Source organism: Achromobacter sp. EB05, from assembly GCF_044232075.1.
GTDB classification, from domain to species: domain Bacteria; phylum Pseudomonadota; class Gammaproteobacteria; order Burkholderiales; family Burkholderiaceae_B; genus Achromobacter; species Achromobacter dolens.
This window is the reverse complement of record NZ_CP155917.1, coordinates 1,642,236-1,698,801: the sequence shown is the minus strand read 5'-3', so window position 1 is coordinate 1,698,801 and position 56,566 is coordinate 1,642,236. Positions and strand designations below refer to the sequence as shown.

51 protein-coding genes and 3 tRNA genes (2 of these 54 only partly in view) are annotated in these 56,566 nt (G+C 66.8%); 20 read left to right on the top strand and 34 right to left on the bottom strand.

From position 1 onward, the window contains the following. Positions 1–903: the 5' portion of a putative 2-aminoethylphosphonate ABC transporter ATP-binding protein gene (locus AAID08_RS07735; RefSeq protein WP_049072431.1), read on the bottom strand. 228 nt of this gene lie to the left of the window's left edge; the window shows 903 of its 1,131 coding nt (coding positions 1–903); the start codon lies at positions 901–903; its stop codon lies off the left edge, out of view. A 160-nt stretch (positions 904–1,063) separates the two neighbouring features. Between AAID08_RS07735 and AAID08_RS07730 the strand changes: the two genes are divergently transcribed. Both AAID08_RS07730 and AAID08_RS07725 read left to right on the top strand, forming a co-directional pair. Then, positions 1,064–1,927, top strand: a complete 864-nt coding sequence (locus AAID08_RS07730; protein WP_006388352.1) for a LysR family transcriptional regulator — start codon at positions 1,064–1,066, stop codon at positions 1,925–1,927. A 53-nt stretch (positions 1,928–1,980) separates the two neighbouring features. Further along, positions 1,981–2,550 (top strand): phosphonate degradation HD-domain oxygenase, encoded by a 570-nt coding sequence (locus tag AAID08_RS07725; RefSeq protein ID WP_049072430.1) that lies wholly within the window; start codon positions 1,981–1,983, stop codon positions 2,548–2,550. Between the two features lie 73 nt (positions 2,551–2,623). Here the strand turns inward: AAID08_RS07725 and AAID08_RS07720 are convergent, their stop codons facing one another. Together AAID08_RS07720 and AAID08_RS07715 are read right to left on the bottom strand one after the other, a co-directional pair. Continuing rightward, on the bottom strand, positions 2,624–3,475 hold the full coding sequence (locus AAID08_RS07720) for a sulfurtransferase (protein ID WP_054501401.1): 852 nt from the start codon (positions 3,473–3,475) through the stop codon (positions 2,624–2,626). Between the two features lie 36 nt (positions 3,476–3,511). Then, positions 3,512–4,366 carry a DMT family transporter gene (locus tag AAID08_RS07715; protein ID WP_054501402.1) on the bottom strand — a complete coding sequence of 285 codons (855 nt, stop codon included), beginning with the start codon at positions 4,364–4,366 and terminating at the stop codon, positions 3,512–3,514. A gap of 154 nt (positions 4,367–4,520) precedes the next feature. On the opposite strand from AAID08_RS07715, the gene htpX reads away from it, so the two are divergent. After that, a complete protein-coding gene (gene htpX / locus AAID08_RS07710; RefSeq protein ID WP_054419788.1) occupies positions 4,521–5,402 on the top strand; it encodes a protease HtpX in 882 nt (293 codons plus the stop codon). A 140-nt stretch (positions 5,403–5,542) separates the two neighbouring features. Here htpX and AAID08_RS07705 read toward each other — a convergent pair whose 3' ends face one another. Beyond that, a complete protein-coding gene (locus tag AAID08_RS07705; RefSeq protein ID WP_054501403.1) occupies positions 5,543–6,934 on the bottom strand; it encodes an L-serine ammonia-lyase in 1,392 nt (463 codons plus the stop codon). A gap of 175 nt (positions 6,935–7,109) precedes the next feature. Between AAID08_RS07705 and AAID08_RS07700 the strand changes: the two genes are divergently transcribed. Beyond that, positions 7,110–8,771, top strand: a complete 1,662-nt coding sequence (locus tag AAID08_RS07700) for a Na/Pi cotransporter family protein (RefSeq protein WP_395757501.1) — start codon at positions 7,110–7,112, stop codon at positions 8,769–8,771. A 773-nt stretch (positions 8,772–9,544) separates the two neighbouring features. Here AAID08_RS07700 and AAID08_RS07695 read toward each other — a convergent pair. From AAID08_RS07695 to polA, 3 genes are all read right to left on the bottom strand, one after another. Further along, on the bottom strand, positions 9,545–10,333 hold the full coding sequence (locus AAID08_RS07695; RefSeq protein ID WP_054501405.1) for a dienelactone hydrolase family protein: 789 nt from the start codon (positions 10,331–10,333) through the stop codon (positions 9,545–9,547). A gap of 117 nt (positions 10,334–10,450) precedes the next feature. Continuing rightward, entirely contained in the window at positions 10,451–11,284 is an 834-nt protein-coding gene (locus AAID08_RS07690; RefSeq protein WP_054501406.1) for a ZIP family metal transporter, read from the bottom strand. 155 nt (positions 11,285–11,439) lie between these two features. Further along, positions 11,440–14,157 (bottom strand): DNA polymerase I, encoded by a 2,718-nt coding sequence (gene polA / locus AAID08_RS07685; RefSeq protein WP_395757500.1) that lies wholly within the window; start codon positions 14,155–14,157, stop codon positions 11,440–11,442. 76 nt (positions 14,158–14,233) lie between these two features. Between polA and AAID08_RS07680 the strand changes: the two genes are divergently transcribed. Continuing rightward, positions 14,234–14,860 carry a TIGR00730 family Rossman fold protein gene (locus AAID08_RS07680; RefSeq protein ID WP_395757806.1) on the top strand — a complete coding sequence of 209 codons (627 nt, stop codon included), beginning with the start codon at positions 14,234–14,236 and terminating at the stop codon, positions 14,858–14,860. 69 nt (positions 14,861–14,929) lie between these two features. Here the strand turns inward: AAID08_RS07680 and AAID08_RS07675 are convergent, their stop codons facing one another. Then, a complete protein-coding gene (locus AAID08_RS07675) occupies positions 14,930–16,354 on the bottom strand; it encodes a M20 family metallopeptidase (RefSeq protein ID WP_054501409.1) in 1,425 nt (474 codons plus the stop codon). Between the two features lie 70 nt (positions 16,355–16,424). Continuing rightward, complete coding sequence (locus AAID08_RS07670; protein ID WP_054501410.1) at positions 16,425–17,408, bottom strand: tripartite tricarboxylate transporter substrate binding protein; 984 nt, start codon at positions 17,406–17,408, stop codon at positions 16,425–16,427. Positions 17,409–17,541: 133 nt separating this feature from the next. Between AAID08_RS07670 and AAID08_RS07665 the strand changes: the two genes are divergently transcribed. Further along, positions 17,542–18,486, top strand: coding sequence for a LysR family transcriptional regulator (locus tag AAID08_RS07665; RefSeq protein WP_395757499.1), 945 nt, complete (start codon positions 17,542–17,544; stop codon positions 18,484–18,486). Positions 18,487–18,505: 19 nt separating this feature from the next. Here AAID08_RS07665 and AAID08_RS07660 read toward each other — a convergent pair whose 3' ends face one another. Beyond that, a complete protein-coding gene (locus AAID08_RS07660) occupies positions 18,506–19,366 on the bottom strand; it encodes a LysR family transcriptional regulator (protein ID WP_395757498.1) in 861 nt (286 codons plus the stop codon). 106 nt (positions 19,367–19,472) lie between these two features. Here AAID08_RS07660 and AAID08_RS07655 point away from each other — a divergent pair, with 106 nt between their 5' ends. Further along, positions 19,473–19,865, top strand: a complete 393-nt coding sequence (locus tag AAID08_RS07655) for a 4-oxalocrotonate tautomerase (protein WP_054501413.1) — start codon at positions 19,473–19,475, stop codon at positions 19,863–19,865. Between the two features lie 181 nt (positions 19,866–20,046). Here the strand turns inward: AAID08_RS07655 and typA are convergent, their stop codons facing one another. The 8 genes from typA to scpB all read right to left on the bottom strand — a co-directional run bounded on the left by typA (position 20,047) and on the right by scpB (position 31,704). Then, positions 20,047–21,870, bottom strand: coding sequence for a translational GTPase TypA (gene typA / locus AAID08_RS07650; RefSeq protein ID WP_006388335.1), 1,824 nt, complete (start codon positions 21,868–21,870; stop codon positions 20,047–20,049). Continuing rightward, the gene (gene truB, locus AAID08_RS07645) at positions 21,867–22,616 is read right to left on the bottom strand and encodes a tRNA pseudouridine(55) synthase TruB (protein WP_006388334.1); all 750 of its coding nucleotides are present in this window, start codon (positions 22,614–22,616) and stop codon (positions 21,867–21,869) included. Before truB ends, typA begins: the two co-directional genes overlap by 4 nt. A 39-nt stretch (positions 22,617–22,655) precedes the next feature. Beyond that, positions 22,656–23,057, bottom strand: coding sequence for a 30S ribosome-binding factor RbfA (gene rbfA / locus AAID08_RS07640; protein ID WP_006388333.1), 402 nt, complete (start codon positions 23,055–23,057; stop codon positions 22,656–22,658). 23 nt (positions 23,058–23,080) lie between these two features. Beyond that, entirely contained in the window at positions 23,081–26,131 is a 3,051-nt protein-coding gene (gene infB / locus AAID08_RS07635) for a translation initiation factor IF-2 (RefSeq protein ID WP_054501414.1), read from the bottom strand. Between the two features lie 92 nt (positions 26,132–26,223). After that, on the bottom strand, positions 26,224–27,702 hold the full coding sequence (gene nusA, locus AAID08_RS07630) for a transcription termination factor NusA (protein ID WP_006396231.1): 1,479 nt from the start codon (positions 27,700–27,702) through the stop codon (positions 26,224–26,226). Then, on the bottom strand, positions 27,699–28,202 hold the full coding sequence (rimP, locus tag AAID08_RS07625; RefSeq protein ID WP_054501415.1) for a ribosome maturation factor RimP: 504 nt from the start codon (positions 28,200–28,202) through the stop codon (positions 27,699–27,701). Before rimP ends, nusA begins: the two co-directional genes overlap by 4 nt. A 476-nt stretch (positions 28,203–28,678) precedes the next feature. Then, positions 28,679–30,451, bottom strand: a complete 1,773-nt coding sequence (gene rluB / locus AAID08_RS07620) for a 23S rRNA pseudouridine(2605) synthase RluB (RefSeq protein WP_064526905.1) — start codon at positions 30,449–30,451, stop codon at positions 28,679–28,681. Positions 30,452–30,486: 35 nt separating this feature from the next. Continuing rightward, positions 30,487–31,704, bottom strand: coding sequence for an SMC-Scp complex subunit ScpB (gene scpB / locus AAID08_RS07615; protein ID WP_054501417.1), 1,218 nt, complete (start codon positions 31,702–31,704; stop codon positions 30,487–30,489). Between the two features lie 67 nt (positions 31,705–31,771). Here scpB and AAID08_RS07610 point away from each other — a divergent pair. Next, a tRNA-Met gene (locus AAID08_RS07610) sits at positions 31,772–31,848 on the top strand. 2 nt (positions 31,849–31,850) lie between these two features. After that, positions 31,851–32,516, top strand: a complete 666-nt coding sequence (locus AAID08_RS07605) for a hypothetical protein (protein WP_395757497.1) — start codon at positions 31,851–31,853, stop codon at positions 32,514–32,516. Positions 32,517–32,579: 63 nt separating this feature from the next. Here AAID08_RS07605 and AAID08_RS07600 read toward each other — a convergent pair whose 3' ends face one another. From AAID08_RS07600 to AAID08_RS07585, 4 genes are all read right to left on the bottom strand, one after another. After that, the gene (locus tag AAID08_RS07600) at positions 32,580–33,479 is read right to left on the bottom strand and encodes a LysR family transcriptional regulator (protein ID WP_116792300.1); all 900 of its coding nucleotides are present in this window, start codon (positions 33,477–33,479) and stop codon (positions 32,580–32,582) included. 135 nt (positions 33,480–33,614) lie between these two features. After that, positions 33,615–34,622 (bottom strand): CobW family GTP-binding protein, encoded by a 1,008-nt coding sequence (locus AAID08_RS07595; protein ID WP_395757805.1) that lies wholly within the window; start codon positions 34,620–34,622, stop codon positions 33,615–33,617. Positions 34,623–34,649: 27 nt separating this feature from the next. Then, complete coding sequence (zigA, locus tag AAID08_RS07590) at positions 34,650–35,906, bottom strand: zinc metallochaperone GTPase ZigA (protein WP_395757496.1); 1,257 nt, start codon at positions 35,904–35,906, stop codon at positions 34,650–34,652. A gap of 181 nt (positions 35,907–36,087) precedes the next feature. Continuing rightward, a tRNA-Asn gene (locus AAID08_RS07585) sits at positions 36,088–36,163 on the bottom strand. 211 nt (positions 36,164–36,374) lie between these two features. Here AAID08_RS07585 and AAID08_RS07580 point away from each other — a divergent pair. The 4 genes from AAID08_RS07580 (at position 36,375) to AAID08_RS07565 (ending at position 40,124) form a co-directional block, all read left to right on the top strand. Beyond that, a tRNA-Thr gene (locus tag AAID08_RS07580) sits at positions 36,375–36,450 on the top strand. A 147-nt stretch (positions 36,451–36,597) separates the two neighbouring features. After that, entirely contained in the window at positions 36,598–37,257 is a 660-nt protein-coding gene (locus AAID08_RS07575; protein WP_054501420.1) for a response regulator, read from the top strand. Continuing rightward, the gene (locus AAID08_RS07570) at positions 37,254–38,597 is read left to right on the top strand and encodes an ATP-binding protein (protein ID WP_175142231.1); all 1,344 of its coding nucleotides are present in this window, start codon (positions 37,254–37,256) and stop codon (positions 38,595–38,597) included. Before AAID08_RS07575 ends, AAID08_RS07570 begins: the two co-directional genes overlap by 4 nt. Positions 38,598–38,660: 63 nt before the next feature. Beyond that, complete coding sequence (locus AAID08_RS07565) at positions 38,661–40,124, top strand: DegQ family serine endoprotease (RefSeq protein WP_054501422.1); 1,464 nt, start codon at positions 38,661–38,663, stop codon at positions 40,122–40,124. A 58-nt stretch (positions 40,125–40,182) separates the two neighbouring features. Here AAID08_RS07565 and maiA read toward each other — a convergent pair whose 3' ends face one another. Genes maiA through AAID08_RS07550 form a run of 3 tightly spaced genes read right to left on the bottom strand, consistent with a single transcriptional unit; the run spans position 40,183 to position 42,329 of the window. Continuing rightward, a complete protein-coding gene (gene maiA / locus AAID08_RS07560; RefSeq protein WP_064526911.1) occupies positions 40,183–40,827 on the bottom strand; it encodes a maleylacetoacetate isomerase in 645 nt (214 codons plus the stop codon). 48 nt (positions 40,828–40,875) lie between these two features. Then, positions 40,876–41,853 (bottom strand): 4-hydroxy-3-methylbut-2-enyl diphosphate reductase, encoded by a 978-nt coding sequence (gene ispH / locus AAID08_RS07555; RefSeq protein ID WP_054501424.1) that lies wholly within the window; start codon positions 41,851–41,853, stop codon positions 40,876–40,878. Beyond that, complete coding sequence (locus AAID08_RS07550; protein ID WP_175142229.1) at positions 41,853–42,329, bottom strand: peptidylprolyl isomerase; 477 nt, start codon at positions 42,327–42,329, stop codon at positions 41,853–41,855. The genes ispH and AAID08_RS07550 overlap by 1 nt, the downstream gene beginning before the upstream one ends. A gap of 51 nt (positions 42,330–42,380) precedes the next feature. Between AAID08_RS07550 and radC the strand changes: the two genes are divergently transcribed. The 7 genes from radC to AAID08_RS07515 all read left to right on the top strand — a co-directional run bounded on the left by radC (position 42,381) and on the right by AAID08_RS07515 (position 48,553). Continuing rightward, on the top strand, positions 42,381–43,058 hold the full coding sequence (gene radC / locus AAID08_RS07545) for a DNA repair protein RadC (protein ID WP_054501425.1): 678 nt from the start codon (positions 42,381–42,383) through the stop codon (positions 43,056–43,058). A gap of 92 nt (positions 43,059–43,150) precedes the next feature. Then, positions 43,151–43,780, top strand: coding sequence for an arylformamidase (kynB, locus tag AAID08_RS07540; RefSeq protein WP_054501426.1), 630 nt, complete (start codon positions 43,151–43,153; stop codon positions 43,778–43,780). 84 nt (positions 43,781–43,864) lie between these two features. Next, positions 43,865–43,987, top strand: a complete 123-nt coding sequence (locus AAID08_RS07535; protein ID WP_258955704.1) for a hypothetical protein — start codon at positions 43,865–43,867, stop codon at positions 43,985–43,987. Next, positions 43,984–44,832: a tryptophan 2,3-dioxygenase gene (gene kynA / locus AAID08_RS07530; protein ID WP_054501427.1), complete on the top strand. Its 849-nt coding sequence runs from the start codon at positions 43,984–43,986 to the stop codon at positions 44,830–44,832. Before AAID08_RS07535 ends, kynA begins: the two co-directional genes overlap by 4 nt. Before the next feature lie 196 nt (positions 44,833–45,028). After that, positions 45,029–45,295, top strand: coding sequence for a type B 50S ribosomal protein L31 (locus tag AAID08_RS07525; protein ID WP_006388310.1), 267 nt, complete (start codon positions 45,029–45,031; stop codon positions 45,293–45,295). Between the two features lie 124 nt (positions 45,296–45,419). Then, positions 45,420–47,150: a glycosyltransferase family 39 protein gene (locus AAID08_RS07520; protein ID WP_064526913.1), complete on the top strand. Its 1,731-nt coding sequence runs from the start codon at positions 45,420–45,422 to the stop codon at positions 47,148–47,150. Further along, positions 47,147–48,553 carry an MATE family efflux transporter gene (locus AAID08_RS07515; RefSeq protein ID WP_144655016.1) on the top strand — a complete coding sequence of 469 codons (1,407 nt, stop codon included), beginning with the start codon at positions 47,147–47,149 and terminating at the stop codon, positions 48,551–48,553. The genes AAID08_RS07520 and AAID08_RS07515 overlap by 4 nt, the downstream gene beginning before the upstream one ends. A gap of 109 nt (positions 48,554–48,662) precedes the next feature. On the opposite strand, the gene paaK is transcribed toward AAID08_RS07515, so the two are convergent. The 9 genes from paaK to paaA all read right to left on the bottom strand — a co-directional run. Continuing rightward, positions 48,663–49,979: a phenylacetate--CoA ligase PaaK gene (paaK, locus tag AAID08_RS07510; protein ID WP_049072393.1), complete on the bottom strand. Its 1,317-nt coding sequence runs from the start codon at positions 49,977–49,979 to the stop codon at positions 48,663–48,665. Between the two features lie 93 nt (positions 49,980–50,072). Beyond that, positions 50,073–50,546 carry a hydroxyphenylacetyl-CoA thioesterase PaaI gene (gene paaI, locus AAID08_RS07505; protein WP_049072392.1) on the bottom strand — a complete coding sequence of 158 codons (474 nt, stop codon included), beginning with the start codon at positions 50,544–50,546 and terminating at the stop codon, positions 50,073–50,075. After that, positions 50,546–51,334 carry a 2-(1,2-epoxy-1,2-dihydrophenyl)acetyl-CoA isomerase PaaG gene (gene paaG, locus AAID08_RS07500; RefSeq protein WP_054484665.1) on the bottom strand — a complete coding sequence of 263 codons (789 nt, stop codon included), beginning with the start codon at positions 51,332–51,334 and terminating at the stop codon, positions 50,546–50,548. Before paaG ends, paaI begins: the two co-directional genes overlap by 1 nt. A 15-nt stretch (positions 51,335–51,349) precedes the next feature. Then, a complete protein-coding gene (gene paaN, locus AAID08_RS07495) occupies positions 51,350–53,014 on the bottom strand; it encodes a phenylacetic acid degradation protein PaaN (protein WP_175142225.1) in 1,665 nt (554 codons plus the stop codon). Positions 53,015–53,059: 45 nt separating this feature from the next. Then, on the bottom strand, positions 53,060–54,148 hold the full coding sequence (paaE, locus tag AAID08_RS07490; RefSeq protein ID WP_054501431.1) for a 1,2-phenylacetyl-CoA epoxidase subunit PaaE: 1,089 nt from the start codon (positions 54,146–54,148) through the stop codon (positions 53,060–53,062). A gap of 14 nt (positions 54,149–54,162) precedes the next feature. Continuing rightward, positions 54,163–54,669, bottom strand: a complete 507-nt coding sequence (paaD, locus tag AAID08_RS07485) for a 1,2-phenylacetyl-CoA epoxidase subunit PaaD (RefSeq protein WP_144655014.1) — start codon at positions 54,667–54,669, stop codon at positions 54,163–54,165. Beyond that, entirely contained in the window at positions 54,666–55,430 is a 765-nt protein-coding gene (gene paaC, locus AAID08_RS07480; RefSeq protein ID WP_144655013.1) for a 1,2-phenylacetyl-CoA epoxidase subunit PaaC, read from the bottom strand. Before paaC ends, paaD begins: the two co-directional genes overlap by 4 nt. Before the next feature lie 15 nt (positions 55,431–55,445). Then, complete coding sequence (gene paaB / locus AAID08_RS07475; protein ID WP_006388300.1) at positions 55,446–55,730, bottom strand: 1,2-phenylacetyl-CoA epoxidase subunit PaaB; 285 nt, start codon at positions 55,728–55,730, stop codon at positions 55,446–55,448. A gap of 89 nt (positions 55,731–55,819) precedes the next feature. After that, positions 55,820–56,566 carry the 3' portion of a 1,2-phenylacetyl-CoA epoxidase subunit PaaA gene (gene paaA, locus AAID08_RS07470; protein WP_049072388.1) on the bottom strand. The gene runs 243 nt beyond the window's last position, so only the last 747 of its 990 coding nucleotides appear in the window; its start codon lies off the right edge, out of view; it ends in the stop codon at positions 55,820–55,822.

The following is a 56,566-nucleotide window of genomic DNA, read 5'->3' as shown; positions in this document are numbered from 1 at the left end:
CACCGCCTCGGGCCGCACGAACAGCTTGCCGACGTTGCGCTCCAGCGCCTCGTCCACCGCCAGTTCCTGGCGGCCGACGCGGGCGTGGTGCGCATCGATGCGCTCGAACGGCAGCCAGTTGGCCTCGCCCACAAAATCGGCGATGAAGGCAGAACCCGGCTGGCGATACAGCTCGCGCGGGGTGCCGAATTGTTCGATGACGCCGCCGTTCATGACGGCGATGCGGTCGGCCATGACCATGGCCTCTTCCTGGTCGTGCGTCACCATCAGCGTGGTGATCGACAGGCGTTTCTGCAGCGCGCGCAATTCGATACGCAGATGTTCGCGCACCCGCGCATCCAGCGCCGACATCGGCTCGTCCAGCAGCAGCAGGGACGGCGACGGCGCCAGGGCGCGGGCCAGCGCCACGCGCTGCTGCTGGCCGCCGGAGATCTGGCCCGGATATTTATGGGAAGCGCCGGCCAGGCCCACCAGCGTCAGCATTTCCTCGACCCGGTCGGCCACATGCTTGCGATGGGCGCGCTTGCCGCTCAGGCCATACGCCACGTTCTGGGCCACGGTCAGGTTGGGAAACAGCGCATAGGACTGGAACAGGATGCCGTAGTCGCGCTCTTGGGGCTCGGCATGGGAGATGTCACGGCCCGACAGGAGGATGGTGCCGCTGTCCTGGCGCTCCAGGCCGGCGATGGCGCGCAGCAGCGTGGTCTTGCCGCAGCCCGAGGGGCCCAGCAGGCACACCAGTTCACCGGCGCGGATATCCAGCGACACATCCGACAGCGCCGTATGGCTGCCGAAGCGCTTGACGAGATTGCTGACCGAAAGAAAGCCCCCGCGCTGCGCTCCGGGCTGGGGCGTAGCGCCCGTCGGAACAGTGTTGGTATCGCGTTGGAGCTGTTGGGCCATGGGGCCTCCGGTCTGGGAACGAAGGCAGTATGGAAGGCGCGTATTGAGTGTTTATGACACTTCGCGTAAATGCAGTAATAAAAACATCAAATTATTTTGGTGTACTGGCGGTCTTGCGCAATCCGTCCACCGATTCATCCGTTTACAGGCCCTGCCCAACGTGCTCGTCGCCGAACTGAAATCCTTCTATGCCGTGGCTCGCTGCGGCACCGTCACCAAGGCCGCGGCCCAGTTGGGCGTCAGCCAACCCACGGTGACGGGGCAACTGCGCCAGTTGGAATCGCGCTATGGCGTCGAGCTGTTCCATCGCCAGGGGCGCGGCATGCGACTGTCGGATGCCGGGCACAGCCTGATGCCGATGGTCGAAAAGCTGGTGCAGCAGGAAACCGAGATCGATTTCCGGCTGCGCGACGCCAGCGACCTGCGCGAGGGCAACCTGCGCATCGGCGCCACCGGGCCGTACTACATCATGGACACGGTGCGCCGCTACAACCAGCTCTACCCCGGCATCGACCTGACCGTGGCCATCGGCAACTCGCAGAGCATGCTGCAGGCGCTGCATGATTATCGTATCGAGATTGCCACGTCCTCGTTTCTGATGGATGACAAGCATTTGTACCGCCGCATGATCGCGGCGGATCCGATCCGCGTGGTGACGCATCGCGGCCACCCGCTGGCGCGGCGCGGCAAGGTGGCGCTGGCCGACCTGGCCGACCACGCGCTGCTGCTGCGCGAACCCGGATCGATGACGCGCCAGCTGACCGAAGAAGCCCTGCAGGCGGCCGGCGTGACGGTCAAGCGCACGCTGGAAATCGGCAGCCGCGAATCGATCCGCCAGGCGATCCTGTGCGAACTGGGCATCAGCCTGATCCCGTCACGCGAAATCCCGTCCCATCCCGAACTGGCGGCCCTGGACATCGAGGGCGCCGATGTCGTGATGCATGAATACCTGTACTGCCTGCGCGAGCGCCAACCGGTGCAGCTCATCGCGCGCTTTCTGGAGATGGCGCCGGCAGCCGGCTGATCCGTGGGATCACTGCCCCGCCTCTTCCCCTTGCGGCCACTCAGGAGACAACCATGGCCTTGACCCTGCAGGACATCGAACAGCTTTTCCTGGAACGCGGGCACCGTTCCTATCATGGCGAATCCGTCAGCCACCTGCGCCACGCGCTGCAGACCGCGACGCTGGCCGAACGCCATGGCGCCAATGCCCAGTTGATCACTGCCTGCCTGCTGCACGACCTCGGCCACCTGATCGCGGACCATCCGGACACGCCCACCCTGCGCGGCATCGACGACAAGCATCAATATTTCGTGCTGCCGTTCCTGCGCGGGCTGTTCAGTTCGGCGGTGCTGGATCCGATCCGGCTGCACGTGGAGGCCAAGCGCTACCTCTGCTATGTGGAGCCGCAGTATGAAGCGTCGCTTTCGGAGGATTCGAAACGCAGCCTGGCGCTTCAGGGGGGCAGCTTCGATGCGGGCCAGGCGGTGGATTTCGCCAGCATGCCGGGCGCGCCGGATGCGATCCGCCTGAGGCGCTGGGACGACATGGCCAAGGTGCCAGGGCTGGCCACGCCGCCGCTGGACCACTTCCTGGAGATCGCCGAAAGCGTCTCCGGACGGGTCAAGCTGGCGGCGGTCTGGTAAGGCCGCCACCCGCGCCGTCGGAATACGACGGCGCGGTTTCAGGCCCGGCTTGCGGCCGGGCCGGCCGGCGCGCTCACTCGCCCTTGGCCACCGGCCGGGACGGATCGCTGCACCACTCGCTCCACGAGCCCGGATAAAGCCGCGAGCCGGCCAGGCCGGCGATTTCCATCGACAGCAGGTTGTGGCACGCGGTGATGCCCGAGCCGCACTGGTGCACGATGGCCGCGGGGTCGCGGCCGTCCAGCAGGGCGGTGAATTCCTCGCGCAATTGCGCCGCGTCCTTGAACCGGCCGTCGGCCTGCAGGTTCTGGCCGTTCGGACGATTCAGCGCGCCGGGAATGTGGCCGGCCACCGGATCCATCGGCTCGACCTCGCCGCGATAGCGGTTGGCGGCGCGCGCGTCGATCACGGTGAACGCGGGCCGGGCGATGTTGTCCAGCACCGCCTGCGCATCCACGCTGCCCACGAGCGGCGCCGCCGGCGTCACCGGCGCGCCCGCCTGCACCGGCGCGGCCGCCTCGGTGGAGGTGGGCAGCCCGGCCGCCTGCCAGGCCTGCCAGCCGCCGTCGAGCACGGCGACCCGGTCGTGACCCAGCCAGCGCAGCATCCACCACAGGTGCGCGGCGTACATGCCGCCGCTGGCGTCATAGGCCACCACCAGGGTCTCGGGCGTGACGCCGTGCGCCGCCATCAAGGCGCCGAACTGGCCGCGGTCGGGCAGCGGATGGCGGCCATTCCTGCCGGTCCGGGGGGCCGCCAGCTCGGTTTCGTGGTCGAGGTACCGGGCGCCGGGAATATGGCCGGCGGCATAGGCCTCACGACCGGCCGCGTGATTGGTCAGGTCGTGGCGCACGTCGAACACGCGCACGTCCGCCGCGCCCAGGTGCGTGGCCAGGTCGGCCGCGGAAATCAGGGTCATCGTCATCGGAAATTCTCCTCTGATAGGGTCGGGTTGGCGGGATCAGGTCGGCTTGGGGTCACGCATGGTGCGCCAGACCGACAGCAGGCCCGCCGAAATGATCAGGCCCATCCCGGCCCAGGCCAGGCCGTCCAGGGTATCGCCCCAGAAACCCATGCCGAGCAGGGCCGCGAAGATGATCGTGCTGTATTGCAGGGCCGCGGTCAGCAGCGCCGAGCCCAGGCCGAACGCCCGCGTCATGGCCAACTGGCCGAACAGGCCGGTCACGCCCACGCCTAGCAGCGAGCTGTAGCCGGTCCAGTCCGCATGGCCCCAGCCCTCGAAGCCCAGGCCGGCGAAACTGGACGCGCACACCGCCACCGAAAAGAACAGCACCGTGCGCCATTCCGGCTCGCCGATACGGCCTAGCTGGCGGATCTGCATCATGGCGATCGCCGACATGGCGCCGGCCCCCAGGCCCAGCAGGGCCGCCAGCCACTGGTCTTCGTTGATGCTGGGACGCAGCACGGCGATCACGCCCAGGAAACCCAGGGCCACGGCCGCGATCCGCACCGGGTCGCGCTGCGCCCCGCCCCATCCCAGCATCCAGCAGGCGATGAACAGCGGCGCCGTGTAGTTCAGGCTGGTGGCGGTCGCCAGCGGCAGATGGGAAATGGCGAAGAAACCGAGCCACATCGAAGTGACGCCGGACAGGTTGCGCCACAGGTGCAGTTTCCAACTGGTGGGCACGATCGACTGGCGCCCGGCGCGCGCCCAGATCAGCAGCAGCACCACCGACGGCAGGCCGCGGAACAGCACCACTTGCGGCAGCGTCGCGCCGTGCTCGGTGCCCAGCTTCACGAACGACCCCATGATGGCGAACATGGCGGACGCCAGCAACATCCAAAGTGCCTGCATTTGGGGGTCAGCGCTCAGGTGAAAGTGAGGGGGAAATAGGGGAAAGCGATACTATACTCTCCGTCACCGGGGCGGCGCCGGCAGTCGGGGAACTGCTGCGCCGCGGCACAGTCCAATCCCGCACAAGTCCCGCTCGCTGAGGAACAAAAAAAGCATGAAACGCATCATCCTTTTCGTCATTACCAACCTGGCCGTCATGCTCGTGCTGTCGGCCACGCTACGCATCCTGGGCGTAGACCGCTACCTGACCGCCAACGGCCTGAACCTGCAGGCGCTGTTGATCTTCTCGGTCGTGGTCGGCTTCACCGGCGCCATCATCTCGCTGCTGATCAGCAAGCCCATGGCCAAATGGAGCACCGGCGCCCAGGTGCTGGATCCGAACGCGCCGCGCAGCCAGCGCGAGGCCTGGCTGCTGGACACCGTCCACCAGCTCGCCGATCGCGCCGGCATCGGCCGCCCGGAAGTCGCCATCTACGACGGCGCGCCCAATGCGTTCGCCACCGGCGCCTTCAAGAACGACTCGCTGGTGGCGGTGTCCACCGGCCTGCTCGAAAGCATGAGCGAAGAGGAAGTGGCCGCGGTGCTGGCCCACGAAGTGGCGCACATCGCCAACGGCGACATGGTCACGCTGACCCTGATCCAGGGCGTGGTCAACACCTTCGTGGTGTTCCTGGCGCGCGTGGTCGGCTACTTCATCGACCGCGTGGTGTTCAAGAACGAACGCGGCCTCGGCCCGGGCTACATGGTCACCGTGATCGTCTGTGAGATCATTTTCGGCATCCTGGCCTCGATCATCGTGGCCTGGTTCTCGCGCCAGCGCGAATACCGCGCCGACGCCGGCTCGGCCCACCTGATGGGCGCCCGCGAACCCATGATCCGCGCCCTGGCCCGCCTGGGCGGCCTGGAGCCGGGCGAGCTGCCCAAGTCGTTCGAAGCTTCCGGCATCACCGGCAAGGGCGGCCTGGCGGCCATGTTCGCCTCGCACCCGCCGATCCCGGCCCGCATCGCCGCGCTGCAGAACGCCCGCGTGATCTGATCCGGGCACAGGCCTGGGAAAAGCCTCCACGCCGCGCCTTCGGCTTGCGTCCCCCCGGGGCGCTCTCATCGTGAAGCGGCTCGGCAATGAAAAAAGCCCCTTGAGCGATCAAGGGGCTTTTTGTTGGGGGCGGACCCGCCTCAGCACTCGACGATGTTCACCGCCAGGCCGCCACGCGCCGTTTCCTTGTACTTGGTCTTCATGTCGGCGCCGGTCTCGCGCATGGTCTTGATGACCGAATCCAGCGACACGTAGTGCTGGCCGTCGCCGCGCAGCGCCATGCGGGCCGCGTTGACCGCCTTGATCGAGGCCATCGCGTTGCGTTCGATACAGGGAATCTGCACCAGCCCGCCGACCGGGTCGCAGGTCAGGCCCAGGTTGTGCTCCATGCCGATCTCGGCCGCGTTCTCGACCTGCTCGACCGAGCCGCCCAGCGCCGCGGCCAGGCCGCCGGCCGCCATCGAACAGGCCACGCCGACCTCGCCCTGGCAGCCGACTTCGGCGCCGGACAGCGAGGCGTTGTACTTGTACAGCAGGCCCACCGCCGCCGCGGTCAGCAGGAAGTCGCGCACGCCCTCGCGGTTGGAACCGGGGACAAAACGGTCGTAGTAGTGCAGCACCGCCGGGATGATGCCCGCGGCCCCGTTGGTCGGCGCCGTCACCACCCGCCCGCCCGCGGCGTTTTCCTCGTTCACCGCCATGGCGTACAGGTTGACCCAGTCCATCACCGACAGCGGATCGGACAGCGTGCGCTCGGCGCGCTGGGTCAGGTTGCGGTACAGCTCCGGGGCGCGGCGGCGCACCCGCAGCGGACCCGGCAGTTCGCCATCGGCTTCGGGGTAATTGATGCCACAGCCGCGCGACACGCAGTCCTGCATCACCTGCCAGATGCGGTCCAGCCCGCCCGCGACCTCGCCGGCCTCGCGCCAGGTCAGCTCGTTCTTCATCATGAGCTGCGCCACGCTCAGGCCGCTTTCGCGGCACATGGTCAGCAGTTCGCGGCCGGTGCGGAACGGGTACGGCAACTGGTCGTGCGCGGCGATGACCTGGCTGTTGGAGGCGCCCGCCGTCACCACGAAGCCGCCCCCCACCGACAGGTAGCGGGCCTCGCGCAGCGACTGCCCTTCAGCGTCGAAGGCGTGGAATTTCATGCCGTTCGGGTGCTCGGCCATGGCCTCGCGGCGGTAGAACATCATGTGTTCCTTTTCCACGAACGGCACCGGATAGTGGCCCAGCAGCGGCAGCTGGCGGCTGGCCCGCACCGACGCGATCATGCCGGCGATGGCGGCCGGGTCGACCGTATCGGGCGCCTCGCCCATCAAGCCCAGCAACACGCCCTTGTCGGTGCCGTGGCCCTTGCCGGTGGCGCCCAGCGAGCCATAGAGTTCGGCGCGCACGTTCGCCACCCGCGGCAGCAGGCCGTCGCGCTCCAGCCCTTGGGCGAACAACAAAGCGGCCCGCATGGGGCCGACGGTATGGGAACTCGACGGACCTATGCCTATTTTGAACAGATCGAAGACGGAAACGGCCACCGGAAATCCCCTGCATCCAAGAATGATCCGGCAATGATACGCGCAAGGTCCGGCCCTGCGCAGCAAAGCCCCGCGGGGCGTATGCTGTATTCACGGCACGGGTTTCCCCGCCCGCCCCGGCATGCGATCATTACAGAATTATTTCTTGTCATAAAAAGAATGGAACTGCCCCAGGATGTCCGGACTCATCACCCTGCTTGACTTCGCCGGCTACGTCGCCCTGCTGCTCTGGGGCGTGCACATGGTCCAGACGGGCGTGCAGCGCGCCTTCGGCGCCGCCCTGGGCGCCGCGCTGGGCCGCGCCCTTGGCTCCCGCCTGCGAGCCTTCGCCGCTGGCCTCGGCATCACCGCCGCCCTGCAAAGCAGCACCGCCACCGGCCTCATGATCACCGGCTTCGCCGCTGGCGGCGTGGTCGGGCTGGTGCCGGCCCTGGCCGCCATGCTGGGCGCCAACGTCGGCACCACCCTCATCGTGCAGTTGCTGTCGTTCGACCTGACCTCGCTGGCGCCCATCCTGATCCTGGCAGGCGTCTGGATGTTCCGCCGCTATCCGCCGGGCCGCACCCGCGACCTGGGGCGGGTCTTCATCGGCCTGGGCCTGCTGCTGCTGTCGCTGCACCAGCTCGTCGAACTGTTCGAGCCGTTCCAAACCGCCCCCATGCTGGGCATGATCCTGGACGCCCTGGCGACCCAGCCGGTCGCCGCAGTGCTACTGTCGGCCGCCTTCACCTGGGCCGCCCACTCCAGCGTCGCCGTTGTGGTGCTGGTCATGTCGCTGGCCAGCCACCACATGGTGGCGCCGCACGTCGCCTTCGCGCTGGTGCTGGGCGCCAATCTGGGCACCGCCATCAACCCCATGATCGAGGGCGTCACCGGCGACGACCCCGCGGCCCGCCGCCTGCCGCTGGGCAACCTGCTGACCCGCATCCTGGGCGTGCTGGCCGGACTGGTGCTGCTGCCTTGGCTGCAACCGCTGATGAGCGATATGTCCAGCGACCCGGCCCGCGCGGTCGCCAACTTCCACACGCTCTTCAACGCCGTCATCGCGCTGGCGTTCCTGCCGCTGCTGGCCCCCTACGCCGCCCTGCTTACCCGCTGGCTGCCCAAACGCACCGACCCCAACGACCCGTCCCGCCCCCAATACCTGGACGAATGGGCCCACGACGTGCCGGCAGTCGCCCTTGGCAACGCCGCCCGCGAAGCGCTGCGCATGGCCGATATGCTGCAGACGCTGCTGCTGTACGCCCGCGCCGGCTTCAAGCGCGACAACCGCCACCGCATGGTGCAGGCGCGCCAACTGGACGCCGCCCTGGACAAGCTCGAAAGCGCCATCACCACTTACCTGGCCACGCTGGACCAGGAAAACATGACGCGCGACGACGTGCAGCGCATGGACGACATCCTCGCCTTCATCAGCAACATCGGCCACGCAGGCGACATCGCCCACCATGGCCTGCTCAGCCACATCGCCAAGCTGCGCAAGCAGGGCTGGACCTTCTCTCCCGAACAACGCGCCAGCCTCGACGACACGCTGGGCGAACTGATCGCCAACCAACGCCAGGCCGCCGCCCTCTTCGTCAACGACGACCTGCGCCAGGCCCGCGCCCTGGCCGGTGAAAAGTCGCGTTTCCGCACCATCGAAACGCAGGCGGCCGACGCCCACCTGCAGAAAATCAAGGGCGGTCAGGTCGACGCCGCCGAAGTCGGCGCCCTCTATCTCGACATCCTGCGCGACATGAAGGGCATCAACTCCCACCTGGTCGGCGCCGCCGCCTATCCCCTCCTGGCCCGCCACGGCGAACTCCTCCCCAGCCGGCTGCGCGAAGCGGGGAATTAGGGCCCCCACGCGGCGCGCTTCGCGCTTGCTGCCCCCCGAGGGGGCTGCCCCGCCTTCGGGCGGCCGGGCGGCGGGGCGGCCCCCACGCCGCGCACGCCTCGCGCGCTTGCTGCCCCCCGAGGGGGCTGCCCCGCCTTCGGGCGGCCGGGCGGCGGGGCGGCCCCCACGCCGCGCACGCCTCGCGCGCTTGCTGCCCCCCCGAGGGGGCTGCCCCGCCTTCGACGCCCCACAATGGCTGCCAGCGAAGGGGCGACCCCGGCTTGAGGCACTTGTGTCACAAGGCGGCAGCATGCCCACATGTGATCGCGCTCGCATCGTTCATCAACGCTATGTGGTAGGGCAACAAGTCTCTCTTCACGACACGCAGCCACCGAGCACACGCACCTCCGCCCGCGCGTAGCGAGCCAAGCCCCGACGCCCCACACCGCGTATGCCAGGATCGGCTGCCCGCGCAGCCGATCCTGGCGGGCCCCGCAAACCTCTCGCATGCCGCCGCGGTCCAGCAGCGCCCCATGCCTCGAAACCGGTAGCCCGGCGCGGGTGGCGCATGGGTGGGCGCGCCGTCAGATGCGCCCGGCGGAAACCGTAGGGAGCCGAAGGCGGACGAGGTTGAGCACGGGGAAGTCCGGAGCGAAGGCTCCGGACCGCAATCGCAGGCGCGCCCACCCATGCGCCACCCGCGCCGGGCGGCCTACGAAAGCAACAACGCCCCAAAAAAAACCGCCACGCAAACGCGCAGCGGCTTCTCATGACGCCAAGAGCACAATCCCCCCTCAAAGGTACCGCTTGAACCACTCAAGCATCCTCCCCCACCCATCCCTGGCCGCCTCCGCCTGATAATTCGCCCGGTAATCCGCCATGAATGCATGATCCGCCTGCGGATACACCACGAACTCCGACCGCCGGGCATTCTCATTGCCCGCCGCCAGCTTCGTCTTCATGATCTCGATATCCGACACTGGAATGCTGGCATCCTTGGCCCCATACAACCCCAGCACCGGCGCATGCAGGTCGTTCACCACATCGAACGCATAGCGCTTGATCAACGGACCATGCCCCGTGCTCAGCTTGCCGTACCAGGCCACGCCCACCTTCACGTTCGGATTGTGCGCCGCGTACATCCACGTCAGGCGCCCGCCCCAGCAGAACCCCGTCACCGCCACCCGCTTCGGGTCACCACCATGCTGCGCGGCCCACGCCACGCTGGCGTCCAGGTCGGCGAACACCTGTTCGTCGGGCACCTTGCTGACGATCTCGGCGATCAGCTTGGGAATGTCGGTATAGGTCGATGCATCGCCCTGGCGCTCGTACAGGTTTGCGGCCACGGCCAGGTAACCGGCCTTGGCCACGCGGCGGCAGATATCCTTGATGTGCTCGTGCACCCCGAAGATCTCCTGCACCACCAGCACCACGGGCAGGTCGCGCTTGCCCTCGGGGGCGGCGTAATAGGCGCTGATGGATCCATCGGCCACGGGCAACTGGAAATCCCCGTGAACCAGCCCCTGGGCGTCCGTGTGGATCACGGTGGGGGCGACGTTGCCGGCGGCGGCGGAAAAACTCATGGCGAACTCCTGTGTAGGGATCAACGCGGAGCCGGCGCGCCGCGGTTCGCCATCGGGGCGAGCGCGACAGGACCGGCCAGGATCGGAAGCAAAGCCGGGTATCGCGACCGCCACGCCTCAATGTGTGTGGACGTGCTCCGCGCGTGCCGCGCCGGCGCCCGCCTCGTGCTCATGCCCGTGATGCATCAGGGTCGTCACGCTGTAGATCAGCACGACACCCACGCCCACCAGCAGCAGTTGCGGCACCGCATCGGCCAGGGATACCCGTTCGTGCATCTGCGGCATCAGGTCGGCCACCGAGATGTAGAGGAAGCTGCTGGCGGCAACCACCAATACGTACGGCACCCAATCCTGGGCCTGCTGCAGCACGAAGTAACCTATTATGCCGCCCAAGGCTGAACACAAGCTGGTGAACAGGATCAGCGCAAAAGCGCGGCGCCGCGCCAGGCCGGCATTGAGCAGCACGACGAAGTCGCCCAGCTTGTGCGGCACTTCGTGCACGATGATCGAGGCCGCCGTCAGCACGCCCAGCAACGGATCGGTCAGGAAGGCCGCCGCCACCAGCACACCGTCGCACAGGTTATGCAGCGAGCTGCCGATCAGGATCAGCACGCCTCCGCGTCCCGCCTCGTGCTGGTCATGACCATGATGATGGTGATGCCCGTCGCCCTCGTGGTGATGGCTGTGGCGCAGCAGCGCGATTTTCTCCAGCACGAAAAAACCGATCAGCGACGCCAGCATCAGCCCGAACAGCACATGGGCATCGGCCACCCCGCTTTCAAAGGCTTCCGGCAACAGGTGCAGCAACGCCACCGACAGCAGCACCCCCACCGACAGACTGACCATGTGATGCAGGTAATGGGCGAACACCTTGTAGGCCAGCCAACTGGCGACAAGGACGGCGATGAGGCCACCGGTGACGGTGGCAAGCAGGACCCAGAGCAGCAGCATTTGGGGGACGTATATGGTCAGGGGAAGCGCAACATTATATTGTTGCAGCTACAAAAGCGGAAATGGGCCGCCGGATCGCTGCGCGCCCCGAACGGCCCGATACGAGGGACTCCGGGACGAGCGGCGCTTCCCGAGCGCGCCGCTCGTCCCGGGGGTCAGTGCGCCTGTTCCCAGTTCTTCCCTACGCCCACCTCGGCCACCAGCGGCACGCGCAGCTCGGCCACGTTGCACATCAGCCGCGGCAGGGCTTCCTTGACCAGCTCCAGTTCCGAGTCGGGCGCTTCCAGCACCAGTTCATCGTGCACCTGCATGATCATGCGCGTCCGCAGCTTTTCGGCCTCGAGCCAGTCCTGCACCGCCACCATGGCCATCTTGATCAGGTCGGCCGCGGTGCCCTGCATCGGCGCGTTGATCGCCGCGCGCTCGGCGCCCTGCCGACGCGGGCCCGAGGCGCCGCGGATCTCCGGCAGTTGCAGGCGGCGCCCGAACACGGTCTCGACGTAGCCCTGCTCGCGCGCCACGCGGCGCGTGTTCTCCATGTACATCGCCACGCCGGGATAGCGGGCGAAATAGCGGTCGATATAGGCCTGCGCCGCGTCGCGCGTGATACCCAGGTTGGACGCCAGGCCAAACACACCCATGCCGTAGATCAGGCCGAAGTTGATCGCCTTGGCCGCGCGCCGCTGCTCGGACGACACGTCCGCCAGCGCCACGCCGAACACTTCCGACGCCGTGGCACGATGGATGTCCTCGCCGGCCGCGAAGGCGCGCTGCAGGTTGGCGTCATCCGACACGTGCGCCATGATGCGCAGCTCGATCTGCGAATAGTCGGCTGACAGCAGCATGCCCTGCTCGGCAATGAAGGCCTCGCGCACGCGACGTCCGGCCTCGGTGCGCACCGGGATGTTCTGCAGGTTGGGATCGGACGAAGCCAGCCGGCCGGTGATCACCGCGGCCTGCGAATAATGCGTGTGCACGCGGCCGGTGTCGGGGTTGATCATGCGCGGCAGCTTGTCCGTGTAGGTGGACTTGAGCTTGGACAGTCCGCGGTACTCCAGCAGCACCTGCGGCAGCGGATAGTCCTGCGCCAGCTTGCTCAGCACTTCCTCGTCGGTCGACGGCGCGCCGCCGGCGGTCTTGCGCACCACCGGCAGTTGCATGCGGCCGAACAGGATCTCGCCCAATTGCTTGGGCGAATTCAGATTGAAGGGCTGGCCGGCCAGTTCGTAGGCTTTCTGCTCGAGCTGCAGCATTTCCTGGCCCAGCTTGTGGCTCTGGCGGCCCAGTTCGGCGGCATCGACCTTGACGCCATTGCGCTCGATCGTGGTCAGCACCGCGGACACCTGCATTTCCAGCAGGTAGATGCGTTCCAGTCCGGCGTCGGCCGCCACCTGCGGACGCAGCACCTGATGCAATTGCAAGGTGAAATCGGCGTCTTCGGCGGCGTAGTGGCCGGCCTTGTCCACCGCCACTTCATCAAAGCCGATCTGCTTGGCGCCCTTGCCGCACAGGTCCTCGTACGAGACACCGCTGCGGCCCAGGTAGCGCTGCGCCAGGTCGTTCAGGCCGACGCCGCGATGCGACTCCAGCACATAGGCCTGCAGCATGGTGTCTTCGGCAATGCCGGCCAGGCGGACGCCTTCGTTGGCGAACACATGCGTGTCGTACTTGGCGTGATGCAGCAGCTTGGCGCGCGAGGCATTCTGCAGCCACGGACGCAGGCGTTCCAGCACCTCGGCCTTGGGCAATTGCGTCGCGCCGTCGGGGCCGCGATGCGCCACCGGAATGTAGCAGGCCACGCCCGGCGCCACCGCCATCGACAGGCCGACCAATTTGGCCTGCATCTCGTCCAGCGAAGTGGTCTCGGTATCCAGCGCCACCAGGGGCGCCTTGTCCACCAATTCCATCCAGGCATCGAACGCAGCCCAGTCGTCAATGATGCGGTAATCCAGTTCCGTCGGCGCGGCTGGCACTTCGGCCGCCACGCGGGCGTCGCCCGTCGGCACGCGCTCGGCGTCGCCGGTCAGGTCACGCAGCCAGGTACGGAAACCGTAGCGTTCGTAGAGTTCTGTCAGGGTGGCGTCGTCGCGATCGCGCGGCGTCAGGTCGTCGACGCTGTCGACGTACCCGGTCAGGTCGCAATCGCACTTGACCGTCAACAGCTGGCGCGTCAGCGGGAAATTGGGAATGGCTTCGCGCAGGTTGCTGCCGGCCACGCCCTTGATGCCCTCGGCGCCCTCGACCAGTTTGTCGATCGAACCGAATTCGGAGATCCACTTGGCGGCCGTCTTGGGGCCGACCTTGGTCACGCCCGGCACGTTGTCGACGGTATCGCCCACCAGCATCAGGTAGTCGACGATGCGGTCCGGCGCCACGCCGAACTTGTTGACCACGCCAGCCTCGTCCAGCACCTCGCCGCTCATGGTGTTGACCAGCGTGACATGGCTGTTGACCAACTGCGCCAGGTCCTTGTCGCCGGTGGACACCACCGTGTGCACGCCGCGCTCGGCGGCGCGGCAGGCCAGCGTGCCGATCACATCATCGGCCTCGACGCCCTCGATCGCCAGCACCGGCCAGCCCAGCGCGCGCACGGCGCGATGGATGGGCTCGATCTGGGCGGCCAGATCTTCCGGCATGGGCGGGCGGTGCGACTTGTATTCCGGATACAGATCGTCCCGGAAGGTCTTGCCACGCGCATCGAAAATACATGCGGCATACTCTGCCTTATAGTCGGATACAAGCTTGCGCAACATATTGACCACGCCGTACAGCGCACCCGTAGGTTCGCCTTGCGCATTGCGCAAATCAGGCATAGCGTGAAAAGCGCGGTACAAGTAGCTTGAACCGTCGACCAGCAATAAGGTTTTTTTCATGGTTACAAAGGCAGATATGGCAACAACTGCGGCAACAATTGCGGCGACGCCCGCCGAAAAACAAATTCCGCTGATTATGTCAGAGATACGGACGGCGGCCGAAAAGCTCGCGAACATCGGGCCGGCGGTCAGTGTCTTTGGCAGTGCGCGCGTCAGCCGCAACTCCCCCCACTACGAAACCACCGTGGCAATCTCGGCCGCCCTGGCCGAGGCGGGATTTGCGATCATCGCGGGCGGCGGCCCCGGCATCATGGAAGCCGCCAACAAGGGCGCGTTCGAAACCGGCGGCACCAGCATCGGGCTGAACATCAGCCTGCCGCACGAAGCGCACAACAACGAATATCAAACCATCAGTCTATCGTTTGAGTACTTTTTTTCACGCAAAGCCACCTTTTTCATGCACAGCTTCGCCTACGTGGCGATGCCGGGCGGCTTCGGCACCCTGGACGAGCTCTTCGAAGCGTTGACACTGATCCAGACCGGCAAAGTCCCGCCCGCGCCCATCGTGCTGGTGGGCAGCGAATACTGGTCGGGCCTGGTCGAATGGCTGGGGGGCCAGGTGCTCGGCAACGGCATGATCGGCGCGCATGACCTGGATCTTTTCATCATCGAGGACGATCCGCGCAAGGTCGTGCGCAAGGTGGTCGAGTTCCACCAGAAGGTCAGCACGGAAGCGCAATACGCGCCCTCGCTGCCGGCCTGACGGCCGCTGGCCGGGAAAGACGCACCCGGCAATGCCGGGCGGCCGCGAATCGCGGCCGCCCGAGCGCCCCTACTTGCGCATGAACGACGGCAGCACGTCCGCCGGAATCGGGCAGACATACGGCTGGCCGCGGCGCATTTCCAACAGCTCTTCCTTGGCGCGCGCCAGCGTCCCGGGCTGCCGATAGAGATCCGCCGCCGTGGCCGCGATGATCTTGGCCGCATGCACCATGCCCTTGTGCGCCAGCGACAACTTGCCCTGTGCCACCATCTGCCAGGAATGGAATGGCGTGCCGTAGGCATAGCAGGCGCCCCAGCACTGTGCCGTGGGCGTCACCCAACTGACGTCGCCGACGTCGGTCGATCCATAGCTGATTTCATGCTTGCCGGGTTCGTAAGGCGCGACGCCGCTGAACAGCGGCGTCGGATTGCGCAGCACCGCGCCCAGGTTCTTGCCGGCGTTGTCGATGTCGTCGGCCGAAATCGCGTCCCACATGCGGCGCGCAGCCTGCTGTTCGCCTTCTGTGTAGGCCGGGCCTTGCAGCGCCTGCATGTTGGCGTACATGACCTGGTTCAGCACGCCGTTGGGAATGTAGTTGGAGCAGGCCTTGTCGAACACGATCTCCAGTTCGCAACCGGTCATCAGCGCCGCGCCGCGGGCCACGTTCTTGACCCGTTCGTACAGCTCGGCGGCCTGCGAATTGATCGGCGCGCGCACCAGGTACAGCACCTCGGCGCGGGCCTGAACCACGTTGGGCGAGATGCCGCCGCTGTTGGTCACCGCGTAGTGCACCCGCGCGTCCGGCACCATGTGCTCGCGCAGGTAGTTCACGCCCACGTTCATCAGCTCCACCGCGTCCAGCGCGCTGCGGCCCAGGTGCGGCGAATTGGCCGCGTGAGCCGCCACGCCCCGAAAGCGGAAATAGGCCTGGATATTGGCCAGCGACGACTGGTGGAAGATGCCGGTGTGCGAGGCCGGATGCCAGGTCAGCGCCGCGTCCAGGTCGTCGAACAGCCCGGCGCGCGCCATGAAGGTCTTGCCCGACCCGCCCTCCTCGGCCGGGCAGCCATAGAAACGGATACGGCCCGGCAGGCCATTGCGCTCGAGGAATTCCTTGACCGCCACCGCGGCGAAATGCGCCGCCGTGCCCAGCAGGTGGTGGCCGCAGCCGTGGCCGTTGCCATTGGGCGTTTCCGGCGACGGCTGGCAGGCATAGGCGCCGCTCTCCTGGCTCAGGCCCGACAGGGCGTCGTACTCGCCCAGGATGCCGATCACCGGGCCGCCGGCGCCCGCCTCGGCGACGAACGCCGTCGGAATGCCGGCCGCGTCGCGGGTAACGCGAAAGCCGGCCTCTTCCAGCATGGCGATGTGCAGTTCGGCCGATTTGTGCTCGTCGTAGCGCAATTCGGCCAGGCTCCAGATGCGGTCGCTCAACTCGGCGTAGCGGTCGCTGCGCGCGTCGATGAACGGGGCAAGAATATCGATGGCTCCCATCGTGTCTCCAGTGGCGGTCTACAGGATCTGGGGGCGCCGGCCACGGTACGTCGCCGGCGGCGGCAAAACGTCATTCGTCGAGCTTGATGGCGGCAGTTTCAATGATTTTGCGATTGGCGGCCAGCGTCTGCGCGATGCGCTGGGTGAATTCCTGCGGCGTGCCGGTATCAGGCTCGGCGCCGAGGGTGGCCAGCCGCTGCACCAGCGCCGGCTCGGCCAGCGCCCGGCGCACCGCGTCATTGAGACGCCGCACCACTGCGTCGGGCGTGCCCGCCGGCGCCACCAGGCCGAACCAGGTCTGGCCCAGCGCATTCAATTGCGGGTAGCCCAATTCGGCCAGCGTCGGCAGTTGCGGCAGGCCCGGCAATCGCGCGGGGGCGGCCACCGCGATCGGACGCAGCTTGCCGGCCTTGATCAAGGACTGGGCCGAGGCGTACTGGTCCTGCTGCACCTGCACCTCGCCGCCCACGGCGGCCGTCAATGCGGGGCCCATGCCCCGGTAGGGCACGTGCAACACCTCGACCTGAAGGTCCGCATTCATGGCCGCCAGGTTCAGGTGACCGAGCGATCCCACGCCGGGCGAACCGAAGGAATACTTGCCGGGATGTCCCCGCAATTCGGCCAGGAACTGTGCGAAATCCGTCGCAGGAAAGGCCGGGTTCACCATCCACACCACCGGCACGTTGGCCACCGAACCCACCGCCGTCAGTTGCTTTGCCGGATCGACGCGCGCCGTACCGTACAACAGCGGATTGACCGCCATGGTGCTGACGGTGGCCATGCCCAGCGTATAGCCATCGGGCTCGGCCCGCGCCACCGCCTCGGTGCCGATCAGGCCGCCGGCGCCGGCGCGGTTCTCCACCACCACGCTCTGGCCCAGTTCCTTGCGCAGGCCATCGGCCACCGCCCGCGCCAGGACATCGGTGGAACCGCCGGGAGCGAACGGCACGATCAGGCGCACCGGCTGCGAGGGATAGACGCCCTGCGCGTGCGCCAGGAACGAAACGCCGACCAGTGCGGCGCAGACGAAAGCATGCAACAGACGGGACTTCATGGAACGGCGAATCCTTGCGTGGAAACCGGTAGCCGGCGTCACGTCATTCTGGCCAGGGCATATCCTTATTTCAAATACATTAACGGACCCATATATTCGAATCTTGAATATCAAGATCCGGAATTCCACACCCATGGACGTCGCCCCCGCCACCCTGCTTGCCCGGCTGCTGGCCAAGGGACGCCTGCGCCACCTGCAACTGCTGGCCGGGGTTGCGGAACTGGGCAGCCTGCAGCAGGCCGCCGCTCAGATCGGCATGAGCCAGCCGGCCGCCACCCATGCCCTGGCGGACATCGAATCCCTGCTGGGCGTGGAGCTGTTCGAACGTCATGCGCGCGGCATGCGCGCCACCCGCTGCGGTCAATTGATGGCCGATTGCGCACGCGGCATGCTCACCTCGCTGCGCGCCTCGACCGACTCGGTCGCGGCCCTGCGCGGCGGAGCCTCCGGCAGCCTGCGCTTGGGCGCCATCCCGGCAGCGAGCAGCGGGCTGCTGGCGCAACACCTGCCCGCCTACATGCGCGCCCATCCGGGCCTGCAGGTGGACTTGCAGGAAGGCAGCCGCGAACAGTTGCTGCCGCTGGCGGCTGCGGGCAATCTGGACATGCTGCTGTGCCGGCGCCCGGAGGCGGTGCCGACCGGCCTGGACTTCGTGCCGCTGCAACGGGATGACGCCGTCATCGTCGCCACGCCCGGCCATCCATTGCTCGCCAGCGACACCGCGCCGACATTGGCGCAGGTCGCCACCCAGCTCTGGATCCAGCCCCGCCCGGAACTGGCGATCCACGCCGTCTTCACCGCTTTCTTTGAACGCGCCGACGTAGTCCCGCGGCTATGCCGCCTGGCCAGCGCCGCGCCGCCCATGCCACTGCTGATCGCCGTCATGCAGGCACAGCAGGCGCTGGCCATGGTGCCGCTGACGCTGGCCGGCTGGTATCTGCAACATGGCCACTTTCAGCGCGTGCGGATCGAATCACCGGGCGCCTTCCAGCCCATCGGCGCCATCGTCGGACTGGCGGGTCCGGGCCGCGACTTTCTGCACTGGCTGATGCGCGCCCCGCAACAAACAGCCTCCTGACCGCCGCCTCCAGACTGGCTCACCGCAGCGCCCGCTCGATCGCCTCGCGCGCCTGGCCGATAAAGGCACCTTCGCCCGGCCGCGCCGGCAACAGTCGGAATTCGACGTCGGGCAATGGCGGCAGGCCGGGCGCCTGCAGGCGGCCGATGCCTGGCGCCAGCGCCGACTCGTTCAGGCAGGCCACGCCCAGCCCCGCACCGATCGCCAGTTGCAACCCCGCGACGCCCGAGGCCACGTGCGCCACCGCGTAGGGCACGGCGCGCCGCGCCAGCAACCGCTCGGCGTACTGGCGCAACGCGCAGGTCTCGGGCAGCGCCAGCAACGGCAACGGCTCCGGCGGCGCCGGCGCGCCCTCGGCCCCCATCCACAGCAGCGACTCACGCCGCAGCAAGGGTCCCAACGCCCGCCCTTTCGACGCGCCGCGCTCCAGGATCACCATCGAGATGCCGACATCGACTTCGCCGCGTTCGTAAGCGGCCTCGATCGCGCCGCTTTTCATGATGGTGACGTGCATGCGCACCTGGGGATACTGCTCGTTCAGGCGACGCAGCAGACGCGCCACGTCGCCAGGCCGGAAGTAGTCGGTGATGCACAGCCGCAACTCTCCACGCAGCGCCACGCCGCGCAGGTCGCGGTAGGCTTCGTCGCTGAGCGCCAGGATGGCGCGCGCATGCGCCAGCAGGCGTTCGCCGGCGGGGGTGGCAACCACGCCAGACTTGCCGCGTATCAGTAGCGGCTGGCCAGCCCGCTCCTCCAGCTTGCGCATCTGCTCGCTGACGGATGACTGCGACAGAAACACCTTGGGCGCGGCCGCCGTCAGGCTGCCCGCATCCAGCACGGCCACCAACGTTCGCAACTGGTCGAGATCGAATCCGGACATGGCTTATCCAACGGCTTAAACGATGGAAGGAATCGTAAATTCCCGCTTTTCCGATGTCAATGCCGTCCCTACACTGGCTCCATTCCCCTCACCCAAGGAGCCTGTCATGCCCCACATCGTCGTCCACGTTTCCGGCCAGCCCGACGCCGCCCGCAACCGCCGCCTCGTCGATTCGGTCGTCGGCCTGACCCAGTCGGTGCTCGGCAAGAAGCTGCCCGTCATCGCCGTCACGCTGCAGCACATCCCCCACGACCAATGGTTCATCGGCGCGCGCCCGCTGTCGGAACTGGGCAGGAACGCCTTCCACCTGGACATCAGCGTCACCGACGAGACCAACACCAAGGCCGAGAAAGCCCGCTTCATCCAGGAAATCTACGCAGCCTTCGGCGAGATCCTTGGCGAGCTGCACGAATGCTCCTACGTGCACGTGATCGACGCGCGCGCGGCGGCCTATGGCTATGGCGGCAAGACGCAGGAATACCGGCACCAGCACGCCTGACGCCGCGTGCCGGCGCACGGGCGGCCGCCGCTGCGCCGCCTGGTCGGCAGCGTGTACGCCGTCGACCGCTTGAACAGCGCCGCAGGCAAGCCCGCGGCCCCGAATGAAAAAAAGCCGCGCACCCCGAAGGGTGTGCGGCTTTCCGATTGCCAGGCGCGCGGGGCCTGAACCCCGCCCCGCCTTACACGGCGGATTCGCGCGCGGCGCGCTTGCGCTCGTTTTCCTGCAGGTAGCGCTTGCGCAGACGGATCGACTTGGGCGTGATTTCCACCAGTTCGTCGTCGTCGATGAATTCCACGGCGTACTCCAGCGACATCTGGATCGGCGGCACCAGGCGCACGGCTTCGTCGGTGCCCGAGGCGCGCACGTTGGTCAGCTGCTTGCCCTTGATCGGGTTCACGACCAGGTCGTTGTCACGGCTGTGGATGCCGATGATCATGCCTTCGTACAGCGCATCGCCCGGGTTCACGAACATGCGGCCGCGATCCTGCAGCTTCCACAGCGCGTAGGCCACGGCGTCGCCGTTGTCCTGGCTGATCAGCACGCCGTTGCGGCGCTCGCCGATCGAGCCTTCCTTGATGGGCGCGTATTCGTGGAAGATGTGGCTCATCAGGCCGGTGCCGCGCGTCAGCGTCAGGAACTCGTTCTGGAAACCGATCAAGCCGCGGGCGGGGATCAGGTATTCCAGGCGGGTGCGGCCACGGCCGTCCGGCTGCATGTCCTGCAGATCGCCCTTGCGGCGGCCCAGCTCTTCCATCACGCCGCCCTGGTGGGCGTCTTCGACGTCGATGGTCAGCGACTCGAACGGCTCGCACTTCACGCCGTCGACTTCCTTGAACACCACGCGCGGACGCGACACGGCCAGCTCGTAGCCTTCGCGGCGCATCGTTTCCAGCAGGATGGTCAGGTGCAGTTCGCCGCGGCCCGACACTTCGAACACGGTGTCGTCGCCGGTGTCGCGCACGCGCAGCGCCACGTTCGACTTCAGCTCGCGGTCCAGGCGGTCGCGCAGTTGGCGGCTGGTGACGAACTTGCCTTCACGGCCCGCCAGCGGCGAGGTGTTGACCATGAAGTTCATGGTCAGCGTCGGCTCGTCGATGCGCAGCATCGGCAGCACGTCCTGCGTCACGGGGTCGGTCACGGTGCAGCCGATGCCCAGGTCTTCGATACCGTTGATCAGCACGATGTCGCCGGCTTCGGCTTCATCCACCACGATGCGCTCCAGGCCGTGGAACTTCAGCACCTGGTTGATGCGGCCGCGGCCGCCCTGGCCCTCGGGACCGAACTTGTAGGCCACCTCCATGCCGGGACGCATGCGGCCGCGGTTGATGCGGCCCACGCCGATCTTGCCGACGTAGCTGTTGTAGTCCAGCGAGATGATCTGCATCTGCAGCGGGCCGTTGGGATCGTCGTCGCGCTGCGGCACGTGCTGCAGGATGGCTTCGAACAGGGGGCGCATGTCGCCTTCGCGCACGTCCGGGGTCAGGCCGGCGTAGCCGGACAGGCCCGAGGCGTACACCACCGGGAAGTCCAGTTGCTCGTCGGTCGCGCCCAGCTTGTCGAACAGGTCGAAGGTGGCGTTGATGACGAAGTCGGTGCGGGCGCCCGGACGGTCGACCTTGTTGACCACCACGATGGGCTTGAGGCCCAGGGCCAGCGCCTTGCGGGTCACGAAGATGGTCTGCGGCATCGGGCCTTCGACGGCATCGACCAGCAGCAGCACGCCGTCGACCATCGACAGCACGCGCTCGACTTCGCCACCGAAGTCCGCGTGCCCCGGGGTGTCGACGATGTTGATGTGCGTGCCTTCGTATTCAACGGCACAGTTCTTGGCCAGAATCGTGATGCCGCGTTCTTTTTCCAGGTCGTTCGAGTCCATGACCCGTTCGGTCAGCGCCTGGTTTTCGCGGAAGGTGCCGGATTGGCGCAGCAGCTGGTCGACCAGGGTGGTTTTACCGTGGTCCACGTGGGCGATGATGGCGACGTTGCGCAAGGCGCGAGTCATAGCGAGTCCTTTAAGGTGGTGGCGGGCAGCAAGCCCGCCGGCAATTCGTTCAGTGCAAGCAATGCCTGCTTGGGGTCTGGCATCGCCTGCAAGGCATCCAGCGCAACGGCGCGTTCCAGAGAAAATGGCCCGACGTGCGTGCGCCGCAGCGCCGCCAGGTGGGCGTAACAGCCCAGCGCGCGCCCGATGTCCTGGGCCAGCGTCCGGATGTATGTGCCTTTACTGCAAGCCACATCGATCTCTGCCTGCGTCCCGTTCAGGGACAGCAGCTCGATGCGGTAAATCGTAATCTGCCGCGGCGGGCGTTCCAGCTCGATGCCGGCCCGCGCGTATTCGTACAACGGCTTGCCGTCGCGCTTGAGCGCCGAATACATGGGCGGAATCTGCTCGATCGTGCCCGAGAAACGTGACAGCGCATCGCGCAGCGCCTGTTCCTCGACCACGAAGCCGGGCGCGGCGGTAGCCACCACGTTGCCGGTCAGGTCGCCCGAATCGGTTTCCTCGCCAAATTGCAGCGTAGCGCGATAAGCCTTGTCGGCGTCAAGCATCGCGCCGGAAATCTTGGTTGCCCGGCCCATGCAGCACACCAGCAGGCCGGTGGCGAAGGGGTCGAGGGTGCCGGTATGGCCGGCTTTCGCCGCGTCCATGGCACGCTTGGCGCGTTGCAGCGCGTGGTTGCTCGACAAACCTACGGGTTTGTCGAGCAACAGCACACCGTCGAGCGCAAGCCCGCGTCGTTTAGCCATCGTCGGAATCCGGAAATTAAAGCAGTGACGACAGCCCGATCAGGACTGGTCTTCAGGTTCGTCGGGCACGCCCGAGTGCGGGCCGGGCCGGTTTGCGCGGTCGATGAGGATCGACATTTCGATACCACGGGCAATCTGCTCGTCGTGGAAGAAACGCAAAGTGGGGACAGTATGAATGTGCAGCAGCTTGTACAGCTGCGAGTGCAGCCAGCCGGCCTTCTCGTTCAGCAAGGCGGTCGCGGCCTCGGGCTCGGCGCCCAGGACCGTGAAATACACCTTGGCATGCGCGTAGTCGGTCGACAGTTCCACACCGGAGAGCGTGATCAAGCCAGCGCGGGTCGTGTCGATCTCGCGCTGGATGATCCCGGCCAGATCCTTCTGGATCTGGTCGGCCAGTCGCAGATTGCGACCGGGGATGGCTTTGGACTTGTGACGGCTCATTAGAAGCAATGCCTCGCGACGCCTTACAGCGTACGCGCGATTTCCTTGATTTCAAAGACTTCCAGTTGGTCGCCCACCTGGATGTCGTTGTTGCCGCGCAGCGTAAGACCGCAATCGAAGCCCGACTTGACTTCCTTGACGTCGTCCTTGAAGCGGCGCAGCGAATCGAGCTGGCCGGTCCACTGGACCACGTTGTTGCGCAGCAGGCGGACCTGCGAATCGCGACGCACCAGGCCGTCGAGCACCATGCAACCGGCGATGTTGCCGATGCGGGAGATGCTGTAGACCTCGCGGATCTCGACCAGGCCGATGACTTCTTCCTTCTTCTCGGGCGCCAACATGCCCGACATGGCTGCCTTCACTTCGTCCACGGCGTCGTAGATGATGTTGTAGTAGCGCACGTCGATGCCGTTGGTCTCGGCCAGCTTCTTGGCGCTGGCTTCGGCGCGGACGTTGAAGCCGATCACCACGGCGTTCGAGGCGATCGCCAGGTTGATGTCGCTTTCCGAGATGCCGCCCACGGCCGCGTGCACCACTTGCACGCGGACTTCGTCGGTCGACAGCTTGGTCAGCGACTGCACCAGCGCTTCCTGCGAACCCTGGACGTCGGTCTTGACGATCAGCGCCAGGGTCTGGGTGCCTTCGCCCAGGTTGTCGAACATCGATTCCAGCTTGGCGGCCTGTTGGCGGGCCAGCTTGACGTCGCGGAACTTGCCCTGGCGGAACAGCGCGATTTCGCGCGCCTTGCGCTCGTCGGACAGCACCATCAGTTCGTCGCCGGCGGCCGGCACTTCGGTCAGGCCCTGGATTTCCACCGGGATCGACGGACCGGCGGCCTGGATCGGCTTGCCGTTCTCGTCGAGCATGGCGCGCACGCGGCCGAAGCTGGCGCCAGCCAGCACCACGTCGCCACGGTTCAGCGTGCCGCTCTGGACCAGGATGGTCGCGACCGGGCCGCGGCCCTTGTCCAGGCGGGCTTCGATCACCAGGCCCTTGGCGGGCGCGTCGACCGGCGCCTTCAGTTCCAGCAGTTCGGCTTGCAGCAGCACGTTCTCGAGCAGCGCGTCGATGCCCTCGCCGGTCTTGGCCGACACCGGCACGAACGGCACATCGCCGCCGTATTCTTCCGGCACCACTTCCTCGGCGACCAGTTCCTGCTTGACGCGCTCGGGGTTGGCGCTGGGCTTGTCGATCTTGGTCATGGCCACCACCATCGGCACGCCCGCGGCCTTGGCATGGTGGATGGCTTCACGCGTCTGCGGCATCACGCCGTCGTCGGCCGCGCAGACCAGGATGACGATGTCGGTGGCCTTGGCGCCACGGGCACGCATGGCGGTGAACGCCTCGTGGCCCGGGGTATCCAGGAAGGTCACCATGCCACGCTCGGTTTCCACATGGTAGGCGCCGATGTGCTGCGTAATGCCGCCGGCTTCGCCCGCGGCGACCTTGGCGCGGCGGATGTAGTCCAGCAGCGAGGTCTTGCCGTGGTCGACGTGGCCCATCACGGTCACGACCGGCGCGCGCGGCAGTTGTTCGGCTTCCGACACGCTCGCGGTTTCGTCCAGGAAGGCTTCCGGGTCGTCGAGCTTGGCGGCGATCGCCACGTGGCCCAGTTCCTCGACCACGATCATGGCGGTTTCCTGGTCCAGCACCTGGTTGATGGTAACCATCTGGCCCAGCTTCATCAATTGCTTGATGACCTCGGCAGCCTTGACGGACATCTTGTGGGCCAGGTCGGCCACGCTGATGGTTTCCGGCACGTGCACTTCACGCGCGATGAATTCCTGCGGCGCGGGCTCGTTGCGGCGGTCGTTCTGCTGGTTGCGGCCACCACGGCCGCCACTCTTGCCACCGCCCTTGCCGCCGGCACGCCAGCCGTCGCGGCTGGCCGGCGCCGCCGGCTTGTCGGCCGGCTTCTTGCGCGACGCGTCATCCGACCACGTCGAAGCGACTTCGGCGGTCTTGATGGTCTTCTTGGTGCCGGGCGCGGCGGGCTTGGCATCCTTCTTGGCGCCAGGCGCGGCAGCGCCCTTGCCCGCCGGCTTGTGCAGCGTGCCCGAAATCGGGGCGGCCGCGGCGGCGGGCGCTTCCGGTTCGGGAGCGCGCAGCACCTTGCGCGGACGGTTCAGCATCTCGCGCAGGGCGGCGGCTTCGGCCTCGGCGGCACGGCGGGCCTCGTCGCGGCCAGCGCCGGTGGCGGAGGCGGCGAGCGGCGGGCCGGCGCGGCGGTTGTCGGCGCGATTCCCGACCTTGGCGGCGGGCGCAGCGGACTCGACCGGCTTGGCGGCGGATTTCACGGGTTCAGACTTCGCGGCAGGCGGCACCTGGGCGACAGGCGCGGCGGCCTGAGAGGACGATGGTTCGGACTTATTGGCTAGCACAACGGGTTCCGGCTTGGCTTCTTCAGCCTTGGGCTCGGTGGATTCAGTCTTGACTTCGGGCTTGGCCTCTTCGGCCACGGGCTCGGCAGGAGCAGGCGCCGGCGTCGGTTCCGGTTCAGGCTGGGCCTGGACTTCGGCGGCGGGAGCCGCAACGGGGGCGGGCACTTCGGCCGCGACGGGTTCAACAGGCGCGGCCGCTTCTACCGGTGCGGGCGCTTCGACAGCAGCGGGCTCTTGCACCGGGGCAGGAGCCGGCGCCTGGACGGGCGTGGCTTCGCGCGGTTCGGCCGGCTTGACCGCTTCGGGCACGACGGGTGCGGACACCGGCTGTGCTTCCTCGACGGACGATTCTTCCTCAGCGCGGGCGCTGGCGGCCTGCTCCAGGGCGATTTCGGAGGGATCACGCTTGACGAACACGCGCTTCTTGCGAACCTCGACCTGGATGGTGCGCGAGCGGCCGGTGGCATCTGCCTGGCGGATCTCGGAGGTCTGGCGGCGCGTCAGGGTGATCTTCTTGCCTTCGGTCGCGCCGTGGGCGCGACGCAGCGATTCGAGCAATTTCGCCTTGTCGCTGTCGGTGACGGAATCGTCCACCGATTTGAGGTCAACGCCAGCCGAGCGCAGCTGTTCCAGCAGCACATTGGCAGGCATTTTCAGCTCGGTAGCGAACTGGGCGACGGTGTTACTCGACATTAGGCTCTCTCTTCCCTATATGCAGCTATTACAAACAACGTGAACTTGCGGCGGACTTGACGGCCATCCGCCGCAGACCCGTGTCCATTTGGTTATTCTTCATCGAACCAATGGGCGCGGGCACGCATGATGAGGTCGCTGGCTTCCTGTTCGGTCAGGCCGGCGATTTCCGCCAGCTCGTCCGTCGCCAGTTCGGCCAGATCATCACGCGTGTGCACCTGACGCTCGGCCAGCTTGGCGGCCAGTTCGGGCGTCACGCCTTCGAGTTCGAGCAGATCCTGCGCCGTTTCAAGACGCTCTTCCTGGGCGATGGCCTCGGTCAGCAGCGCATTGCGGGCACGGGCGCGCAACTCATTGATGGTGTCTTCGTCGAACGCCTCGATCTCCAGCAGTTCCTGCATGGGGACGTAGGCGATTTCCTCGATACCGGTGAAACCTTCGTCGATCAGGATGTCGGCGACTTCCTCATCGACGTCCAGCTTGTTCATGAACGTGGTGCGCAGGCCCGAACGCTCGACTTCCTGGCGGTTCAGGCTTTCTTCCGGCGTCATGATGTTGATCTGCCAACCCGTCAGCTCGGACGCCAGGCGCACGTTCTGGCCCTTGGCGCCGATCGCCTTGGGCAGGTTTTCCTCGTCGACCACCACGTCCATCGCGTGCTTGTCTTCGTCCACCACGATGGACTCGACGTTGGCCGGCGCCAGGGCGCCGATGACGAACTGCGCGGGATCTTCCGACCACAGCACGATGTCGACCTGCTCGCCGCCCAGCTCGTTGCGCACGGCGGTCACGCGCGAACCGCGCATGCCGACGCAGGTGCCGATCGGGTCGATACGCTTATCGTATGCCACCACGGCGATCTTCGCACGCACGCCGGCGTCGCGCGCCGCGGCCTTGATCTCGAGCAGGCCCTGCTCGATCTCGGGCACTTCGTTCTCGAACAACTGACGGATGAACTCGGGCGAGGTGCGCGACAGGATCACCTGCTGGCCGCGGGCCGCATGGTCGACGCGCAGGACAAAAGCGCGGACGCGGTCGGCGACCCGGAGGTTTTCCTTCGGGATCATTTCGGAGCGCGGCAGGCGCGCTTCGATCTTGCCGGTCTCGATGATGGCGTCGCCCTTGTCCATGCGCTTGATGGTGCCGGACACGATGGTTTCGCCGCGATCCAGGAAGTCGTTCAGGACCTGCTCGCGCTCGGCGTCGCGGATTTTCTGCAGGATCGCCTGCTTGGCGGCCTGGGCGCCGATACGGCCGAACTCGATCGGCTCGAGGGGTTCCTCGATGTATTCGCCAACCTGGATGTTGGGCACGATCTCGACCGCGTCCGACAGCATTTCCTGCTTGTCGGGCTCTTGCAGGCCCGCTTCGTCGGGCACCACCAGCCAGCGGCGGAAACCTTCGTGGTCACCGGTTTCACGATCGATGGCAACACGAATGTCCGCATCATCCTTGAAGCGCTTTTTCATGGCCGAGGCCAGCGCGCTTTCCAGCGCCCCGAACACGACATCACGCGTGACGTTCTTTTCACGCGCCAAGGCATCGACCAACAGAAGAATTTCGCGACTCATCGCTTTTTGCCCTTGAAATCCAGAACGGGATCCAGTTTTGCACGCTCGATATCCTCGACCGTGAAATTCAACACCTGGACTTCGTTCTTTTTTGCCTCAAATTCGAGACCGAACACGGTCTTGTGCATCCCAGCCGCGGCGTCCGAAGCCGCGGGCGCGTCCTCGGGCACGGTCAACGTACCGGAAAAGACCTTGCGTCCGTCCAATGCCTCGCGCAGCTTGATCTCGATGCGTTCGCCTGCGAAACGGCGGAAGTCGGCCTCGTTGCGCAGCGGGCGGTCAACGCCCGGCGAACCGACTTCCAGCCGCTTGTAGTCGATGTTCTCGACCTCGTACACCCGCGACAATTGGCGGGACACCTGCTCGCAGTCTTCGATGCGCACACCGCCGACCCGATCGATCGTGACGCGCAAAAGGCCCAGCGCGGCACGTTCGACGTCAACGAGTTCGACGTCCATGCCGGCCAGTGCCTCTTCGGTCAATGCGAATAAATCAGCCATATACTCAAAAAAAATGGGCTGCACGCCCAGCCCACCGTATTGCACAGTGCCCAGCCGCCACCCTACTGCACGTAAGGAGCAATGCTGGGCAGTGCCCTATATTGCGACCTAAATTTCGGCTCGCGCCACCCTTGCAGCGCGCCCGCCAACTTCGCGAGGGCCAGCCAGCCCACACCTGTTTCACCGAGACCACCTGCGCCGCAAACCACCGCGACCACCTGGACCCGCCATGAAACCGGGCAACGACCCACCTGACGACCCGTCAGCGACCCGTAGCCCTATAGCCTTACAACCCGCGCATCCATGAAAAACGCCGCATGAGCGGCAAAGCAACGGCGCGGACCGACAGACGCGAAGCCATGAAAACCATTGATTTTACCAGATAAACTGGAAAAACGCCTGATTCGTCACGGGCTTACGTTTATGTGGGACGGATCGAGCCAGCGGCGCCGCGCGGACGCCGCTACGGCGCGGGTTTAGCGGCCCCGGCCGCCCCGGCCACCCATCACGCCCAGGCGCGATTCATGGGCCGACGCGCCGCGAGGCTGCCAGTCATCGCCACGGGGCGACGCCGCATTGCGGGCCGCACGCGGCTTGCCGCCCGCGCCCGGGCCCTTGTTGCCGCCGTTCGAGCCACCGCCACCCGCGCGCGGGCCGTCAGCCTTGTTGCCGCCACGGCCGGCACCCGTCGGCTTGCCGCCGCGAGCGGCATTGCCGCCACGCGCGGCCGCTGGCTTGCCGCCAGGCTTGCCTCCCGCGGGCTTGCGACCAGCACCCGAAGGCGCATCCACCCCACCCGCTGCCGCGGCCGGACCATTGGCGGCTGCGGCACGCGCGCCGCGCGGCTTGCCGCTGCCCGCCTTGCCACCCGCACGACCGCCCGGCTTGCCGCCACCACCCGCGCCGCGACCACCCGCGGCCTTGCCACCCTTGCGGTTGCCGGCGGATTCGCCCGCCAGGGGGTGACCGTTGGCGTAACCGCCAGCGATCATCAGACCGGTGCCGAAAGGATCGGAGGGACACGCCGCCACCTGGCCGGCGCTGCCGGCACGGCCGCCCTGGATCTTGCCGCGGCGGCCAATACGGGCGCCGTTCATGCCATTGCGCTCCATCGTGCCGAAGCCGGGGGGCAAGGCGCTGTCATGCGACTGCGGCTGCTTGGAACGGCGGCGGTTGCCGCCGGATTCGTCGTCTTCGCGCAACAAGCCCAACTGCACCATCAGCGCAGTGACCAGCGAGGCGTCGAGTTCTTCCCAACGGCCACGGCGCAGCGTGCGCGGCAACACCACGTCGCCGAAACGGGTGCGGATCAATCGGCTGACCGTCACGCCCACCGCCTCGAACATGCGGCGCACTTCGCGGTTGCGCCCTTCCTGCAGGGTCACGCGGTACCAGCGGTTGCTGCCGTCGCCGCCCAGGTAGTCGAGCGCGCCGAACGCGGCCACGCCATCTTCCAGCTCGATGCCATCGACCAGCGACTGACGCTGCGCCTCGTCCATCTCGCCCAGGACGCGCACCGCGTATTCCCGCTCGGTGCCGTAACGCGGGTGCATGATGCGGTTGGCCATGTCGCCCGAGGTCGTGAAGATCAGCAGGCCTTCGGTATTCAGGTCGAGCCGACCCACCGACAGCCACTTGCCGGTGCGCAGCTTGGGAAGACGCGCGAACACGCTGGCGCGGCCGCCCGGATCATCATGACTGACGATCTCGCCGGCCGGCTTGTGATACAGGATCACGCGCGGCGGCTTCTTGGTGTTGGTGCGCATGATGGGCTTGCCATTGACACGCACCTGGTCGTTCGGGGCCACGCGCTGGCCGATATGGGCCGGCTCGCCGTTGACCGACACGCGGCCGGCGACGATCAGCTCTTCCATCTCGCGGCGCGAACCGATACCGGCATCGGCCAGCACCTTGTGCAGCTTCGGCATCACCGCTTCGCTGTTCAGATACTTGCCCAGGCGCTGCTCCATGCGGTCAGCGGTGTCCAGGTACGACAGGGCCTGCTCGGCTTCTTGTTCGCCCCCGCGACTGTCCGGGGTGTCGGCAGCAGCCTGGGCGGGCGTGGCGGCATGCCCTTCGGCAGCCGGCGCCTGCTCGGCGGCGGCGTCGCCGCGACGGCGCCGGAACGGGGTGCGCAGCTTGCGACCACGGCCACGGGCCTCGCCTTCGGCGGCCGGCTCACGGCTGGCGGAGGCTTCCGCGGGCGCATTGGAAACGGCGTCATCCGGACGGGGATTGTCGTCCTGCATTGCTGTATTCGTTGTCACTGGGACAGCTCCGAATTTCAAACTTGGGGAGGCCTGCCGGGGGCAGGCGCATCATCATCTGGGGAAGCCGGTCCGCGCTCAGCCTCGGGCTGAGCGGAATCCGGCTCGGCAGGCTCCGCCACGGCGGAGCCGGTATCAGGCTCAAACGGCCCGGCGCCAGGCGCCAGGGGTTCGGCCTCGTCTATCGGTTCGGTCGGCTTCGCGCTTTCCGCGTGCTCGACAAGTTCATCCGCGGCGCCGGATTCGGCGCGCGCGTCGGAACTGCCAGTCTGTGCGGGATTTTCTGACAACCCGCCATGCGCCTCTTGGGCGACATCCACGCCCGGCGCATCGGCTTCATCGAAGCGCCCGGCATTCTCGATGCCCACGGATGGCGCATCGGACAAGCTTTCGGCTTGCGCCCGGACGGTGGAATCGTCGGCGGGAATCGCGTCTTCTTCTGAGCGCGAAAGGGGGGATTCTACGCCATCATCCGCCGCCATGGGGGCGTCGTCGTCCGAAACAGACAATTCCGCCCCTGGAATACTGGCTTGCACATCGGCCTCGGCAACCGCCTGCCGCCCTTCCGCATGCTCGGCGGCTTCCGTTGCGCCTGCGGTTTCCGCGCCTTCGACGAGATCTGGGGTATTGGCGGCATCGGCGCCTTCGGCGGCGTCGGCGGCATCCGCCAACTGCTGCACTTCGCCCAGGTCCAGGCCCGCCAGCGCGGCGGCGGCATGCGTGGATTCCAGCGCGGGCAATTCGTCCAGCGCGCGCAGGCCGAGATCATCGAGGAACTGACGCGTAGTGCCGAACAGGGCCGGACGGCCCGGCGCATCGCGGTGGCCGATGACCTCGATCCAGCCCCGATCCTCCAGCGCCTTCACGATGTTCGACGACACCGTCACGCCGCGGATATCTTCGATATCGCCCCGCGTCACCGGCTGGCGCCAGGCCACGATGGCCAGTGTTTCCATCACCGCGCGGGAATACTTCGGCGGTTTTTCGGGGTTGAGCCGTTCCAGGTAGCGCTGCATGTGCGGGCGGCTCTGGAAACGCCACCCCGTCGCCAGTTGCACCAATTCCAGGCCGCCATCGGCCCAGTTGTTCTGCAGCGTTTCCAGCAACGTGCGCAAGGCGCTGTTGTCGAATTGTTCATCGTCCCCGAACAGCTTGCGCATTTCGGACAGTTGCATCGGCTGCACCGCGCAAAGCAGCGCGGTTTCCAGCACGAGTATCGCCTCGCTATCGTTCATCGAGATTCAAATTCAAAAGGGCTAACTTGCGTTAGGTTGAAAACAAGGCTACTATTCATTTCTCAGACGCGGGGTGGAGCAGTCTGGCAGCTCGTCGGGCTCATAACCCGAAGGTCGTAGGTTCAAATCCTGCCCCCGCAACCAAATTGATCAAGGCCTGGCGAATGCGCCGGGCCTTTTTCATTTGCGGCCGGCATGTTGAAAACAAATACGTTCAAGATATGCAGGGCGTCATCGGCCAAGGCAAGCCCGCGCGAGGCGGCGGCCCGCGCAGCCAGCCGAACCACACCATGGGCGGAACGGCTACAGACAGCGCTGATTTGCGTATTTCTCACGAGAATCCTGTATTTACCACCAACCGCCGCGGGCTCGCGCGGCGATACTCACGCCATTCAAGAGGGCTGCGCGCAGCGCCCCGGCCATGGCGGGGACAAATCCATCAGCGACGGACTTGTTCAAGCAAAATCTGGAAGCTGGCAAAAGCGCCAACGCGCCTGCGGAACACGCCATCATTTGGCGCTATAGCCGCGGCAACCGACATTGCGGTAATCGATATTGCGGTATTCGAGATCAAGGACCTGAATCGTCAGGCATCGGCCAATGGCACACTGCGCCTGCGGCCGCCATCCGGAAAATCCGGCGCGCCTCTCCCCTGGTGTTCCTGGCGCCCGGCCGTGCAGGACACTGGCCTGACAAGCCCGAACCCCAATGCGCCGGAACCACGATTCTTAGATATTTTCCAAGACTACATGCTGGCGGACGATGACAAAGGCCCTGATGCACAGCGCCCGGTCCGTCGAGGCAGCAGCTAAATTATACCGCTATATACCCTGCCCTCAACCCAGCGCCGCCAAACGCGGGCTCCCGATAACACGTTAGGACTGATCCCAGGGCGCCGGCCCCAAACGCTCCACCAGGAAATCCAGCATCGAGCGCAGGATCAGGGGCATCTGCCGGCGCGACGCATAGACGCCATAAATGCCGAGTTCCTGTGGCCTGGCCTGCGGCAGGATGGCCTTCAGGCGCCCCTGCGCCACGTACTCGGCGGCGTAGTACGTTGGCAACATGGCGACGCCGGCGCCTTCCAGCGCAGCCTGCAGCAGCACCGATACCTCGTTGGCGCTGATATTGCCGCTGACCGGCACATCGACCGGCACACCCTCGCGCTCGAAACGCCACAGGCTCTTGCCGAAGTAGGAATGGGTCAGGCAATTGCGCAGCGACAGATCCTCGACCCGCCCCGGCTCGCCCTCGCGCTGCAGGTAGTCCGGCGAAGCGCAGACGATGGAACGGCAGACGGCCAGCTTGCGCGCGATCAGGTTGGGATCCAGGTCATTGGTGATGCGCACCGCCAGGTCGACCCGTTCCTCGACCAGATTGACCGTCCGGTCGACCAGCATCAAGTCGACCGAGGTGCCCGGATGCAACTTGACGTAGTCGGTGATGACCCGCGCCAGATGCCGCGAGCCGAACGACATGCTGGTGGTCATGCGCAACAGGCCGCGCGGCGTATCCTCGGGCGTGGATACCGCGCTGCGCAGGTCGCCCACCATGTCGAGCATCTGCCGGCAACGTGGCAGCGTCTCGGCACCGGCAGGCGTGAGGCTGAGGCGGCGGGTGGTGCGATGCAACAGGCGCACGCCGACCCACTGCTCCATTTCGGCCAGGTAGCGCGACACCATCGCGCGCGACATATCCAGATGAACCGCCGCCGCCGACAAACTGCCTCTGTCGGCGACCTCCACGAATACCTGCATCGCTTTCAATCGGTCCATGATTGTCTCGATTCTTGCATCAGACTTTCTGGTTATACCGTATTTCCATGCATTTTCCGCAATGAAATGACGGCCACCCAGCCCTTTCAAGACAATCGGCAAGCACCACCCGCGAGCAGCGCCGCGACCGGCCCCTCATGCGGGAAACTGGCCCAGCGCCGCGCACACTTCGGCCCGCACCGCATCAACGTCCGCGCCCCTGACGATATAGACCAGCCGCGACAGACGCTCGTCGTCCGGCCACTGCGGCAACGGCCGGATCGGATAGAGCTCGCCATGGACGCCATGAACCTCGCAGGGCAAAGCCTCGCCCTCGAAGCAGACCAGCCCCTTCATCCGCAACAACGCCGGGCCGAACCGCTCCTGCACGCGGGACACACCCGCCAGAAAGGCGGCTCGGCCGATCGGCGCGACCAGCGCCAGCGAAAAGCTCGCCACCTGCGCATGACGCCCGACCATCGGCTTGACGAACGCCCGCAGCCAGCCCGCCAGCTCGGCGCCATCGCGCCGCGCCTGCGTGTCAGGCCCCTCCAGCAACGCGCCGACCAATGGCGCATCGGTGCGCTGCACGCAGCGCCGCGCGCCCGGATTGACCGCGGCCACGGCCTGCTCCACCGCGCGCGTTTGCGCAACATCCGCCAAATCGGATTTACTGAGAACGACGGTATCGGCCAAGGCCAACTGCCGCAGCGCCTCCGGCTGAGTCTCCATCTGCAGCGGCCCGTGACGCACATCGACCACCACCATGGCGCCCCGGTAGGCATAGCGCTCGGCCAGGAAGCGGTCGTGCTTGAGCGTGAAGAGCACCGGCGCCGGATCCGCCAGGCCACTGGTCTCGATCAGCACCCGGCGAAACGGCTTGATACGGCGATTGAGCGCCAGCATGAACAGCTCGCGCAGGGTGTCGGCCACCGCGCCGCTGACCACGCAGCACAGGCAGCCGCCCTCGATCAGCACGATGTTGTCCTGCGCCAGGCGGACCAGATGATGGTCCACGCCGATGTCGCCGTATTCATTGACGATGACCACGGCGTCGGCATAGGCCGGCTCGCGCAGGAGGCGGTTGAGCAGCGTCGTCTTGCCGCTGCCCAGAAACCCCGAAATCACCGTCACGCCGATGCGCTTGTCGCCTTCCGCTGCCATCACCCCACGGACTTTTGCCCGCCCTCGCTATTGCGCCGCGCCCCAGACGGGGAACGGATCCCGAATCGTAGCCAATTCGGTCGCCGGACGGGTCATTTCTTCCTGCGTCATCAGGCACGCCTGCAGCCGCGCCGTCAACGCCTCCTGATCCATGCCAATCCCGATCAACACCAGCTCCTGACAGCGGTCGCCATAGATGGGATCCCAATCGGCCACGATCCGGGCGCGCGACTCGGCGTCTTCCGGCCAGCGATCGCGCGGCAACGCGGCCCACCAGTACCCGGCCGCGCCATGCCGCGAGACGGGGCCGGCCTGCGACCAGGAGGCCGCGAACGCGGGCCGCGTCACCAGCCAGAAATAGCCCTTGGAGCGCACCACCCCGGGCCACTCTTCTTGAAAACAATCCCACAGGCGCTGCGGGTGAAACGGGCGACGCGCGCGGAACACGAAACTGCCGATACCGTATTCCTCGGTTTCGGGCGTGTGCTCGCCGCGCAACACCTTGAGCCAGCCGGGCGCCTGCGCCGCCTCCTCAAAATCGAAGCGCCCCGTGTCCAGCACGCGCGCCAGCGGCACCCGGCCGAACTCGCCGCGCACGACGTCGGCGCGTGGATTGAGCTGGCGCAGGATCGCCTCGAGCCGCTCCAGCTCGTCCGCCGTGATGAGATCGGTTTTGTTCAACACCATGACATCGCAGAATTCGACCTGTTCGATCAGCAGGTCGACAACAGTGCGCTCGTCTTCCTCGCCCAGCGTTTCGCCACGCGCGGCCAGACGGTCATGGCTGGCGTAGTCGCGCAGGAAATTGAAGGCATCCACCACCGTGACCATGGTGTCCAGCCTGGCCACATCGGACAGGCTCAGGCCGTCCTCATCGCGGAAGGTGAAGGTCTCGGCCACCTGCAGCGGCTCCGAGATGCCAGTGGACTCGATCAACAGGTAATCGAAGCGCCCCTCGGCAGCCAGGCGGCGGATCTCGATCAACAGGTCCTCGCGCAACGTACAGCAGATGCAGCCGTTGCTCATCTCCACCAGCTTTTCGTCCGCCCGTGACAGCGCCGCGCCGCCCTCGCGTACCAGCCGGGCATCGATATTGACATCCGACATGTCATTGACGATGACCGCCACCCGCCGCCCCTCGCGGTTGTTCAGCACATGGTTGAGCAAGGTGGTCTTGCCCGCGCCGAGAAAGCCCGACAACACGGTCACCGGCAAGCGCGCATCCGCCCGCCCATCCGCTCCCGCACAGGGCCCCGGCCCCGCCTCTTCGTTGCCTATCCGCATGACACCCACCAAAAAGAAATGTTATTACATAACAAATCTTACGCGCGCCACGCCTCCGGGAGCAAGTCCGCAACGATCAGGACGGGTAACAAGCACAGCACCCCGCGCGAACGCGCGCGACAAAACCAAAGCAATAAAAACCAAAAGGGCCACTCACTTGCGTGAGTGGCCCTGAATTCTTTGGCTCCCCGAGCTGGGCTCGAACCAGCGACCTGCGGATTAACAGTCCGTCGCTCTACCGACTGAGCTATCGGGGAACTGCTAAGAAACGAGATTATGAAGGAAAAATTCGAAGTGTGCAAATCGGACCTTTTTTCGCGCCACACGCATCGCAAGTTTCCCATCGCCAAGAAACTCTGATATGATTTCGGTCTTTCCAAATCAGGCCCCATAAACAGGGCATGAAATGGCGAAGAAAAAGATGTTTTGCTGAAGCTCTGGCTTGCCGGAAACGAAGCAAATGGTCTTGCCGGCATAGCTCAGTTGGTAGAGCAGCGCATTCGTAATGCGAAGGTCGTAGGTTCGACTCCTATTGCCGGCACCAGAATTCAAAAAGCAGCCCCCGCGGGCTGCTTTTTTCATTTCCGCCTGGCGCGGCGCAACGGCCCTCGGCCCGCAGCCCCGCCCTTGCGGGAACTCCGGCCTCGCCGCGCACGTCCAATCCGCTGGACACCACACGGCGACGACTATCATGCGCATCCTTCTCGTCGAAGACGACACCATGATCGGTGAAAGCGTGCTGGACTGCCTGCGCGCCGAACATTACGCCGTCGACTGGGTCAAGGACGGCCATGCGGCCGAACTGGCCCTGCGCACCGATCCCTATGACCTCGTGCTGCTGGACCTGGGGCTGCCGCGCCGCGACGGCCTGTCGCTGCTGCGCGACCTGCGCGGCCGCAAGGACCGCACCCCCGTCCTGATCGCCACCGCGCGCGACGCTGTCAGCGACCGCATAGCGGGTCTGGACGCCGGCGCCGACGACTACATTGTCAAGCCCTACGATCTCGATGAGCTGCTGGCGCGCATGCGCGCCCTGATCCGCCGCAGCGCCGGGCGCGCCGAGCCGGTGTTCGAGCACGACGGCATCGTCATCGACCCGCAATCGCACGCCGCCACGGTCGACGGCACGCCGGTGCCGCTGACCGCGCGCGAATGGGCGGTGCTGGAGCCGCTGATCGCCCGCCCCGGCATGATCTTCTCGCGCGCCCAGCTCGAGGAAAAGCTTTATAGCTGGAAAGACAGCGTCAGCAGCAACGCGGTCGAGGTTTATATTCATGGCCTGCGCAAGAAACTCGGTCAGGACCTGATCCAGAACGTGAGAGGCGTCGGCTATGTCATTCCCAAAACATGAGCATTCCGCTTAGCTATTCGCTGCGGGCCCGGTTGCTGTTCTTCCTGCTGGCCGCGATCGCGGTCGGCGCCCTGGTGCAGGGCGTCATCGCCTATCGCAGCACCCTGCAGCAGGCCGACGACATCTTCGATTCGCTGTTGCAGCGCACCGCGCTGTCGCTCGGCACCGGCGACGGGCTGCTGCGGATGGGACCGGCACACGCCAAGGGGTCGGCCACGCCGATGGCCGACGACCTCATCATCCAGATCTGGACGCCCGATGGCGTGCGCGTGTTCAATTCGCGCTCGCGCCGCCCCCTGCCCGACCAGATCGTCCTGGGTTTCGCAGACGCCGAAGTCGAAGGCAGCACTTATCGCGTCTACTCGCTGGCCACGCCGTTCCAGGTGATCCAGGTGGCGCAGGACATGCAGGTGCGCAAGCGCATGGCGGGCGCGCTGGCCTGGCGCACGGTCGCGCCGATCGCGGCGGCGGCGCCGCTGCTGATGCTGATCGTCTGGTGCGTGGTGAGCTGGTCGCTACGGCCCGTCAAGCGCGCCCGGGCGCAGGTGGCCGCCCGCCGGCCCGAGGACCTTTCGCCCATCAATGTGCCCGACCTGCCCGATGAAATCCGGCCACTGATGCAGGAACTGAACCTGCTGCTGGAACGGATGCGCGGCGCCTTCGCGCAGCAGAAGCAATTCGTCGGCGATGCCGCGCACGAGCTGCGCTCGCCGCTGGCGGCGCTGAACCTGCAACTGCAATCGCTGCGCCGCGCGAGCGACGATGCCAGCCGCCGCGTCGCCGAGCAACGGCTGGCGGCGGGCATCGAGCGCGCCACGCGGCTGGTGGAGCAATTGCTGTCGATGGCGCGCCACGAGAACCACGCCGAACAGCCGCCCGCCGAGACGGTGGACCTGGCCGACGTGGTGCGCCTGGCCCTGTCCGAGACGCTGCCCGCGGCCAACGCCAAGGACATCGGCATCGAGCTGCACGGCGCGCCGCAGGCCATGGTGCGCGGACGCCGCGACGACCTGGTGCTGCTGGCGCGCAACCTGCTCGACAACGCCATCAAATACACCCCCGCCGGCGGCCATATCGCGATCCGGCTCGACACGCCGGCGGACGGCGCCCGGCTGCTGATCGACGACAATGGCCCGGGCATCCCGCCGGCCGAGCGCGCCCGCGTGTTCGACCGTTTCTACCGGCTGGACGGCAACACCCAGCCCGGCAGCGGCCTGGGCCTGGCGATCGCCCGCGCGATCGCCGAACGCCATGACGCAATCATCACGCTCGAGGACGTTCCCGGCGGTCCGGGCCTGCGGGCCCGGGTGGTGTTTCCGCCGCCGCAGTCGGCAACTTAAGATTCACCTAAGTGTCAGGCCCGAAGATAGCGCCATGTCCCCAAACATGACGCAGGAGCCGACATGAAGACCTCGAAGATGAACCCCTCGCGCCTGGTGCTGGCGCTGCTGGCTGCCGGCGCCATTGGCGGCGCCGGCGCTACCGCCGCGTTCGGCGGCATTTCGATGGCGGCCAGCGCGCCGTCCGCCGTGGCCGCCACCGCGGCACCAGGAGCCTCCACGCCGGGCGCCCCCATGGGCGCTCCCAACTTTGCGCAGATCACGCGTGACTATGGCCCCGCCGTCGTCAACATCAGCATCAGCGGCACCCGCAAAGTGTCCGACGACGACGACGACGACCCGTTCGCCCAGTTCTTCGGCCAGATCCCCGGCGCGCGCGGCGGCATGCCGTCGCGCGAGGTGCCGATCCGCGGCGAAGGCTCGGGCTTCATCGTCAGCAGCGACGGCGTCATCCTGACCAACGCCCACGTCGTGCAGGGCGCCAAGGAAGTGACCGTCAAGCTCACCGACCGCCGCGAATTCCGCGCCAAGGTGCTGGGCGCCGATCCGCAGACCGACGTGGCCGTCATCAAGATCGACGCCAAGAACCTGCCGGTGGTGAAGGTCGGCGACGTCAACCAGTTGCAGGTGGGCGAATGGGTGCTGGCCATCGGCTCGCCCTACGGCCTGGAGAACACCGCCACCGCGGGCATCGTCAGCGCCAAGGGACGTTCGCTGCCGGACGACACATCGGTGCCATTTATCCAGACCGACGTGGCCGTGAACCCCGGCAACTCCGGCGGCCCGCTGTTCAATGACCGCGGCGAAGTGGTCGGCATCAATTCGCAGATCTACAGCCGCACCGGCGGTTTCCAGGGCCTGTCGTTCTCGATCCCGATCGACGTGGCGTACAAGATCAAGGACCAGATCCTGGAACACGGCAAGGTGCAGCATGCGCGCCTGGGCGTGACGGTGCAGGAGGTGAACCAAGACCTGGCCAACTCGTTCAAGCTCGATACGCCGTCCGGCGCGCTGGTCTCCAGCGTCGAGAAAGGCAGCGCAGCCGAGAAGGCCGGCCTGCAGCCGGGCGACGTGGTGCGCAAGATCAACGGCCGCAACATCGTGTCGTCCGGCGACCTGGCGTCGCTGATCACGCTGGCCACGCCGGGCGAGAAGATCACGCTGGACCTGTGGCGCAACGGCGCCCCCAAAGAAGTCGTGGCGACGCTGGGCGGCGTGCCGAAGGACCGGACCCAGACCGCCGGCGACAGCCGCGACGTGCAGAAGGGGCAGCTCGGCCTGGCGTTGCGCCCGCTCTCGCCGCAGGAGCAGGAAGCGGCGGGCGCTCAGGGTCTGTTGATCGAGCAGTCGGCGGGACCGGCCGCCAAGGCCGGCATCCAGCCGGGTGACGTGCTGCTGTCGCTCAATGGCGTGCCGGTGCACAACATCGGCCAGGTCAAGGACGCGCTGTCCAAGGCTGGCAAGACGGTGGCGCTGCTGGTGCAGCGCGGCGAAGACAAGATCTTCGTGCCGGTGCAGTTGGGCTGAGCCTGATCGACAGGCATGCGGCGGGCCGGCCGGGAAGACATCCCGGCCGGCCCGCGGCTCATTCAGCGTCGGGCTGCCTGCCCGGCGCGGCGGCCTCGAAGGCCGGCAAGGCACGGCAGGCGGCGTCGATGCGCACGACCGTGGGCATCGCGCTCAGGTCGCATTCGAAACGGCGGGCGTTGGCCACCTGTGGCACCAAGCACAGGTCGGCGATGGTCGGGGTGTCGCCATGGCAGAACGCGCCGGTGGCGGCCGAGCCGGCCAATTGCGCTTCCAGGGCTTCCAGCCCCTGGCGCACCCAGTGTTGATACCAGGCCGTCTTGGCGGCCTCGTCCACGCCCAGCGTGTGCTTGAGGTACTTCAACACCCGCAGGTTGTTCAGCGGATGGGTATCGCAGGCGATGCCCAGCGCAAGGTCGCGCACGCGCGCGCGGCCGATCGCGTCCGCCGGCAGCAACGGGGGCTGCGGATGCGTTTCCTCGAGGTACTCGATGATCGCGAGCGACTGACCGATGACGGCGTCGCCATCGACCAGCGTGGGCACGAGGGCGGTGGGATTGACCTGGCGGTAGTCGGCCGACAACTGCTGGCCGCCGTCCTTGAGCAGGTGCACAGCCAGGTATTCGTACGGCAGACCCTTCAGGCTCAGCGCGATGCGCACACGATAGGCGGCCGAGCTGCGGAAATAGCTGTACAACTGCATGAAGTCTCCTCGATTCTTGTTCCGGACGACGCGCCAGGGGCGTCGCGCCTATTCCAGCGATTCGGTCTGCGCGGCCTTGCGCGACAGGCCCTTGGGCAACGGGAAGGCCACGTTCTCTTCCAGGCCCGGCATGGTGCGCACCGACACGGCGCCCAGTTCCTTGACCCGCGCAATCACCTGCTGCACCAGGATCTCGGGCGCCGACGCGCCGGCGGTCACGCCGATGCGCTTGCGGCCCTCGAGCCAGGCCGGGTCGATGGAATGCGCGCCGTCGATCAGATAGGACGCCACGCCCTTGCGGTCCGCCACTTCGCGCAGGCGGTTGGAGTTGGAGCTGTTGGGGCTGCCCACCACCAGCACCAGGTCGCATTCGGGCGCCAGCACCTTGACCGCGTCCTGGCGATTCTGGGTGGCATAGCAGATGTCGCTTTTCTTGGGCTCGACGATGCTGGGAAAGCGCGCCTTGAGCGCCTTGGACACGGCCGCGGCGTCGTCCACCGACAGCGTGGTCTGCGTGACGTACGCCAGGTTCTCGGGATCGGTGACCTGCAGGCCGGCCACGTCCTCGACGGTCTCGACCAGGTACATGCCGCCCTGGGCCTGGCCCAGCGTGCCTTCGACCTCCGGATGGCCCTTGTGGCCGATCATGATGATCTCGCGGCCGGCCGCGCGCATGCGTGCCACTTCGATGTGCACCTTGGTCACCAGCGGGCAGGTGGCATCGAACACCTGCTGCCCGCGCGCCTCGGCTTCGGCCCGCACCGCCTTGGACACGCCGTGGGCCGAGAAAACCACGATGGCGCCCGTGGGGGCATCGTCGAGTTCGTCGATGAAGATGGCGCCCTTGGCGCGCAGGTCTTCGACCACGTAGCGGTTGTGGACGATCTCGTGGCGCACGTAGATCGGCGCGCCGTGCAGTTCGAGCGCGCGCTCGACGATGTCGATGGCGCGATCGACGCCGGCACAGAAGCCGCGCGGCTGCGCCAGCAGGACTTCGGCGCCGGCGGCGGTGACAGCCTGGCTCATCAGAGGACTCCCAGCAGCGCCACGTCGACCCGCAAGCTGATGCCCGCGAGCGGGTGGTTGAAATCGAACAACGCCGATTCCTCGTTGATTTCCTTCAGGACGCCCGAATAGCGGCCGCCGTTGGGCGCCGCGAACTCGACCAGGTCGCCGGGCTCGAACGTGGCGTCGGCGCCCGCGTGCTCGGCGAGCATCTTGCGCGTGACGCGCTGGATCAGCTCGGGGTTGCGATCGCCATAGGCGTCGGCGGGCTCCAGCGTGACGCTGAAGCGGTCGCCCTCGGCCTTGCCCAGCAAGGCGGTTTCCAGGCCCGGCGCCCACTGGCCGCTGCCCATCTGCAGCGTGGCAGGACGACCGTCGAAGGTATCGGTGAAGACCGAATCCTTGCCCGGCCCCGAAGCCAGGGTGATGCGGTAGTGCAGCGTCAGGTAGGAGTCCGGACGGACCAAAACATTCATTTCGTTAGAGGCGATGCTCAAGATCTGCCACCGTATTCAGACAGTAAGTGAATCCTGATTTTAGAGCCTCTTATGAAATTGTCTGTCCGGGTGTCGAAACACGACCGTCCCCGCGAGCGCCTGCTGCGCCTGGGCGCCTCGGCGTTACAAAATACCGAACTGCTCGCCATCGCCCTGCGCACCGGGGTGCCCGGGCTGAACGTGCTGGATCTATCCAGCCAGTTGCTGGACCGCTTCCGCGGCCTGCGCGGGCTGCTGGGAGCCACCCCGGAAGAGCTGCTGACCGTGCCCGGCCTGGGCACGGCCAAGGCCTGCGCCCTGGCGGCGATCCTGGAACTGGCCAAGCGCGCCATCGAGGAGGAACTGACGCTCGCCAGCACCCTCGACCATCCGTCGCGAGTGAAACAATATTGCAAAGTTACGCTGGCCCACCGCCGGGTCGAACACTGCATCGCGCTCTACCTGGACAGCCAGTTGCGGCTGATCGCCAGCGGCGAACTGGCCCGCGGCACGCTGTCCCAAGCCTCGGTGTACCCGCGCGAGGTGGTGCGCGAGGCCCTTCGCCATCACGCGGCGGCGCTCATCATCGCCCACAACCACCCATCCGGCCTGGCCCAGCCCAGCGCGGCGGACCTGGCGTTCACGCGCCACCTCAAGCAGGCGCTGGCGCTGGTCGACATCGCCCTGGTCGACCACCTGATCGTCGCTGGCGACGACGTCTCCTCGATGGCGGAACACGGTCGCCTCTGACGGGCTGCGCGTGCGGCGGGAATTCGTTAGACTACGGCCCGATATTGTTTTAGGCTTAACCTAATTTCCGCTTCCGCGACCGCGCGCCTTCCATGAAACGCCTGTGGGATATCTCCCCTCCCGTCTCCACGGCCTCGCCCGTGTTTCCTGGCGATACCCCGTATCGCCAGCAATGGAAGTGGTCGCTCGAGCCCGGCTGTCCCGTCAACGTCAGCGAAATCACGATGTCGCCGCACGTCGGCGCGCACGCCGATGCGCCGCTGCACTACCAGAACGGCGGCGCCGCCATCGGCGCGGTCTCGCTCGAACCCTTTCTTGGCCCCTGTCGCGTCATCCACGCCATCGACTGCGGGCCGCTGATCACCCCGGAGCACCTGCTCCACGCCGCCGACAACCTGCCCCCGCGCATCCTGGTGCGCACCGCCAAGCACGCCGCGCAGGAATGGTGGACGGACGACTTCTCGGCCTACGCGCCCCAGACCATCGAATGGCTGGCCGAACGCGGCGTCATGCTGATCGGGCTGGACACCCCCAGCATCGACCCCGCATCCAGCAAGACCCTGGACAGCCATCACGCCATCCTGCGGCATGACATGCGAGTACTGGAGAATCTGGTGCTCGACGATGTGCCGCAGGGCGATTACGAACTGATCGCACTGCCGCTGGCTTTGATCCAGGCTGATGCCAGCCCGGTGCGCGCCGTCCTGCGCGAATTGGGCTGAAACACCGGCCACGGGCCGGCCGTGCGCAACGCGGCGCGACCTGCACGCCGCCCGCCCGGCCGTCCCCATTCGAGAAGCAAGATCATGACCACACCGCTCCACCCGCGCATGGCGCTGGCCTGCGCCCGCCTGCCGTTCACCGGCTGGCGCAGCCTGCCCGCGTCCGCCCGCCGCGCCGCCCCGCCCTGCCAGGGAGGCCTCGCATGAGCCAAGCCCAACGCCCCGAAGACATCGTCCACGAGGAAAAAGCGCAACTGGATTTCACGCGCGACATGACCTACGGCGATTACCTGCACCTGGACGAACTGCTGGGCGCGCAGCACCCGCTGTCGCCCGAGCACAACGAAATGCTGTTCATCATCCAGCACCAGACCAGCGAACTCTGGATGAAGCTGATGCTGCACGAGCTGCGCGGCGCCATCGCCAATCTGGCGGCGGACCGTCCGCAACCGGCATTCAAGATGCTGGCGCGGGTCAGCAAGATCATGGAACAGCTCGTCCATGCCTGGGACGTGCTGGCGACCATGACGCCGCCCGAGTACTCCGCCCTGCGCCCCTATCTGGCGCGCTCCAGCGGCTTCCAGAGCTACCAGTACCGCCAGATCGAATTCCTGCTGGGCAACAAGAACGCCGCCATGCTCAAGCCGCATGCGCACCGCGCCGACCTGCTGGCGCAGGTGCAGCGTGCCTATGAAGCGCCGTCGCTATATGACGAATCGCTGCGCCTGCTGGCGCGGCACGGCGTGGCGGTCCCCGCCGACCGCCTGGAGCGCGACTGGACCCAGCCCTACCAGGCCTCGGAAGGCGTCGAGCAGGCTTGGCTGACGGTCTACCGCGACACCGAGCGCTATTGGGACCTGTACCAACTGGGCGAAAAGCTGACCGACCTGGAAGACGCCTTCCGCCTGTGGCGTTTCCGCCACGTCACCACGGTCGAGCGCGTCATCGGCTTCAAGCGCGGCACCGGCGGCACTTCTGGCGTGGATTACCTGCGGCGCATGCTGGAAGTGGTGCTGTTCCCGGAAATCTGGAAACTGCGCACCGATCTGTGATCGGCGATACCATCCGTCCCCAGATGAAAAGCCGGGCACTCCCTGACAGAGCGCCCGGATTGCGTGCCGCTGCCGGCGATTCCCATGCTAGAATGCACAGTTACTTTTCGGATACGTGGCAAGAACGCCTGAAAGCGGTTCGTGCTGGCGACCCTAACTTTTGACATGACTCCCTTGGGAGTCCTAGGAAAGCACCATGAAAGAAGGCATTCACCCCGAATACCGCGAAGTCGTCTTCGCCGACCTGCAAACGGGCAGCAAGTTCATCACCCGCTCGACCGTCCAGACGCGTGAAACCATCGAACTCGATGGCAAGACGTACCCGCTCTTCAAGTGCGACGTGACCTCCGAATCGCACCCGTTCTACACGGGCGCCCAGACGCGTATCGTCGAAACCGGCCGCGTGGAAAAGTTCCGCGCCCGTTTCGCCCGCACCGCCGGCACGGTCAAGTCCGCTTCCTGATCCTGTCGCTCCTACGGGAGTCACAGCAAAAAGGCAGCCTCCGGGCTGCTTTTTTTTCCCCTGACCCTGCCCGTCGGCAACCCGGGGGCTGGCGCTTCCCGATCTCTCGGTTACATTAACGCCCGTGTCCCCACTTTCCATTTCCACTCCGGCCCGGCTGACGTCCGTGGCCACCGCGAAACTGCCCAGGCTGATCCTGCTGGGGCTGGCCCTGGCGTATATCGTCGCCGGCCTGTTCATGCGCGACCCGTGGAAGACCGACGACGCGGTCGGGCTGGCGACGATGATCACCGCCATCCGCGAAGGCGGGATCACCTGGCTGCTGCCGCAAGTGGGGCACCTGGCGCATGCCGAGGAAGGTCCGCTGATCACCTGGATCGGCGCGATCAGCATCTGGCTGTTCGGCCCCCTCATCGGCGACATCACCGCCGGTCGCCTGCCCAATTTGCTGTGGTTTGGCGTGACGGCCATGAGCGTCTGGTACGGCACCTACCTGCTCGGCCGCCGCGCCGAAGCCCAGCCGCTGGCGCTGCCCTTCGGTGGCGAACCGGAGCCGCGCGACTACGGCCGCATGCTGGCCGACGCCGCCCTGCTGCTGTTGCTGGCCACGGTCGGCATCCTGCAGCGCACCCATGAAACCACGGTGGTGCCCGCCATCATGGCGTGCCAGGCGCTGGCCTTCTATTCGCTGGCGCGCACCGTGGACCGCCCCGTCACCGGCTCGACCACGCTGGGCATCGCATTGGCGGCCAGCTTCCTCACGCGCGGCTGGATCGGCGCCCTGCCGATCATGGTCGCCGCCCTGCTCGCGTTCTATCCGCGCGGGCCGCTCTGGAAATGCAAGCGCTGGCTGCCCTGGGCCGCGCTGGTCGCCGCCGTCCTGATCCTGGCCTGGTGGATCCCGGCCAGCCAGAGCAGCGAATACTGGATCCGCAACTGGAAGACCTGGAACCTGGCGTCCTTCGCCGTGCCCACCTTGCACGATGTGGGCCGCACGCTGCGCGACCTGCCCTGGTACCTGTGGCCGACCTGGCCGCTGGCCCTGCTGGCCATCTGGCGCTGGCGCGCCTGGATCTATGCGCCGCACATCTGGGTGCCGCTGATGCTGCTGATCTGCTCGGCCCTGGTGCTGTTCGGGCTGGACGAGGCAAGCGACTCCGAATACGTGCTGCTGGCCGTGCCCTGCGCGGTGCTGGGGGCGTTCTCGCTGCCGACCCTGCGGCGCGGCGTGGTCAACACGCTGGACTGGTTCGCCGTGATGTGTTTTTCGCTGACCGCCGCCACCGCGTGGCTCGGCTGGATCGCCCTGCACTTTCACTGGCCGGCGCAGATCGCCCGCAACATCGGCCGCCAGACCACCGGCTACGAACCCGTCATTTCCTGGACCGCCTTCGCCCTGGGCGTGGCCTTCACCATCGGCTGGATCGCGCTGGTGGTCTGGCGCCTGCGGGTCAAGCCCCAGGCGCTGTGGCGCGGCACCGTGCTGTCGGCCGGCGGCCTGACCGTCACCTGGATCCTGCTGGTGCTGCTGTGGCAGCCGGCGGTCGACTACGCCCGCAGCTACCGCACGGTATCCGGCGAACTGGCGCAGGCGATCGAACAGAACATCCGGCCGGGCGAATGCGTGCGCGGCCTGAGCCTGGGCAGCGGACAGCGCGCCTCGTTCCTGATCTTCAACAACCTGACGTTCACGTTCGATTCGAAGTGCACGCTGGTGCTGCAGCAGACCACCAACCAGAGCTTGCGCGACAACACCGCCGCCTACAGCGACAGCGCCGACGTGCTGTGGCAAGGCGGGCGCCGCGCCGATCGCCAGGAAGTGTTCCGCCTGCTGCGAGTCGGCCCCACCCGATGACGCCTGCCCAACCGGCGGCGCCCGGTTTCGGCGCCACCCTGCGCAACATCGCCAAACAGGCGTGGCCGGTCCTGGTGAGCCAATGGGCCGGCATCTCGTTCGGCGTCCTCGATACCGCCATGACCGGCCACGCCAGCGCGAACGACCTGGCGGCGATGGCGCTGTCCGCGTCGATCTACATCACCGTGTTCGTGGGCCTGATGGGCGTGGTCCACGCCCTCATCCCGATCCTGGCGCAGCACTTCGGCGCCGGCAACAATCGCGAAGTCGGCCGTAGTTGGGGCCAGGGCGTGTGGCTGGCGCTGGGCCTGTCAGCGGTGGGCGCCATCCTGATGCTGTTCCCGAACTTCTGGCTGTCGATGTCCGGCAACGTCGATCCCGGGGTGCGCGAGCGCATCGCCTCGTACCTGCGCGCGCTGATCCTGGCACTGCCGGCCGCGCTGGTGTTCCGCACCATCTACGCGCTCGGCACCTCGGTGTCGCGGCCCAAGCTGGTGATGGCGATCAATCTCACCGCCATCGGCTTCAAGGCCTTCTTCAACTGGCTGTTCATCTACGGCAGCCTGGGCCTGCCGGCGATGGGCGCCACCGGCGCCGGGCTGGCCACCGCCGTGGTCTCGTGGATGAGCCTGGGGCTGGGCCTGTGGGTCATCACCCACGACCGCTATTACCGCCGCTTCCACCTGCACGTCGGCCGGCCCGACTGGAAGACGCTGAAAGAACTGCTGCGGCTGGGCATCCCCATGGGCGGTTCGTATCTGGTGGAAGTCTCGGCCTTCACGTTCATGGCCCTGCTGGTGGCGCGCGAGGGCACTTTCGTGACTGGCGGCCACCAGATCATGTCGAACCTGGCCGCGCTGTGCTACATGATGCCGATGGCACTGGGCGTGGCCACCGCCGCACTGACGGCGCAGGCGATCGGCGCGGGCAACCTCGCGCATGCCCACCGCACCGGCATGGCGGGCCTGGCGCTGGGGCTGATGGGCGCCCTGCTGACCGCGGTAGTACTACTGGCAGGTCGCCCGCTGATCCTGGCGGCCTACACCGATAATTCCCAGGTGGCCGCGGTGGCGACCACGCTGCTGGCGGTGCTGCCGCTGTTCCACCTGTTCGACTCCATGCAGTGCATCAACTCCTACCTGCTGCGCGCCTACAAGGTGGCGGTGGTGCCGCTGCTGCTGCAGACGGTGGCACTGGCCGGCGTCGGCCTGGTCGGCGGCTGGTGGTTCGGTTTCGGACCGGGGCGCGGTGGCCTGGACGGGCTGCGCGAGATCCTGGTGCCCGGCTCGCCGCAGGGGGCGGGCAGCATGTGGCTGATGGCTATGGTCGGTCTGGCGCTGTCGGCCACGCTGCTGCACTTCTGGTACCGCCACATCGTGCGCGACGTGGCGCGGCAGGCCTGACGGCGCGCCCGACGGGCAGCGACGGCGCGAAAAAAAGCAGCCCGAGGGCTGCTTTTTCATGGCGATGTGGCCGCCGCGCCCGTTGCCGGCGGCGGGACCCGCAGCGCGCTCAGCCCTTGGGACGCTTGTCGATCACACGGCGGGCCTTGCCGGTCAGCGTGCGCTCGACGTGGCCGGCGTCCGACACCTGGATGCGGGCGCTGACGCCGATGTGCGTCTTGACCGCATGCTGCAGTTGCTTGCCCAGCGCGGCGCGCTCGGCGTCCGACAGGGTCGAGAACTCGGCGCGGACTTCCGTCAGGATCTCGAGCTCGTCCATGTTGCCGGTGCGCGACAGCACCAACTGATAATGCGGCGCCAGTTGCGCGATCTTGAGCACCAGTTCCTCGACCTGGGTCGGGAACATGTTCACGCCGCGCACGATCAGCATGTCGTCGCTGCGGCCGGTGATCTTGCCGATGCGGCGCATGCTGCGCGCGGTGGGCGGCAACAGGCGGGTCAGGTCGCGGGTGCGGTAGCGGATGATGGGCATCGCTTCCTTGGTGAGCGAGGTGAACACCAGTTCGCCCGGCTCGCCGTCCGCCACGGGCTCACCCGTATCCGGATTGATGATCTCGGCGTAGAAGTGGTCTTCCCACACCACCGGGCCGTCCTTGGTCTCGACGCACTCGCTGGCCACGCCCGGGCCCATCACTTCGGACAGGCCGTAGATGTCGACCGCGTCGATGCCGGCCTCGGCCTCGATATCGGCGCGCATCTGCCCGGTCCAGGGCTCGGCGCCGAAGATGCCGATGCGCAGCGAACTTTGACGCGGATCAATCCCCTGGCGGCGCTGCTCCTCCAGAATATTGCAGAAATAGGAGGGCGTGACCATGATGATGTCCGGACGGAAATCGTTGATCAGTTGCACCTGCTTTTCGGTCTGCCCGCCGGACATCGGGATGACGGTGCAACCCAGGCGTTCGGCGCCGTAATGCGCGCCCAGGCCGCCCGTGAACAGGCCGTAGCCGTAGGCCACGTGCACCGTGTCGCCGGGCTTGCCGCCGGCCGCGCGGATCGAGCGCGCCACCAGGTTGGCCCAGTTATCCAGGTCGCGCTGGGTGTAGCCCACCACGGTCGGCTTGCCGGTCGTGCCGCTGGAGGCGTGGATGCGCGAAATGCGCTCGCGCGGCACCGCGAACATGCCGAACGGATAGTTCTCGCGCAGTTCCTTCTTGGTGGTGAAGGGGAACTTCGAAATGTCGGACAACTGCTTCAGGTCGTCCGGATGCACGCCGATCTCGTCGAACGCCTTCTTGTAGTGCGGCACGTTCTCGTAGGCGTGCTTGAGCGACCACTTCAGGCGCTCGAGCTGCAGCGCGCGCAGCTCATCCTGGCTGGCATGCTCGATGGGGTCCAGCCCCGGCTTGCTCATGGTGTTGGACATGGTTATCTCTCTCCTGGAATGCATCCTCCGATCCGGGGGGCGCGCCGCGCGCCCGCCTCGGCCGGTGGTCTTGTCTCTGGTTGGTTGACGCGTTCAAGCCTCGGCCGGCGTGCCGACGATCTGCCCCTTGATGCGATAGGATCGGCCACGGAACAGGGCGACATTGCGGCCATCCTGGTTGGTGACCGTCACGTCGTACACCCCGGTGCGCCCGGCCAGCGAGCGCTCCTGCGCCACCGCGGTCAGCAGGTCGCCCTCGAAGCCGGGGGCCAGGTAATCGATGGTGCAGCCCGACGCCACGGTGCTGACGTTGCGCGAATTGCAGGAAAAGGCGAAGGCGCTGTCGGCCAGCGCGAAGATGAAGCCGCCATGGCAGGTCTTGTGGCCGTTGAGCATGTCGGGACGGACCCGCATGGTCAGGCGCGCATAGCCGGGCGCCATTTCCTCGACCTTCATGTCCAGGCCTTGCGAGGCCGCGTCGCCGGCATACATCACCGTGCCCACGGCCTGCGCCAGTTCCTGCGGATCGGTCGGCGCCTCCACGGGCGGAACGTGCGTGCTGCTCATCATTGCCCCTTGAACTGCGGTTCACGCTTGCCCAGGAACGCGGCCACGCCTTCGGCGTAGTCGGCGCTGCGGCCCAGTTCGCGCATCATGTCGCGCTCCAGGTCCAACTGGGTCGCCAGGTCATTGCCCAGGCTGGCCTGCAAGGCGCGCTTGGTGAAGGCCAGGCCCTTGGTCGGCGCGCGCGAGAAATGTTGCGCCAGGTTTTCCAGGGTCGTGTCGAACGCGTCGTCGGCCACGCATTGCCAGATCAGGCCCCAGGCCTCGGCCTGGCGCGCGCTGAGCTTGTCGCCCAGCATCGCCAGCCCCATGGCGCGGGCACGGCCGACCAGGCGCGGCAGCACGAAGGTGCCACCCGTGTCTGGGATCAGGCCTAGCTTGCAGAACGACTGGATGAAGTTGGCCGATTCCTTGGCGATGACGATGTCGCCGGCGAAGGCCAGGTTGGCGCCCGCCCCCGCCGCCACGCCATTGACCCCGACCACCACCGGCATCGGCAGCGCGTTCAGGCGCCGCACCAGCGGCGCGTAGAACTTGTCGACGGTCTCGCCCAGGTCGGGCGGCGTGCCGTCGGGCGCGGGTTTGCGCTCGCTCAGGTCCTGGCCGGCGCAGAAGCCGCGGCCGGCGCCGGTCAGCACCAGCACGCGCGCGCCCTCGGTCTCGACGCGGGTCAGCGCATCCGCCACTTCAGCGTGCATGTTGGCGGTGAAGCTGTTGAGCTTGTCCGGACGGTTCAGCGTCAGGCGGGCGATGCCGTCGGCCAGTTCGAATTGGATGTCTTGGTAGGTCATGTCCCGTTCCACCGTTCAGATATGGCGGCGCGTCTGCACCACGCGGAAGCGGTTGGACACGTAGGCCGAGTCGGACAGCGCCGCATTGGCCGCCGGATTGGCGCCGGTGCCGTGGAAGTCGCTGAATGCCGCGGTCTGGTTGACGAACACCGCGCCGGTCAGGTTCAGCGACAGCGACACGCCGGACTCTTCCGCCGCTTCCTGCACCTGCTCGGCCACCTCGTTGCTGGTGGTGTAGGCCGACAGCGACAGCGCGCCGTGCTCGATCACGCTGTCGCGCGCGATCTGGATGCTGTGCGCGGTGGAATCGGTGGCGACCACGAAGGCGATCGGGCCGAACCATTCCTGGCTGATGGCGGGGTTGCCGGCCTCGGTGCGCAGCAGCAGCGGCGTGCGCACGCGGGCGTTCTCGAACTGCGGGTGCGTCAGCGTCTTGCTGTCGGCCACCACCGGCAGGCCCAGCGCGCGCGCCTTCTCGATGCGTTCGACGATGCCTTCGTTCTGGATCGCGCCGGTCAGCTCGACGGCCTTGGCGGCGTCGGCGCCGAGCTTGTCGACCGCGGCGCCCAGGGCGGCGGCGACCTCATCGAAGCTGACGCGGCCTTCCGGCGTCTGGATGCCGTCGCGCGGCACGTAGATGTTCTGCGGCGCCGTGCACATCTGGCCCGAATACAACGCCAGCGAGAACGCCAGGTTGCGCGCCACGCCCTTCAGATCGGCGGCCGAATCGATGATGACCTGGTTGACGCCGGCCTTCTCGGTGTAGACCAGCGCCTGGCGGGCATTGTTCTCCAGCCAGTCGCCGTTGGCGGTGCTGCCGGTGAAGTCGATGATCTTGACCGCGGGATCCAGCGCGAGCTGGCGCGCGGTGTCTTCCTCGGCGGTATGCGCGGCCAGCAGCACCACGTCCGGGTCGAAGCCGGCTTCCTGCAGCACTTCGCGCGCCACCTTGACGGTCAGCGCCAGCGGCAGGATCGCGCCCGGGTGCGGCTTGACGATGACGGTGTTGCCGGTCGCCAGGCTGGCGAACAGGCCGGGGTAGCCGTTCCAGGTCGGGAAGGTCGAGCAGCCGATCACCAGCGCCACGCCGCGCGGCACCACGGTGAAGTGCTTTTCCATGCGGATGGGATCGTTCTTGCCCTGCGGCTTTTCCCAGATGGCGACGCCGGGGATGCGCGACATTTCCTGCCAGGCGTAGGCCACGGCCTCGAAGCCGCGGTCCTGCGCGTGCGGGCCGCCGGCCTGGAAGGCCATCATGAAGCCCTGGCCGGTGGTGTGCTGCACGGCGTAGGCCATCTCGAAGCTCAGCTTGTTCAGGCGCGCCAGGACTTCCAGCGACACGCCCACCCAGGCCTGCGGGCCGGCGCGGCGCCAGTCCTGCAGCGCGCGCTTGGATGCGGCCACCAGCTTGGCGGCGGGCACGTGCGGATAGGTGATGCCCAGGTCGAAGCCGTAGGGCGACTTTTCGCCGCCGACGGTGCCGTCGGCGTCATGCAGGTTCAGCGGGAACGGCTTGCCGCGCAGCGCCTCGAAGGCGGCGCGGCCGTCGTCATTGGCGGTCTCGCCATAGTTGCGGGGGCTGGGCGACTCGGCGAACGGGCTCCAGTAGCCGCGCAGCGCGGCGGCGGCCAGGGCTTGTTCCAGCAGGGGCTGATGGCGTTCGAAGAATTTCTGGGACACTGCGTCTCTCCAAATGGAATGGGGGTCTGACTGGCGCGCGCCGGGTCAGGTTTCCTGGTCGAAGTCGATCACCAGGCGGTCGCTGACCGGAAAGCTCTGGCAACTCAGGATAAAGCCTCGCGCCACTTCGTAGTCTTCCAGGGCGAAGTTGGCATCCATGTCCACTTCGCCCTCGACCACCTTGCAGCGGCAGGTGGAACACACCCCGCCCTTGCACGAATACGGCAGCTCGATGCCTTGCGCCAGCGCCGAATCCAGCACGCTGTCTTTGTTCTTGTCGATCACGAACTTGCGGCTGTGGCCGTCCTGCACCACGGTCACCTCGCACTGGCCCTTGCCGGGCGCCTGGCGGGCGTCCTGCCCCGTGCGCAACGCGCGCGGCCCCTTCGGGGCGCCGAACAGTTCGAACTTGATGTTCGCCTTCGGAATGCCGCGGGCCTGCAGTCGCTCGACCACGCTCTCGGTCATGGTCTGCGGACCGCAGACAAAAGCGTAGTCGATATCCTCGGGGCTCATCCAGGCCGACATCAACTGGTCGACCTTGTCGCCGTCCAGACGGCCGTTGAACAGCTCGATATCCTGGGTTTCGCGGCTCATGACGTAGACCAGCGAGAAGCGGTCCATGTACAGGTTCTTCAGGTCCTCGATCTCTTCGCGGAACAGCACGGCCGACGAGGCGCGGTTGCCGAAGAACAAGGTGAACTTGCTGTTCGGCTCCGTCGACAGCGCGGTCTTGACCAGCGAGAACACCGGGGTGATGCCGCTGCCGACGGCGAATGCCACGTAGTGGCGCTGGTTTTCAGGCGAGAAGTCGACGGTGAAGTTGCCGGCCGGCGCCATCACTTCCAGGGTCTGGCCCGGCTGCAGCTCGTGGTTGGCCCAGCTCGAGAAAACGCCCTCGTCGACCTTCTTGATCGCCACGCGCAGCAGCTTGTCGCGCGGCGCCGAACAGATCGAATAGGAACGGCGCAGTTCCTCGCCGTTGAGCTGCGTGCGCAGCGTCAAATATTGGCCCGGCAGGAAGGCGAATTCATCGGCCAGCGTGTCGGGCAGGTCGAATGTCACGACCACCGCGTCGCGCGTGTTGCGCGCCACCGAGGCCACTTTCAGGGGGTGGAATTGGTTCAGGCTCATTCTCGAAACCACTCTCAGTGAGTCTTGAAGTAATCGAACGGCTCGCGGCAGCTTACGCAGCGGTACAGCGCCTTGCACGAGGTCGATCCGAAATTGCTGACCAGGCGCGTGTCGCGCGAACCGCAGCGCGGGCACTCGATGGCGGGCCCGGCATTGCGCCGGCTGATGCCCGAGATGTCGATGGCCTGTTGCGCGGGCGCGGCGATGCCATAGTCCTTGAGCGCGGCGCGGCCCTTCTCGCTCATCCAGTCGGTGGTCCAGGCGGGCGACAGGCGCGTCTCGACGCGCACCTCGCCGATGCCGTGGCGCGCCAGCACCTGGCGGATGTCTTCGGTGATCTCGCGCATCGCGGGGCAGCCGGAGTAGGTCGGCGTGATGACGACGACGCAGGCGTCGCCCTCGAACGCGACGTCCCGCACCACGCCCAGGTCCACCACCGACAGCACGGGGATCTCCGGATCGGGGACCTCCTGCAGCCAGGCGTAGACCTGCTCGATGGACGCGGGCGCGACGGCGTTCACCACTTGGCTCCCGGATAGGCGCGCGGCAGGTACTGCATTTCCGCCAGCACGTAGCCCAGTTCCTCGGTGTGACGGCCCTGGCGACCGCCACGGTGGGCCGGGTGATCGGCCGCGGCCGCCTCCGGCACGGTCAGCGTGGCTTCCTCGAGCACTTCGCGCACATGCTGTTCCCACGGCGCACGCAGCGCGGCCAGCTCACAGCCGATGCCGCGCGCCGCCATGTCCTGGTCGATCGCGTCGTCGGTGAACAGCTCGCCGGTGAAGCGCCAGGCGTCGTCGATCGCCGCCTGCATCCTGGCGTGGCTGGTCTCGGTGCCATCGCCCAGGCGCACCACCATGTCCGACGAACGGCGCACGTGGTAGGTCACTTCCTTGAGCGACTTGGCGGCGATGCCGGCCACGCGCTCGTCCGACGATTGCGCCAGGCGCTGCAAGAGGAAGTAGTGCCAGACGTCGAACAGGAACTGGCGCGCCATGGTGTCGGCATAGTTGCCGTTGGGCCGTTCGACCAGCAGCGCATTGTGGAACTGATGGGCATCGCGCAGATAGGCCAGCGCGTCCTCGTCGCGGCCGGCGCCTTCCACCTCGCCGGCCAGCGTCAGCCACATGCGGGCCTGGCCCAGCAGGTCGAGCGCGGTGTTGGTCAGCGCCAGGTCCTCTTCCAGGATCGGGCCGTGGCCGGTCCAGGCGCCCAGGCGTTGCGACAGGATCAGCGTAGTGTCGCCCAGGCGCAGCAGGTATTCGAAGAAAGTCTTGTCCATGTCTCCCCCGCCGCCTTACATGTGCTTGATTTCTTCAGGCATCGGAAAGAACGTAGGATGCCGGTAGACCTTGCTGTTGGCCGGCTCGAACAAGGGATCCTTGTCGCCCGGGCTGCTGGCGGAAATGTCGGAAGCCCGCACCACCCAGATGCTCAGGCCTTCGTTGCGGCGGGTGTAGACGTCGCGGGCGTGGTTGATCGCCATTTCGGCGTCGGGCGCGTGCAGGCTGCCGACGTGCTTGTGCGCCAGGCCGTGCTGGCTGCGGATGAACACTTCCCACAGAGGCCAGTCTTTGCTCATGATGGATATCCTCGGATGCCGGGCGCGCGTGGCGCCCCGGGTATTGGATGGGTAAGGAGTTGGAAGGCCGGGCGCCGCCCGGCCAAGGCTCAGGCCGCCTTGCGCTCGGCCTGCTTGTCGGCGTAGGCGACCAGCGCCTCGCGCACCCAGGCGCCGTCTTCGTGCGCCTTGACGCGCGCCGCCAGGCGCTCGCGGTTGCACGGGCCATTGCCCTTGAGCACGGCGTAGAACTCGGCCCAGTCGATTTCGCCGAAGTCGTAGTGGCCGCGCTCGGCGTTCCACTTCAGTTCGGGATCGGGAATGGTCAGGCCCAGGTATTCGGCCTGCGGCACGGTCTGGTCGACCATCTTCTGGCGCAGTTCGTCGTTGGAGAACAGCTTGATCTTCCAGGCCATCGACTGGGCGCTGTTGGGGGAGTCGGCGTCGGAGGGGCCGAACATCATCAGCGCCGGCCACCACCAGCGGTTCAGCGAGTCCTGCACCATGGCCTTCTGTTCGGGCGTGCCGTGCAGGCACATCTGCATCAGCAGGTCGTAGCCCTGGCGCTGGTGGAAGGACTCCTCCTTACAGACGCGCACCATGGCGCGGGCGTAGGGACCGTAGGAGCAACGGCACAGCGGGATCTGGTTGATGATGGCCGAGCCGTCGACCAGCCAGCCGATCATGCCGATATCGGCCCAACTGAGCGTGGGGTAATTGAAGATGCTGGAGTACTTGGCGCGGCCGGCATGCAGGTCGTCGATCAGGTCGTCGCGCGACACGCCCAGGGTCTCGGCGGCGCTGTACAGGTAGAGGCCGTGGCCGGCTTCGTCCTGCACCTTGGCCAGCAGGATGGC

Coding starts and splice junctions, on each gene's coding strand:
- AAID08_RS07725 (WP_049072430.1), top strand. CDS start 1,981: ATGGCCTTGACCCTGCAGGACATCGAACAGCTTTTCCTGGAACGCGGG.
- AAID08_RS07720 (WP_054501401.1), bottom strand. CDS start 3,475: ATGACGATGACCCTGATTTCCGCGGCCGACCTGGCCACGCACCTGGGC.
- AAID08_RS07715 (WP_054501402.1), bottom strand. CDS start 4,366: ATGCAGGCACTTTGGATGTTGCTGGCGTCCGCCATGTTCGCCATCATG.
- htpX (WP_054419788.1), top strand. CDS start 4,521: ATGAAACGCATCATCCTTTTCGTCATTACCAACCTGGCCGTCATGCTC.
- AAID08_RS07700 (WP_395757501.1), top strand. CDS start 7,110: ATGTCCGGACTCATCACCCTGCTTGACTTCGCCGGCTACGTCGCCCTG.
- AAID08_RS07695 (WP_054501405.1), bottom strand. CDS start 10,333: ATGAGTTTTTCCGCCGCCGCCGGCAACGTCGCCCCCACCGTGATCCAC.
- AAID08_RS07690 (WP_054501406.1), bottom strand. CDS start 11,284: ATGCTGCTGCTCTGGGTCCTGCTTGCCACCGTCACCGGTGGCCTCATC.
- polA (WP_395757500.1), bottom strand. CDS start 14,157: ATGAAAAAAACCTTATTGCTGGTCGACGGTTCAAGCTACTTGTACCGC.
- AAID08_RS07680 (WP_395757806.1), top strand. CDS start 14,234: ATGTCAGAGATACGGACGGCGGCCGAAAAGCTCGCGAACATCGGGCCG.
- AAID08_RS07675 (WP_054501409.1), bottom strand. CDS start 16,354: ATGGGAGCCATCGATATTCTTGCCCCGTTCATCGACGCGCGCAGCGAC.
- AAID08_RS07670 (WP_054501410.1), bottom strand. CDS start 17,408: ATGAAGTCCCGTCTGTTGCATGCTTTCGTCTGCGCCGCACTGGTCGGC.
- AAID08_RS07665 (WP_395757499.1), top strand. CDS start 17,542: ATGGACGTCGCCCCCGCCACCCTGCTTGCCCGGCTGCTGGCCAAGGGA.
- AAID08_RS07660 (WP_395757498.1), bottom strand. CDS start 19,366: ATGTCCGGATTCGATCTCGACCAGTTGCGAACGTTGGTGGCCGTGCTG.
- AAID08_RS07655 (WP_054501413.1), top strand. CDS start 19,473: ATGCCCCACATCGTCGTCCACGTTTCCGGCCAGCCCGACGCCGCCCGC.
- typA (WP_006388335.1), bottom strand. CDS start 21,870: ATGACTCGCGCCTTGCGCAACGTCGCCATCATCGCCCACGTGGACCAC.
- truB (WP_006388334.1), bottom strand. CDS start 22,616: ATGGCTAAACGACGCGGGCTTGCGCTCGACGGTGTGCTGTTGCTCGAC.
- rbfA (WP_006388333.1), bottom strand. CDS start 23,057: ATGAGCCGTCACAAGTCCAAAGCCATCCCCGGTCGCAATCTGCGACTG.
- infB (WP_054501414.1), bottom strand. CDS start 26,131: ATGTCGAGTAACACCGTCGCCCAGTTCGCTACCGAGCTGAAAATGCCT.
- nusA (WP_006396231.1), bottom strand. CDS start 27,702: ATGAGTCGCGAAATTCTTCTGTTGGTCGATGCCTTGGCGCGTGAAAAG.
- rimP (WP_054501415.1), bottom strand. CDS start 28,202: ATGGCTGATTTATTCGCATTGACCGAAGAGGCACTGGCCGGCATGGAC.
- rluB (WP_064526905.1), bottom strand. CDS start 30,451: ATGCAGGACGACAATCCCCGTCCGGATGACGCCGTTTCCAATGCGCCC.
- scpB (WP_054501417.1), bottom strand. CDS start 31,704: ATGAACGATAGCGAGGCGATACTCGTGCTGGAAACCGCGCTGCTTTGC.
- AAID08_RS07600 (WP_116792300.1), bottom strand. CDS start 33,479: ATGGACCGATTGAAAGCGATGCAGGTATTCGTGGAGGTCGCCGACAGA.
- AAID08_RS07595 (WP_395757805.1), bottom strand. CDS start 34,622: ATGGCAGCGGAAGGCGACAAGCGCATCGGCGTGACGGTGATTTCGGGG.
- zigA (WP_395757496.1), bottom strand. CDS start 35,906: ATGCGGATAGGCAACGAAGAGGCGGGGCCGGGGCCCTGTGCGGGAGCG.
- AAID08_RS07575 (WP_054501420.1), top strand. CDS start 36,598: ATGCGCATCCTTCTCGTCGAAGACGACACCATGATCGGTGAAAGCGTG.
- AAID08_RS07570 (WP_175142231.1), top strand. CDS start 37,254: ATGAGCATTCCGCTTAGCTATTCGCTGCGGGCCCGGTTGCTGTTCTTC.
- AAID08_RS07565 (WP_054501422.1), top strand. CDS start 38,661: ATGAAGACCTCGAAGATGAACCCCTCGCGCCTGGTGCTGGCGCTGCTG.
- maiA (WP_064526911.1), bottom strand. CDS start 40,827: ATGCAGTTGTACAGCTATTTCCGCAGCTCGGCCGCCTATCGTGTGCGC.
- ispH (WP_054501424.1), bottom strand. CDS start 41,853: ATGAGCCAGGCTGTCACCGCCGCCGGCGCCGAAGTCCTGCTGGCGCAG.
- radC (WP_054501425.1), top strand. CDS start 42,381: ATGAAATTGTCTGTCCGGGTGTCGAAACACGACCGTCCCCGCGAGCGC.
- kynB (WP_054501426.1), top strand. CDS start 43,151: ATGAAACGCCTGTGGGATATCTCCCCTCCCGTCTCCACGGCCTCGCCC.
- AAID08_RS07535 (WP_258955704.1), top strand. CDS start 43,865: ATGACCACACCGCTCCACCCGCGCATGGCGCTGGCCTGCGCCCGCCTG.
- kynA (WP_054501427.1), top strand. CDS start 43,984: ATGAGCCAAGCCCAACGCCCCGAAGACATCGTCCACGAGGAAAAAGCG.
- AAID08_RS07525 (WP_006388310.1), top strand. CDS start 45,029: ATGAAAGAAGGCATTCACCCCGAATACCGCGAAGTCGTCTTCGCCGAC.
- AAID08_RS07515 (WP_144655016.1), top strand. CDS start 47,147: ATGACGCCTGCCCAACCGGCGGCGCCCGGTTTCGGCGCCACCCTGCGC.
- paaK (WP_049072393.1), bottom strand. CDS start 49,979: ATGTCCAACACCATGAGCAAGCCGGGGCTGGACCCCATCGAGCATGCC.
- paaI (WP_049072392.1), bottom strand. CDS start 50,546: ATGAGCAGCACGCACGTTCCGCCCGTGGAGGCGCCGACCGATCCGCAG.
- paaG (WP_054484665.1), bottom strand. CDS start 51,334: ATGACCTACCAAGACATCCAATTCGAACTGGCCGACGGCATCGCCCGC.
- paaE (WP_054501431.1), bottom strand. CDS start 54,148: ATGAGCCTGAACCAATTCCACCCCCTGAAAGTGGCCTCGGTGGCGCGC.
- paaC (WP_144655013.1), bottom strand. CDS start 55,430: ATGGACAAGACTTTCTTCGAATACCTGCTGCGCCTGGGCGACACTACG.
- paaB (WP_006388300.1), bottom strand. CDS start 55,730: ATGAGCAAAGACTGGCCTCTGTGGGAAGTGTTCATCCGCAGCCAGCAC.